Origin of the sequence: Streptomyces sp. NBC_00483 (assembly GCF_036013745.1) — a bacterium.
Taxonomy (GTDB): domain Bacteria; phylum Actinomycetota; class Actinomycetes; order Streptomycetales; family Streptomycetaceae; genus Streptomyces.
Map to the genome: position 1 here is coordinate 5297978 of NZ_CP107880.1, position 55697 is coordinate 5353674.

Sequence of the window (55697 nt, forward strand, 5' to 3'; positions counted from 1 at the left end):
CCCACCAGGGTTGAAAACCTGGGGGATGACCTGTGGTTAGGGGTGAAAGGCCAATCAAACTCCGTGATAGCTGGTTCTCCCCGAAATGCATTTAGGTGCAGCGTCGTGTGTTTCTTGCCGGAGGTAGAGCACTGGATAGGCGATGGGCCCTACCGGGTTACTGACCTTAGCCAAACTCCGAATGCCGGTAAGTGAGAGCACGGCAGTGAGACTGTGGGGGATAAGCTCCATGGTCGAGAGGGAAACAGCCCAGAGCATCGACTAAGGCCCCTAAGCGTACGCTAAGTGGGAAAGGATGTGGAGTCGCAGAGACAACCAGGAGGTTGGCTTAGAAGCAGCCACCCTTGAAAGAGTGCGTAATAGCTCACTGGTCAAGTGATTCCGCGCCGACAATGTAGCGGGGCTCAAGCGTACCGCCGAAGTCGTGTCATTCATACAACAGGGCCAACGCCTGTATGGATGGGTAGGGGAGCGTCGTGTGCCGGGTGAAGCAGCACCGGAAGGTAGTTGTGGACGGTTCACGAGTGAGAATGCAGGCATGAGTAGCGATACACACGTGAGAAACGTGTGCGCCGATTGACTAAGGGTTCCTGGGTCAAGCTGATCTGCCCAGGGTAAGTCGGGACCTAAGGCGAGGCCGACAGGCGTAGTCGATGGATAACCGGTTGATATTCCGGTACCCGCTGTGACGCGAAAGACATCGAATCCAGTGATGCTAAGGCCGTGAAGCCGTTCCGGACCCTTCGGGGAATGGAAAGTGGTGGAGCCGCCGGCCCAAGCTGGTAGTAGGTGAGCGATGGGGTGACGCAGGAAGGTAGTCCAGCCCGGGCGATGGTAGTCCCGGGGTAAGGGTGTAGGGCGCTGTCCAGGTAAATCCGGACAGCTTGTGCCTGAGACCTGATGCCGAGCCGATTGTGGTGAAGTGGATGATCCTATGCTGTCGAGAAAAGCCTCTAGCGAGTTTCATGGCGGCCCGTACCCTAAACCGACTCAGGTGGTCAGGTAGAGAATACCGAGGCGTTCGGGTGAACTATGGTTAAGGAACTCGGCAAAATGCCCCCGTAACTTCGGGAGAAGGGGGGCCATTCCTGGTGATTGGACTTGCTCCATGAGCTGGGGGTGGCCGCAGAGACCAGCGAGAAGCGACTGTTTACTAAAAACACAGGTCCGTGCGAAGCCGTAAGGCGATGTATACGGACTGACGCCTGCCCGGTGCTGGAACGTTAAGGGGACCGGTTAGTCACATTTCGGTGTGGCGAAGCTGAGAACTTAAGCGCCAGTAAACGGCGGTGGTAACTATAACCATCCTAAGGTAGCGAAATTCCTTGTCGGGTAAGTTCCGACCTGCACGAATGGCGTAACGACTTCTCGACTGTCTCAACCATAGGCCCGGTGAAATTGCACTACGAGTAAAGATGCTCGTTTCGCGCAGAAGGACGGAAAGACCCCGGGACCTTTACTATAGTTTGATATTGGTGTTCGGTTCGGCTTGTGTAGGATAGGTGGGAGACTTTGAAGCGGCCACGCCAGTGGTTGTGGAGTCGTCGTTGAAATACCACTCTGGTCGTGCTGGATGTCTAACCTGGGTCCGTGATCCGGATCAGGGACAGTGTCTGATGGGTAGTTTAACTGGGGCGGTTGCCTCCCAAAGAGTAACGGAGGCGCCCAAAGGTTCCCTCAGCCTGGTTGGTAATCAGGTGTTGAGTGTAAGTGCACAAGGGAGCTTGACTGTGAGACCGACGGGTCGAGCAGGGACGAAAGTCGGGACTAGTGATCCGGCGGTGGCTTGTGGAAGCGCCGTCGCTCAACGGATAAAAGGTACCCCGGGGATAACAGGCTGATCTTCCCCAAGAGTCCATATCGACGGGATGGTTTGGCACCTCGATGTCGGCTCGTCGCATCCTGGGGCTGGAGTCGGTCCCAAGGGTTGGGCTGTTCGCCCATTAAAGCGGTACGCGAGCTGGGTTTAGAACGTCGTGAGACAGTTCGGTCCCTATCCTCTGTGCGCGTAGGAATATTGAGAAGGGCTGTCCCTAGTACGAGAGGACCGGGACGGACGAACCTCTGGTGTGCCAGTTGTCCTGCCAAGGGCATGGCTGGTTGGCTACGTTCGGAAAGGATAACCGCTGAAAGCATCTAAGCGGGAAGCCTGCTTCGAGATGAGTATTCCCACCCCCTTTGAGGGGTTAAGGCTCCCAGTAGACGACTGGGTTGATAGGCCGGATCTGGAAGCACCGCAAGGTGTGGAGGTGACCGGTACTAATAGGCCGAGGGCTTGTCCTCAGTTGCTCGCGTCCACTGTGTTGGTTCTGAAACCACGAACAACCCCGTATGTCGGGCCACGACTACGGTGCGGTTGACAGTTTCATAGTGTTTCGGTGGTCATAGCGTGAGGGAAACGCCCGGTTACATTCCGAACCCGGAAGCTAAGCCTCACAGCGCCGATGGTACTGCAGGGGGGACCCTGTGGGAGAGTAGGACGCCGCCGAACTATTTTTGAAGAAAAGCCCCGGACCGGGATACGGTCCGGGGCTTTTCTGCGTTTAGGGTCAATGCGCGTTATGCGGGCTCCACCAGTTTCGCGTCGTATGCCACGATCACCGCCTGCACTCTGTCCCGTGCCCCCGTCTTCGCCAGAATGCGGGAGACATGGGTTTTCACCGTCGATTCCGCGAGGTGCAGACGTTCGGCGACCTCGGCGTTGCTCCAGCCCTGGGCGATGACCGTGAGGATCTCGCGTTCGCGGTCCGTGAGGGAGGCGATGCGTGGATCGGCGGCCGGGGGAGTGCCCGCGGTGGCCGGGAGGTGGTGGACGTACGCGTCCAGGAGGCGGCGGGTCAGGCTGGGGGCGACGATCGCGTCGCCGGCGGCCACCGCGCGGATGCCTGCCAGGAGTTCCTCGGGGAGCGCGTCCTTGATGAGGAAGCCGGAGGCGCCGGCCCGCAGGCCCGCGTATGCGTACTCGTCCATGTCGAACGTGGTGAGAATGAGGATGCGCGGGCCCTCGGGGCCCGAGGCGGTGATGCGGCGCGTGGCCTCGATGCCGTCCATGCCGGGCATGCGGATGTCCATCAGGACCACGTCGGGGGCGAGCTCGGCCGCGAGGCGGACCGCCTCCGTGCCCGTGCCCGCCTCGCCCGCGACCCGTAGGTCGTCCTGGCTCTCCAGGAGCATGCGGAAGCCGAAGCGCTGCATGGGCTGGTCGTCGACGATGAGGACGGTCGTCACGCAGTGGGCCCTTCCGGGATCGGGATGCGGAGGTGTACCCGCCAGCCGCCGGCCGGTCGTGGTCCGGTCTCAAGTGTGCCTCGGTAGAGGGCCGTTCGCTCTCTCATGCCCGCAATGCCGCGGCCGGTTCCGTGGTCGTCGGTGCGGGGGTCGTCTGTGCGTGCGCCGCGGCCGGTGTCCGTGATGGTCACGGTCACCGCGTCGGTCGCGTACGAGACGAGCAGTTCGGAGGTCGCCGATGGGCCGCCGTGTTTCAGGGTGTTGGTGAGGGCCTCCTGGACCACCCGGTACACCGTGAGTTCCAGGCCCGCGGGCAGCGGTATCGGTTCGCCCTCGACCTTCCTGAGGACGGGGAGTCCTGCCGAACGTACGCCTTCGATCAGGGAGTCGAGGTCGTCGAGTGCGGGTGCCGGGGTCAGCTCCGCCGCGGGCGAGGGGGCTTCCTCGCCCAGTACGTCGAGGAGGCGGCGGAGTTCCGTGAGGGCATTGCGGCTGGTGGTGGCGATGGCGGTGAGGGCCTGGCCCGCGCGTTCCGGGTTGCGGGCGGCAGCGTACGAGCCGCCGTCGGCGAGGCCGGTGATGACCGAGAGGTTGTGGCCGATGATGTCGTGCATCTCGCGGGCGATACGGGTGCGTTCGGCCGCGGCGGCGAGCTGGGCCTGCTGGTCGCGCTCGATCTCGAGACGGTGGGCGTGCTCGACGAGCGAGGCGAGATGCTCCTTGCGGGAGCGGACTGCGATGCCGAGCAGCGCGGTGAGGGCGAAGCCCCAGGTCGCCGGGCCGAAGGAGCCGTCCCAGGCCGCGAGCGGATAGCGCAGGGCGCCGGGGACCAGGGGGACGAGGACGATCAGGGCGGCGGGGGCGAGCTGCTTGAGCGGGCGGAGCACGGCCAGGTTGAACACCGCGATGAGCTGGGCGAAGTGGGCCTGGAGGATGGCGCCCGTCCAGCCGTTGGCGAGCGCGAAGGGCGCGGTCGCGAGGAGGACGGCCATGGGGTGGCGGCGGCGCCAGTAGAGCGGCACGGAGAAGCCCAGGCTGAGGACGAGGAGCTGCCAGTCCGGCACGTTCAGGTTCTGGGCGATCATGCGCCAGCCGCTGCTCGCGTAGTCCGTGAGGGCGGCGCCCACCCAGAACAGCGTGACGACGAGGTCCCACACCCACGGCCTGCGCCTGTCGAAGGCGCGGATGTGCTGGAGGAGTTGCTGCAGCGGGCGGGTGGACGAGAGGGTGCCCGCGGCGCGGGCACCCTCTGTCTGCTGATCGGTCACGGGATCATCCTCCGGCACGCCGGGTCATACGTCCCGCCGCTTGAGGAAGAGCGCGGCGACGGTGACCGAGCCGACCGCCCACAGCACCAGGGCGATCAGGGACGCGGTCGGCGAGGGTGCTCCCGCGATGGGGTCGAGGGCGCCCACGTTGCCCGCGGCCTGGACCGGGAAGTACTCGATCGCGGTGTCCACAGCGTCCACCGGGATCATGGAGATGACCTCCGGGAGGATCATGACGCCGCCGACGAAGGCCGAGATGCCGCCCGCGACCGAGCGGAGCACGGCTCCGAGCCCGAGGGCGAAGACCGACAGGGCCGTGATCCCGGCGGCCACTCCCGCGACGGCGGTGAGGACGCCCGGATCGGTGAGGGCAGCCTCCTGGTCGGTCCCGGCCAGGAAGGCCTGGCTCAGCGGGTAGGCGATCAGGCAGGTCGCCAGTGTCAGCGGGAAGACGATGGCCGCGAGGACGGCGGCCTTCGACCACAGGACCGGGGCCCGCTTGGGCACCGCGGTGAGCGAGGCCCGGATCATCCCGCTTGTGTATTCGCCCGCGATCATCAGGACACCCAGGACCGGCAGGGCGATCTGGGCGATCTGGGCGCCGGCCAGGCCGATCCCGACCGGATCGACGAACTTCCGGTTTCCCGTGTCGTAGTTGGCGGAGACCAGCAGTCCGAGGCCGACGACCAGGACCGTCGAGGAGAGCAGGGTGATCCAAGTGGAGCGGACCGTCCAGAACTTGTGCCACTCGGAGCGCAGCACGCGCGCCGGCGTCACGGCGTAAGAGGACGTGGTGCTGGTGGGGCGGGCGATCGTGGCGGTGCTCATGCTGCGTGTCCCTTCACGGAGGCGTTGTACTCGACGAAATCCCGGGTCAGGTCCATGAAGGCCTGCTCCAACGACGCGGCGCGCGGGGTGAGTTCGAACAGCGGGATGCCGTGGGCGGCGGCGGTGCGGCCGATGTGCTCGGCGTCCGTGCCGCGCACCTCCAGCGTTCCGGGGCTGTCGCTGGTCACCGTCACCGACGGGCCGGCCAGACGCGCGGCGAGTTCGGTCGCCGAGGGCGTGACCACCTTGATGGCTCCGGCGCCTGCCTCCCGTACGAAGGAGTCCACCGTCGTGTCCGTGAGCAGCCTGCCGCGGCCGATGATGACCAAGTGGTCGGCCGTCAGGGCCATCTCGCTCATCAGGTGCGAGGAGACCAGGACCGTACGGCCCTCTGCGGCAAGGGACTTGAGGAGGGTGCGGATCCAGAGGACGCCCTCGGGGTCGAGGCCGTTGACCGGTTCGTCCAGGACGATCGTGGCCGGGTCGCCCAGGAGCGCCGCCGCGATGCCGAGGCGCTGGCCCATGCCGAGGGAGAAGCCCTTGACCCGCTTGTCCGCCACCTCGGTGAGGCCCGCGAGGTCGAGGACCGTCTCGACGCGGGAGCGCGGGATGCCGTGCGTGAGGGCGAGCGACGTGAGGTGGTGGAAGGCGGTGCGGCCGGGGTGGACGGCCTTCGCCTCCAGGAGCGCGCCGACCTCGGTGAGCGGGGCCGGGTGGGTGGCGTAGGCGCGGCCGCCGATCGTGGCGCGGCCTGCGGTCGGGGTGTCCAGGCCGAGCAGCATGCGCATGGTCGTGGACTTGCCTGCGCCGTTGGGGCCGAGGAAGCCGGTGACCGTGCCGGGCTCGACCGTGAAGGTGAGGTCCTCGACGACGGTCTTTCCGGACTTGCCGCCGTAGCGTTTTGTGAGGCCGTGGGCTCGGATCGTCATGTGAGTACGGTGCCGTGGGCGGGGCCGCGCGGGCGTCGGACCGGGGCATCGGGCTGCGGAAATGCCGTAGTACCGGGGGACTAGGGGCCCTTAGGGTGCGGATGTATGGACTACGTGATCAGACCCGTTCGGGCCGACGAATGGCGTGCCACGAGGGAGCTGCGGCTCGCGGCGCTGCGGGATCCGGCGGCGCCGCTCGCGTATCTGGAGACGTACGAGGACGCGTTGGCTCAGCCGGACGAGTTCTGGCGGGGGCGGGCCGAGCGGGCGGCGCACGGTACGACGGCGCTGCAGTTCGTCGCGGAGGCCGGCTTCGTCGCGGAGGCCGGCGAGGGCGGACGCTGGGACGGCAGCGTGGTGGTGCTCGTGGAGGAGGCGGGCGCCGTGGACTTCTTCGGGGAGGCCGTCGAGCGGCGGCAGGCGCAGCTCGTCGCGGTGTTCGTACGGCCCGAGGCGCGGGGGAGCGGGGTGGCGGACGCCCTGTTCTCCGCAGCGGTGGAGTGGGCGTTCGGGCTCGACGGTGTGACGCGGGTGCGGTTGTACGTCCATGAGGACAATCAGCGGGCCGAGGGGTTCTACCGGAAGTTCGGCTTCGTCCACACGGGAGGGGCCGTCCCGCATCCGGGCGACCCCTCCAAGGTGGAGCGCGAGATGGAGCTCAAGCGGCTTTAGCCGTACGGGTGTTCCGTCCGGGCCGTGCGCAGGGCGTGGGCCCACCAGGCGAGTTGGTCGAGCATGACCTTGGCGGCGCCGGCCGCGCCCTGCTCGTCGTGGGCCGGTCCCTCCTCGGCGAAGAGGCCGCCGTGGGCCTGGTGGAAGCTGACGCCGTCGCGGATCGTCGTGCAGTGCAACTCGGCGAAGACCAGGCGGAGTTGTTCCACGGCGCGGAGGCCGCCGCCCACGCCGCCGTACGAGACGAAGCCGACCGGCTTGGCCTTCCACTCGTCGCGGTGCAGGTCGATGAAGTGCTTCAGGTGGGCCGGGAAGCTGTGGTTGTACTCGGGGGTGATCACCACGTAGGCGTCTGCGGCGTCCACGCGGGCCGCCAACTCGGTCTGGGCCGGGGTTGGTTTGTGGCCCCAGCCGGGGTGGGTTCCGGGGAGGTCCAGGTCGGTCAGGTCGATGACGTCGAAGTGGGTTTCGGGGGTGTGGCGTTCGGCCTGGGACGTGAACCAGGTGCTGACGGTGGGGGCGAGGCGGCCGTCGCGGGTGGATCCGACAATTACGCCCACTCGGAGCGGGGTGGTGGTTGCGGGCGTGGTTGTGGTCGTGGGCATGGTGCGGTCCTCCGTGGTTGGGGTGGTCAGGTTGACGTGGTGTGGGTCGTCGTTTCGTTGCGCTCAGTCGGGGGCTGTGCCCACCCGTCCCGCCGTGCGGGACGCCTGCCCACAGCGGGGGCGGGATGGCTGTCCGCAGTGGGGGCGGGGCGCGTGCTCACAGCGGGGGCGGAAGGGCTGTCCGTAGCGGGGGCGGGGTGCGTGCTCACAGCCGTCAGTAGCCTGTAGGCCAGTGCGGCCAGGGCCGTTAGCAAGGCCGTTGTCGACCAGAGCGTCACCCGCCACGCCTCTGTGAATTCATGGGTGTGGCCGCCCGTGCCCGCCGTGATCCTTGCTGCCAGGGGCGCCGAGCCCACCCGGGGTTCGAGGGATGCGAGGAGGAGGGCGCCGAAGATCGTGAGCATGATGGCGCCCGTGCCGCCGCGGACCGTGTTGAGGAAGCCGGAGGCCATGCCGACCTCGGACGGGGCGACCATCGACATGGCCTGGGCGTCGATGATGCCGAGGGAGAGGCCCTGGCCCGCGCCGATGGTGAGCAGTGGGCCCGCCAGCGATGTCACCGGGATGCCCGGGTGGAGCGTGGTGAGCCACGCGTTGCCCGCCGCCAGCAGGAGCAGGGACAGGACCAGGATGTGGCGGGCCGGCACGCCCCGGTTGACCAGGCGGGCGCCGAGCGGGGGCAGGGCCAGGATCTGCACCGTCATCAGCAGCAGCGTGAGGCCGGCCGCGCGGGCCGTCGTGCCGTTCGCGCCCTGGAGGTAGGTCGGCAGGTAGGCGAGGACGCCGGTGGTGCCCGCGCCGAGCCCGAAGGAGCCGACCGCCCAGCCGAGGAACGCCGGGTTGCGGGCGAGCCGCAGGTCGAGGATCGGGCGGCCGTTGCCGGTGCGGACGAGGCGCCGTTCGACGCGTACGAAGGTGAGGAGCAGCGCGAGGGACAGGGCCGCGGGAACGAGGGTCGGCGCCGCCGCCCAGCCGGACTTGGAGCCCTGCGTGATCGCGTAGAGGGCCAGGGCGAGGCCGGCGATGAAGGTGGCCGCGCCCGCCTTGTCGACGCGCGGGCTCGTGTCCGCCCGGGACTCCGGCATCAGGCGGGTGCCGACGACGATGACCGCGCCCACGGCGACGTACGACAGGAAGGTGGCGCGCCAGCCGACCGCGTCCACGAGCCAGCCGGAGAACGTCGGGCCGAAGGCGAGGCCGAGGCCCGCCGTGGTGCCGAGCGAGGCGAAGACGCGGGTGCGGGCGGGGCCCGTGAAGGTCGCGGCGAGCAGCGAGCTGCCGCTGGCCATGACGCCCGCGGCGCCGATGCCGGACAGGATCCGGGCCGCGTCGAGGAGCAGGATGTTCGGGGCGAGGGCCGAGGCGAGGGTGCCCGCCGTGTAGAGCGTGGCGCCCGCCGTGAGGATCCGGCGGCGGCCGTGGAGATCGCCGAGCGAGCCCGCGACCAGCATGAACGAGGACGCGGCGAGGAAGTAGCCGACGACCACCCACTGCAACGCGGCGCCCGTGGCGTCCAGGTCGGCGCCGATGCGCGGGAGCGCGACCGTGGTGCCGGACATGGCCATCGGCAGGGTGAGCATGCCGAGGAGCACGACGAGGAGAGTGAACGTGGAGCGGCTGCCGCCGACTTCGCGGGCCGCCGAAGCCTGGGATTCGGTTGCCATGCCGGTAAAGTACAACCGTGGTTGTAAGAAGTGCAACAGTCGTTGTACCTAGGTCTCTGTGTCTAGGCTGGACGAGCACGGCGGAGGGCGGAGTGGCATGACACAGGAGTCGGGGCGTATCCCGCGCAAGGGCACGGTCGAGAAGCGGCAGGCGCTGATGCGCGGGGCGCGGACGGTCTTCGGTCGCGAGGGGTACGCGCGCGCGGGTATCGACGAGATCGCCGCCGAGGCGGGCGTCTCCACGCGCACGCTCTACAACCACTTCGGTGGCAAGGAGAATCTTTTTCGTGAGGTCCTCATCGACAGTGCCAAGAATGTGACGGCTGCTCATGTTGCCTTGATCGAGCGGCACTTGGGCAAGGTGGCGGACGTCGAGAAGGATCTGCTCGCGCTCGCCCGGGAGTGGATGGGACGGCGCGGCGACCACGAGCCGCACATGCTTCTCGTACGGCACATCATCTCGGAGGGCTCGCATCTGCCCGCCGACGTCATCGAGGAGTGGCAGCGGATCGGCCCGCGGGGGACGGCGGAAGCGGTGCGCGCGGCGCTGCTCCGGCTCGGTGAGCAGGGGCACCTGGCGGTCGACGAGGCCAACTCCGCGGAGGCCGGGCGGCACTTCCTGCTGCTGATCCCCGGGTCCGTCACGGTGGATACGTTCTTCGGGGTGGTGCCGATGTCCGACGCCGAGGTCGACGCCCGTGTGTCCAGTGGGCTCGGGGTGTTTTTGAAGCTGTACGGCCGGTAGGGCCTAACCGAGCGGGAGTTCCGCGTCCGGCCAGCGGGTGCGGCCCTGTTCCCTGGACCGGAGCAGGGCCAGGGTGACCAGACCCTGGTCCGCTCCCGTGGCCAGCAGCTCCGGCAGTTGGGGAAGCGGAGCCACCGCCGCGACGTCGTCGAGGACGAGCGTCATTGGTGGGTCGAGCCGGCCGGCAGGTGACCGTGCGGCCACGCGGCGGCCGTGCTCGACCACGCTCGAGGCGAGGGCCGTGAGCAGGGGCATCGCACCGGGCTGCCCCTTCGGGTCCTCGATGGGTTCACCGACCACATAAAGCGTGCCCCCTTCGTTGACGAAGGAATCCAGAGTGAGCGCATCCGTTCGGTTGGGCGTGCACGCCTCACGGATGTGTACGGAGAAGAGGGAGGACAGTGCGCGGGCCGTCAACTCCTGTGCCATGTCGCGGCGTTCGGGGTGCGAGGTGAGCGCCGCCTCGAGTTCGCCCGCGGTGCCCGCGGCCGCCTTCGGGTTCGTACGGAGGATGCGTACGGCGTCCTGGACCTGGGTGCCCTGGGCCCAGCGGTGGACGTGGCGAAACGGTTTGCCGTCGACGGCGGCGGCGTGCAGGTAGCTGCGCAGCAGGGTGGTCGCGGCCTCGGCGAGCGCCGAGTCCAGTTTGGCCGTGGGCCTTATCGGGGCGAGCAGGGCGGTGGCGCGGGCCGCCGCGGTCTCCTTGTCGGTGCAGCCGGCGGCCGGGTTCCAGTGCATGCGGGCGGGGGTGTCGCAGCGGTGGGTGGGGTCGTAGAGGAGGACGGGGCCGAGTTTGGCGCGGGCGTCCTTGGTCTCCGACCAGACGTCCGCGGACGACGTGATCACGAGGACGGGGCCTTCGGCGTCCTGGATGGCTTCTATGGCGAGGGGGTGGCGGGCGGCCGGCGGGCCGAGGTGGACGGGTCCGCGTTGGGCCGGTACGGGTGTGGTTGCGGGAGGCGTGGTTGACGTCTCGGGGCTCTGCCCCGGGCCCCGCTCCTCAATCGCCGGAGGGGCTGAAAGATCGGGGCTCTGCCCCGGGCCCCGCCCCTCAATCGCCGGCGGGGCTGAAAGATCGGGGCTCTGCCCCGGGCCCCGCTCCTCAATCGCCGGCGGGGCTGAAAGATCGGGGCTCTGCCCCGGACCCCGCTGGCTCTCGTCCAAGTGCGGGGCTTGAATGGGCTGAGTGCGACGCTTCTTCCGGACCGCACGCCACCGCGCCACCGTTCCCGCCACGAACACCGCCAGGACGACCAGGATCATCAGCTGGCCGATGAACAGGCCCCAGAAGAGGCCGTAGCCGGACAGTTCGGCGGCGGGGGTGCCGGGCCAGGCGCCGGGGATGTCGTGCGGGCGGGTGATCAACGAGCGCATGGCCAGCGGCGTGTTCGCGAACGTCACGGACGTCGGCCACGCGCCCTTCGTGAAGAGGCCCGCGAGGCCCGTCGCCGTCCACGCCAGGATCGTCATGCCAAGGAGGAACGCCAGGACCCCGACCAGCAGCCCGTCGGGCACACCGCCCCGGCCGCGCCCCTCCCGGTCGTCCCGGTGGTAACTCCGCTCCATCCGGTGCCCCCGCTCGTCCCGCATTCCTGTCATGCCACCGTTCATGCCACCGTGGACTCGGAGCCGCCCAGGCGCTGCTCCACGAACGCGGCCGCCCGTTCCTCGGCCTCCAGCTCGGCCGCCTCCAGGGCCTCGTCCACGAACTGCTCGGCGGACGATTCCGTCATGGCGCGGTCGGTGAACACCAGTGGGCGTTCGGTCTCGGTGACCAGGTGTTTGACCACCTGTACGTTGCCGTTGACGTCCCAGACGGCGATGCCGGGGGAGAGCGTCGGGATGATCTCGACGGCCCAGCGGGGCAGTCCGAGCACCCGGCCCGTGGCTCTCGCCTCGTCCGCCTTCTGGGCGTAGATCGTCCTCGTGGAAGCCATCTTCAGGATCGCCGCCGCTTCCTTGGCGGCCGCGCCGTCGACCACGTCGCTCAGGTGGTGGACGACCGCCACGAAGGACAGGCCGAGGCGGCGGCCGAACTTCAGCAGCCGCTGGAAGAGTTGGGCCACGAAGGGGCTGTTGATGATGTGCCAGGCCTCCTCGACCAGGAAGATGCGCTTCTTCCGGTCGGGGCGGATCCAGGTGTGCTCCAGCCACACGCCCACGATCGCCATCAGGATCGGCATCGCGATCGAGTTCCGGTCGATGTGGGACAGGTCGAAGACGATCAGCGGGGCGTCGAGGTCGATGCCGACCGTCGTCGGGCCGTCGAACATGCCGCGCAGGTCGCCGTCGACGAGCCGGTCGATGACGAGCGCCACGTCGAGGCCCCAGGCCCGGACGTCCTCGAGGGCCACGTTCATGGCCTCCGCCGACTCCGGTTCCGGGTGGCGGAGCTGCTCGACGATGTCGGGCAGGACCGGCTGCCGGTCGACGATCGTCTCGTTCACGTACGCGTGCGCGACCTTCAGCGCGAAGCCGGAGCGCTCGTCGAGGCCGTGCCCGAGCGCGACCTCGATGATGGTGCGCAGCAGCGCCAGCTGGCCCGTCGAAGTGATCGCCGGGTCCAGCGGGTTGAGCCGGATCCCCATGTCCAGGGCGGCCGTCGGGTCGAGCCGGATGGGAGTTATGCCCAGCTCTTCGGCGATGAGGTTCCACTCGCCGACGCCGTCCTCGCCCTGTGCGTCGAGGACGACGACCTGACGGTCCTTGAACCTCAACTGCCGTAGTACGTACGTCTTCTCCAGCGCCGACTTGCCGTTGCCGGACTCGCCGAGCACCAGCCAGTGGGGGGCCGGGAGCTGCTGACCGTAGAGCTGGAAGGGGTCGTAGATGTAGCCCTTGCCGGAGTACACCTCGCGGCCGATGATCACCCCGGAGTCGCCGAGGCCCGGCGCGGCCGTCGGCAGATAGACGGCCTGTGCCTGCCCCGTCGACGTACGCACCGGAAGCCGGGTCGTCTCCACCTTCCCGAACAGGAACGCGGTGAAGGCATCGGTGAGAGCGGTCAGCGGATCCCGCATAGTGCAGCGCCTACCTTCCGGCCGTGTCGGCGGACATCAGGAACATCGGGATCGTCGGGGTCATCGGCGGATGCCGGTGGCGAACGGCAGGGTGTTCACGAACGCCCGGTGGTGCTCGCGATCGCACCACTCCAGCTTCAGGTACGACTTGCCCGCCGAGGCGCGGATGGTGCGCTTGTCGCGGGCGAGCGCGTCGGGATTGCGGGAGGAGACCGTGATGTAGCCGACGAGATTGACGCCGGCCGCGCCGCTCGCCAGGTCCTCGCCGCGCTGGTCGAGGCGGCCGTGGGCGGCGATGTCGCGGGGGTCGACGGTCCGGTTCATCTTGGCGGCGCGGGACGCCTCCGCCTCGTCGTTGGTCTTCTCGGTCAGCATCCGCTCGATGGCGACCTCGGTGGGTTCGAGGTCCATGGTGACGGCGACGGTCCGGATGACATCCGGGGTGTGGACCAGGAGCGGAGCCAGGAAGTTGACGCCCACCGGCGTCATCGGCCACTCCTTGACCCACGCCGTGGCGTGGCACCAGGGCGCGCGGGTCGTCGACTCACGCGTCTTGGCCTGAAGGAACGTCGGCTCCATGGCGTCGAGCTCGGCCGGCCAGGCGTTGCGCTTCGACATCGCCTGGATGTGGTCGATGGGGTGGTCGGGGTCGTACATGGAGTGGATCAGGGACGCGAGCCGGCCCTGCCCGAGCGGCTGCCGCACGCGGATGTCCGCCTCCTGCAACCGCGAGCAGATGTCGGTCAGTTCGCGCGCCATGACGACGGCGAGCCCGGCGTCCCTGTCGACCTTCTTGCCGCCCTTGGGGCGGGTGGCGCGGGCCATCGCGTTGGCCTCGGCGGCCAGGTCGCGCGTGAAGTGCATGCAGGCCACGAGGTACGCGCGGTGCTGCTCGCTGCTCGTCGAGACCATGGACTGCAGCTGGTCGTACGACTTCTGGAGCCAGCCGAGCGAGCGGTCGTCGCCGCGCACCGCGACGTCCTTGTTGTGCGCGTCGGGGTCGGCGGGGAGGGTGCGGGCCAGCATCTGGAGCCGGGTCACGAACCCGTCGCCGTTGGCGACGTGCTTGAGCAGCGTGCCGAACCGGTCGACCAGCGCCTCCTGGTCCTCCGAGTCGCGCAGCCCGACGCCGGGGCCCTCGATCTCGATGGCGGCGGTGACGGTGCGCCGGTCCGCGTGCAGCAGCACGCAGATCTCGTCGGGCCCGAACGGCGCGGCCAGCCAGGTGAGCCTGCCGATGCCCGGGGGCGGGCCGATCTCGACCTCGCGCCCGTCGAGCCGGGTGCCGGCCTCCATGGTGGGCGATCGGTAGGCGGTGCCGCGCTTGAGGGAGCGCTTGTAGCTGCGGTTGATTTCAAACCATTTGTAGAAGGTGCGGCCCTTGTACGGGACGTAGACCGCGGCCAGCCCGAGCATCGGGAAGCCGGTGAGCAGCACGATGCGCAGCGACAGCACGGGGACGAGCAGTCCGCACATCATGCCGAGGAAGGCGCCCACGACGATCATCGCGATCTCGCCGGACTCACGATTCTTGCCGACGATCGCGTTCGGCCGGGCGCGACCGATCAGATATGTACGGCGGGGCGTGACCGGAGGGGACACGTGGGACTGGGTCGTCAACGCCCTGCACCTCCTTGCCAGTTGCCGTTCTTACCGGTGTTGCCGCCGTTGCTCCCGCGGTCGTTGCTCGCGTGCGGGGTCTTCGTCGGGCTCGTACGGGGCGGGGGTGCGGCGGAGGGGACAGTTCCGCCGCCTCCCCCTGACGCGGCCGGGCGCGAACTGTGCGCGGCCACACCGCCGGACGCGGGGTTGGCGGGACGGGCCTGGGAGGCTCCGCCACCGCCTCCCGAACCCCCGCTGTCCTGACGGCTGCTGTGGGTCTTGATGCCTTGCGAGACGAGCGCGGCGGGGGAACTGATCACGGCGGCCGCCTTGCCCTCGGCGCCCTGCATGAGCCGGTTCTTCCTCACGTTGGCCATCTCGTCGCCGAAGCCGGGCACGAAGCGGTAGATCATGCCGCTCGCGAAGATGGCGAGCAGCACGATGGCGAGGCCGGAGACGATCGCGGCGAGGGAGTCGGGCCCCTTGTCGCTGCTGGACAGCGCGCCCGCGAGGCCGAGCACGATCACGATGACCGGCTTCACGAGGATGACGGCGATCATGACGCCGACCCAGCGGCGCACGTGGCCCCACAGGTTCTTGTCGACGAGCCCCGCGTAGACGACGACGCCGAGCAGCGCGCCTACGTAGAGCAGGACGGCGCGCAGGTACAGCTCCAGGTAGAGCACGCCCGCCGCGACGATCGACACCAGTGACACGACGATCAGCATGATCGGCCCGCCGCCGATGTCGTCGCCCTTCTTCAGGGCCTCGGAGAACGTCCCGAAGAACGCGTCCGTCTGATTACCCGTCGCTTTCGCCAGTACGTCGCTCACACCGTCGGCCGCCGACACCACGGTGTAGAGGATCAGCGGGGTGAAGGCGGACGCGAGCACGGTGAGCCAGAGGAAACCCACGGCCTCCGAGATCGCGGTCATCAGCGGTACGCCGCGCACGGCGCGCTTGGCCACGGCGAGCAGCCACAGCACGAGCGTGAGGATCGTCGACGCGGCGAACACGACGGCGTACTGCTGGAGGAACTTCGCGTTGGTGAAGTCGACGTTGGCCGTCTTCTGCACGGCGTCGCTGAGCTGGTCGACGGTCCAGGAGGCGGCCTCTGCGCAGCCCTTGGCGAGGCTGGAGAGGGGGTCGAGGGGGTTGGAGACGTCGGGCGTCCCGCCACCACCTCCGGTGTTCTTGCCGGTGGCGTCGTTGCCGCGCTCGCAGTACTTCCTTGCGGCGCCGCGGATGAGGTCGCAGGAGTTGTCGGACGGGTCCGGGGCCGGGGCCGCCCAGGCCCGGGAGGCCAGGAGGACCGCTGAGGCCTGCACGCCGGTGACCACGGCTGTGAGGGAGAGGGCGCGGCGTCGCCGGTTAGCGGGCATAGCTGAACCCTCCGTACTCCTTCACGGCCTTCGCCATGTCGTCGGCCGTGGAGGCCCGCTGGTCGCGGCCGACCGGGACGGGGCCGTCCTTCTGCGTGAAGTCCTCCACCTTCCAGTCGCCGTCCACCCAGCGCAGCTTGTAGCTGTTGGTGTACCAGCTCTCGGACACCGGGTTCTGCGTGCCTTCACCGGCGAGTCCGAACAGCGACGAGTACCAGATCGACACGGTCGCCGAGTCGCCCTTGTAGGCGGTCGTCTTGGTGCCGACCGGAATGGTCCGGGAGACGAACGTGTTCCCCTTCGGCGCGGAGCCGTCCTTGTTGAGGCCGATGCCCGTCAGGAATCCCTCGCTGGAGTACACCTTGTCGAGGTCGCCCCGCCGGGCGTCGGCGGCCGACGGCGTATAGACGTCGTCGACGATGCCGTCTCGTTTCGCCTTGTCGAACATGTCGGCCGAACCGAGCTGCACCGCATAGTTCGCGGCAGCCGACTGCGCGCCCTGCTCGTCGTGGGCGAAGCCGGAGGACACCGGCTTGGCGCCGGTCGGGGCCGTGGGGGCCGCCGCCGGTTTCGTGCCGGAGGGCTCGGAACCGCCGGAGGTGTCGTCCGTACCGCGGTTCGCGAAGGCGATCGCCGCGATGAGCAACACCACCACGCCGACCACGGTCACCAGGGACCGGGACGGTGAACGCCCCGGTCTGCGGGCGCCGGAGCTCTCCGGGAGCCGCGTCCGGGTCTGGCCGGATCCTCCGTAGAGCTCGTCGTCCTGTGGACCGTCAGGACTCATTGCGCGCACGCCCCCTCAACCTTTCGCCGAACCACCGCATACGACGGTAGCCGTGCTGGTTTCCGCGCGGGCGCGGTGTGGTGACTCGACATCAGGGAGACGCAACCTCAGGCGGGAGCTAGACGGCCATGCCGTACACGATGGTGAACAGCGTGCCTAGTGAGCCGATGATGAACACCCCGGTCAGGCCCGCGATGATCAGGCCCTTGCCCTGCTCGGCGCTGAAGGTGTCGCGCAGGGCCGTGGCCCCGATCCGTTGCTTGGCCGCGCCCCAGATCGCGATGCCGAGGCACAGCAGGATGGCGACCGCCATCACGACCTCGACCATCACGCGTGCCTCGTTGCCCAGGCTCCCGAACGGGCCCCAATCCGGGGCGATCCCGCCGATGATGGTGGAGATGTCGCCTTTTTCGGCTGCCAGCAGCATGTGTAACTCACCGCCCCATGTGGGTAGTTCTGTCGCCTCTGCCGCAGCGCAGAGGTCAGACCCATTCTTGCCCAGATTGGCTCCGATGCCTGCACACTTGGCGCCATTCCTTGGCCGAGTTCCTACGGTCCCATGCCTGAGGGACCGCCCGGGAGGGACGGTTCCGGATGCGAAGGAACGTACGGTTACTCTGTGTATCATGCCTGGTCACGCCGGGCAATGAAGGCTGGTCGTGGATAGTTCGGGCAGTCGCTGACGGGGTGGCGTGCCCGACCGTAAACTGAGCGCTCGTGTGTCCGGCCGTGGGTCGTGCCCGGACTCCCCCGTGGCGAAGGGCGGTTGACGGTGCGTAAGGCGTGGATGCTCGCGGGTTCGGCCGTCGCCGGGGGGACCGCGTTCGTGGCGCTGCTCGTTTTCGGGACGTACATGGCGGCGGGGAGCCTGAGCAGCGGGGTCGGGCAGGGGGCCGTGGGGCTCGCGAAGGGCGCCGTGCCGGCCGCGTATCAGCCACTCGTACAGAAGTGGGGCAATCTGTGCCCCGCCATCAACCCGGCGCTGCTGGCCGCGCAGCTCTACCAGGAGAGCGGGTTCAACCCGAAGGCCACGTCGCCGGCCAAGGCATACGGCATCGCGCAGTTCATCAGCGGCACCTGGGCCGCGCACGGGGTCGACGGGGACGGGGACGGGGACCGCGACATCTGGGACCCCAACGACGCGATCCCCTCGGCCGCTTCGTACGACTGCAAGCTCGCCTCGTACGTGAAGGACGCGCCCGGCGACAAGACGAAGAACATGCTCGCCGCCTACAACGCGGGCTCGTACGCCGTCATCAAGTACGGGGGAGTGCCGCCGTACCGCGAGACGCAGAACTACGTGAAGGTCATCACGACCCTGGAGAAGTCCTTCGCGAAGCCGGTCGGGCGCGTGCAGCCCTCGCAGCAGGCCGCGGCCGCGATCTACTTCGCGCAGAAGAAGCTCGGCACCCCTTACTTGTGGGGTGGCAACGGCACGGCGGACCAAGATGGCCGATTTGATTGCTCGGGGCTGACCAAGGCCGCGTACGCGACGGCGGACATCGAGCTGCCGCGCGTGGCCAACGATCAGTACAACGCCGGGCCGCATCCGAAGCGGGACGAGCTGCTTCCCGGGGACCTCGTGTTCTTCTCCCACGACCTCCAGAACAGCCGGGCCATCCATCACGTGGGCATTTATGTGGGCGGCGGCTACATGATCGACGCGCCGCGGACCGGTGCCGTCATTCGCTTCGACCCCATCGACACCGCTGACTACTTCGGCGCGACCCGGGTCACGGAGGACGGTGCGAAGGCGCTGCCGAGCGCTTCGCCGGAGGTCTGAGTCCGGCGAAGCGGTCTGTGAGTTGGCTGGAACTCTCTGTTATGCCATGGCCCTGAGCTGCGGGTTTGTGTCTCTCTTCGATAACGTCTGGGTGATCGTTCGGTGGATTGTGGAACGTAGAGGGTGGGACCGTGCGTTCCTCTACCTGAATCGAAAACAACCACGGGGGTGGCTGAAGACGAAGGGGCCGCTGAACTATGGCTGGACTCGTGGCACTCGAAGCGCCCGCGACATCCGGATCCAACCCCGACGTCACGCTGCTCTACGACATCAACGGCCTGGCCGATGACGCTCCGCGCTGGTTCGACCGGACCATGGAGTTCGTCGGGGAGTACGGGATCCTGATCGCGCTCGTGCTCCTCGTGCTGTGGTGCTGGTGGGGTGCGAGGAAGCGCGCGTCGCTCGACGACGCGGCGTCCTCCGTGGCCGCCGTGGTGTGGGCGCCGCTCGCCGCCGGGGTCGCCGTTCTCGTGAACGTGCCGATCCGGTCCTTCGTCGAGCGGCCGCGGCCCTTCGTGGACCACCAGGGGCTCGAGGTTCTGGTCAAGGGCAAGACCGACTTCTCGTTCGTCAGCGATCACGCGACGCTGGCGATGGCCATCGGGGCGGGGCTCTTCATCGCCCACCGCAAGCTCGGGCTCGCCGCCATAGGGCTCGCCGTGCTCGAAGGGTTCTGCCGGGTCTTCATGGGCGTGCACTATCCGACGGACGTCGTGGGCGGGTTCGCGCTCGGCACGGCGGTCGCGCTGCTGCTCTCGCCGTTGGCCTCGGCGCTGCTCACTCCGCTGACGCGGGGCATCGGGCGGGCGTCCGGGTGGGTCTCCCGGCTCGTGTGGGCCCCCGACGCGGTGGCCTCCGCGGTGGAACTCCCCGAGTCCCGGGACGCGACGGAGCCGGCGGAGGAGCGGGACCTGGCGGCTTGACTTGCTCCTCGGGCTGAAGCCCGAGGATTCTGGTCTTCCCGACGTTGCTGTGTCGCTACGCGGCACGGGATTCGGTGGGGATTCCGTGGCTTCCTGTTTCTGTGCGCTGTGCCGGGACTGCTCCCGGTCTTACCGGCGCTCCGCAGGCCGATACCGCCAGTCCGGCGGCCGTCTTGATGTTGATCGCGGCGTTGACGTCCCGGTCATGGACCACGCCGCAGGCGGTACACGTCCATTCCCGCACGCCCAGGGGTTTGGGTCCGTCCTTGACGCCGCAGGTGGAGCAGGTCTGGGAGGTCGGCTCGAACCGGCCGATCTTCACCAGGGTGCGGCCGTAGCGCTGAGCCTTGTACGCCAGCATGCCGACGAAGGTGGACCATCCGGCGTCGTGCACGGACTTGGCCAGCCTGGTGCGCGCCAGTCCCGCCACCGACAGGTCCTCCACGGCGATCCCTTGGTTCTCGGAGATCAGCTTCGTGGAGCGCTGGTGGTGGAACTCGCGGCGTGCGTCGGTCACCTGGGTGTGGGCGCGGGCGACTTTGAGGCGGGCCTTGGCCCGGTTTTTGGATCCCTTCTGTTTGCGGGACAGCTCCCGCTGGGCCTTCTTCAGCTTCTTCTCCGCACGCCGCAGGAACCTGGGGGAGTCGATCTTCTCGCCGGTGGACAGCACGGCGAAATGTGTCAGGCCCAGGTCGATGCCGATGACCTGGTCGGTGTCGGGCATCCGGGCGGCATCGGCGGCAGGGTCGGTGTCGATCACGAAGGAGGCGAAGTACCGGCCTGCCGCGTCCTTGATGACGGTGACCGAGGTGGGGGTGGTGGGCAGGCTGCGGGACCACTTCACCTTCACCGCGCCGATCTTCGGCAGGTTCAGGCGGCCACTGTCGGTGATGCTCCAGCGGGCGTTGGCGGTGAACCGGACCGACTGCCGGGCGTCCTTGCGGGACTTGAAGCGCGGCGGTCGCAGTTTCGGACCTTTGCGGGCACCGGTGAGAGAAGCGAAGAAGTTCCTGTACGCGGACTCGGCGTCCCGCAGGGACTGCTGAAGCACGACCGCGGACACCTCCCCCAGCCAGGACCGCTCGCTCGTCCGTTTGGCCTCGGTGATCAGAGAGCGGGACAGCTCCCCGGCCGTGGGGGAGGGCCGCCCGGCCTTGCGGGCGTCTTCGCGGGCACGCACCGCGTCGTTGAACACGACACGGGCACACCCGAACGCCCGCGCCAACGCGGCGCGTTGACCAGGCTCCGGGTACAACCTGAAGGCGTACCGAAGCTGCGTGCGAGGATCGTACGAACGAACTACACCCTCCGTAACCGGGAACACCCGTTCCTCCCGTCACCCTCGCCAGTGACCGCTCCATCCGGCTCCACCGGAACGACACCGCGACGCTCCGCAGTCATCAGATCCGCTTCACCACCGGGCTGAAACCCGATCCACTGCGAATGAATCCCGGTAGCGCTCCGTGCTGGGGCGGGATCGTGCGTTTCGGCGTGCCGCGTCGGGTTGGGGCCGTCGTGATGGGCGCGCGGCGCCTGGGTCGGGGGTTTGCCGGGGGCGGCGTCTGTGGTGCTGGTGCGCGGTGTCGTGCCGTGTTCGGCTGCGCCGGTCCTGGCTTGTCTCCCACCCGCCCGCCCCCTCCGGGGGCTCCAGCCCCGACCGGGGCCCGGGGCGGGGCCGGGGTGGGGCGCGTTGGGATCGGTGCCCGGCACCTGGGCCCGTGCCGGGGTTGGCGTCTGTCGTGATGGGTGCGCGGCACCGGGGTGCCGCCTTGCCCACCCTGCCGCCCCAGGCGGCAGATTGCCCAAGGCGGGGCGGCGTCGACCGTCAAGGGTGGGGAGCCGTGGTTGGCGGAGGTTGCCCAAGGCGGGGCGGTGTCGGCCGCGACGGGTGGGGAGCCGTGGCTGGCGGCGGATTACCCAAGGCGGGTGGCGGTACCCCGTCGGGCCGACGGCCCCGGAGGGGGCGGTGGGTGGGAGATGGGCGGGAGCCGGGCGATTGCCTGCGGGTGGGCGGGGCAATTCAAGCTCCTGCGGCGGGTGGTCAATTCAAGCCCCGCTCTGGGACGAGACTCGCGGGGTCCAGGGCGGAGCCCCGTGGCGTAGGGACGGGGCAGGGCTCCCGTTACAGGGACTGGGGAACCCGTTACAGGGATTGCGGGAAGGTGAAGAAGCCTGACGGGTCGTATGTGTGCTTCACCTTGGTCAGGCGGGGTGCCGCGTCCCCGTAATACGCCTGCTTCCAGTTCTTCAGGGACGCGTCCGCGTAGTTCTGGTACGCCGCCCCGGAGGCGTACGGCCGCATCGACGCATGGGCCGAGGAAAGCCAGTCGCGGGCCGCCGAGCCGGATGTGGTCGGCTGCCACGACACGATGTACTGCGCGAGCATCCGCGCGCGGCGGTGGACGAACGCCGTCGCCGTCGGGTCCACCCGGTTGATCGCGCCGCCGAGCGCCGTGAGCGCCACCGAACCGGCCCCGGACTTCACGTTCTCCAGCTGCTTCAGGAGCGTGTGTACGCCCGCGTCCGAGAGGTTCCGGTCGAAGAAGTCGGAGGCGGCCGCGTACGTCTCGCGCTGCAACGCGCCCGCCGAGTCACGGCCGGGCGTCGCGCCGGGGAGGTGGCACTGGGCGTCCTCGGTGAACGCCGAGCAGCCCGCGTACACCTCCATCGACTCCTCGTACGAGCGCCGCTTGAGGGAGACCGAGGTGGCCGGGCCGGGGCCGCCGGGCCCGTCGGCGAGGCGGTCGACCGCGTTCTGGAGCTCGGTGTACGTGCCGAGGGAGAACGCCGCGACCGAGACCGTCGGGTTGCCGCCGGGCGCGCCCGCGATGTGCAGCGAGGACCAGATCTCGTCGGCCTGCTCCGGGCCCCACTTCTGCCAGGCCTTGAGCACCGTCGCCGCCTTCGACCAGGGCCAGCTCATGTACGCGGAGACGGCCTGCGGCGCGGGGTGGGTCTTGAAGCGGAGCTCCGTCACCACACCGAACTGGCCGTTGCCCGCGCCCCGTAGCGCCCAGAAGAGGTCCTTGTGCGAGGTCGCGTTCGCGGTGAGTTCCTTGCCGTCGGCCGTGATGAGCGTGGCCTGCGTGAGGCTGTCGCAGGTGAGGCCGTAGGCCCGGGACACGACGCCGTGGCCGCCGCCGAGCGTGAGGCCCGAGACGCCGACCGTGGGGCAGGAACCCGCCGGTATCGTCACGCCCTTGGCGGCCAGCGCCCGGTAGACGTCGATGAGCTTGGCGCCCGCGCCGACCACCGCCTCGCCCCCCGAAGCGCGGACGGACTTCATCCGGGAGACGTCGAGTATCAGGTGGCCGTTGCCCGAGGACCAACCCGCGTACGAGTGGCCGCCGTTGCGTATGGAGAGCGGGACCTTGTGCGCGCGGGCGTACGCGAGGGTCGTACGGATGTCGTCGGGCCCCGAGACGTACGCGACGGCGCGCGGCTTCAACGTGTCGAAGCGGGTGTTGTAGAGCTGGTGGGCCGCGGCCCAGGAGGATTCTCCGGGGCGTATGAGGGAGCCGTCGAGATCCTTGGCGAGCCCGGCGAGGTTCGCCGCGGCCCGCACCGTGCTCGACGCGCTCGCGCTGGTGGAGCGGATCGGGGCGGAGGAGCCGGAGGACGCGGACGCGGAGTTCCCGCCCGTAGACCCGGAACCGGACCCCGACCCGGAGCAGGCGCTCACCGCGCCGCCGGCCGTGAGTGCCGCGGCCGATGCCGTGATGAACGTGCGGCGTTCCATGCGGTTGTCTCCCTCGGCCACCTGTTCGCTTCCCGAGGTACGAGACGTCATCCGGGAGCCGTGGGTTCCGTCAGGCGGCCGGGCCCGCCGAGTCGAGATGGTCGTCCGCGTCCGAACGGGCCTTGCTCCGTGCCCTTCTGGCCGGTCCCCGCCAGCCGCAGCTGCAGCGGGCCAGGCAGAAACGTCCCTGTTCCACGACGGTGGTCGTATGCGAGTGCTGCTGTTGTGCCACGCGGCCACGGTAGCGACTCCATGTAAAGCCCCCGTTCGCGTGACGGTCGACCCTACTCGTCGTTAACCCCGACGACAGGGGTGGCCGCACACGCACGGAGCACGGACAGGCATGGGGGTCGGACCAGCGATGGTGGTGCAGCAGCACGGGAGCGCGGCCGCTTCGGCACGGGTGGTGGCGGCGGCCGCGGTGGCGTCGGTGGTGGTGGGCGTCGGCGGATGCGGTGGCGGCGCCGCGGGCGGCGAGCGGAACGCGGATCCGACAGGGACCGTGCGCGGGGCGGCCGACCGGCTGGTCCGCGAGGGCAGTTCACAGGCGCGTACGTCGATGGAGATGGCCAGCGGCGGGACCCGCGTCACCATCCACGGCGACGGCGTCTACGACTACCGCAAGGGCCTCGGCGAGCTGCGGGTGCGGCTTCCGCAGGACGCGGCGGGCGACGAGGAGCACCGGCCGATCACCGAACTGCTCGCGCCGGGCGCCCTGTACATGAAGAACCGGGGCGCCGGCGTCCCCGCCGACAAGTGGGTGCGCGTCGACGTCACGACGTTGACGGACGGAAATCTGGTCACCGGCGGCGCCACCGATCCGCTCGCGGCGGCCGAACTGCTGCGCGGCGCGCGGAATGTGACGAAGCAGGGCGAGACCGACATCGCGGGCGTACGTACCCGGCACTACAAGGGGGACGTGGAGCTGAGCGTCGCCGCGAAGGCCGCTTCCGCGGAGCGGAGAGGGGCGCTCGAAGCGGCGGCGAAAGGGTTCCGCAAGGGGCGGGTGCCGTTCGACGTCTATGTCGACGACGAGGGCCTGATCCGCAAGGTCGTCCACCGGTTCAGCTTCGCCAACGGGCCGGAGAAGGACTTCGCCGTGAGGTCGACGACTCTGTACCGGGGGTTCGGGAAGCCGGTGAAGGTACGGCTTCCGGCCAAGGGGGACATCTTTGCCGGGAAGGTCGCCGAGCCCGGACCGTAGGCCGGCCGCCCGACCTGTCGCCCGATCCGCTGCCCGATCTGCCGCCTGTCTCGCAGCCCGTTCTGTCGCCCGGCCATAGGCCTCTCGGGGGCCGGAAATGGTTCTTCCGTGCCATGCGCGGGGCGTGAGCCGGTCCCTACTCTAGGAAGTCGGCCATTGCGGCCATCGGCTGTTGGTCACGCGGCAGGAAGAGGTGATGAACGTGGCTCCCGTGAGCGGTACGGCGGTTCAGGACCACGTCGCCCTCGCCGAGATCGAGCTGTGCGGTGAGTTGATCATCGCGGCGTCCGCCGTCTCCGAGGGGCGGCTCAGCGTGGACCGGATCGACGAGGTGCTGCGGGTCGCCGAGGCGTTGCCCGGCGGACCGGAGGGCGACCGGGACTGAAACGAGAAGAACGAAGAGGTGGGGACGCCGGATCCGGCGTCCCCACCTCTTCGTAGAACCACAAGTACAGGCAGGGCTCAGGTGCGCAGCAGGCGCGCGATCGCCTTCGTGGCCTCTTCGACCTTCTCGTCGATCTCTTCCCCGCCCTTGAGCGCGGCGTCGGCGACGCAGTGCCGCAGGTGCTCCTCCAGGAGCTGGAGCGCGAAGGACTGCAGCCCCTTCGTGGAGGCCGACACCTGCGTGAGTATGTCGATGCAGTAGACGTCCTCGTCCACCATCCGCTGCAGGCCGCGGATCTGACCCTCGATCCGGCGCAGCCGCTTGAGGTGCTCTTCCTTCTGATGGTGGTACCCGTGAATGCCGCGGTCGTGGTCGGTCACGATCTCGGCCTTGTCCGGCACAGCCGGCTGTTCCGTCTGCGTCGCGTCAGTCGTCATCGTGTCCGTCCTCCCGTGATTTGCTATACCCCCTGCGGGTATATGATACCGGATTTCCCAAGGATCGTTCCGGTTCGTCCCGCCTCGGCCGGGCCCAGTGCTGATCACTGTGCCTGATGGGCGACACTGGGGAGACGCCGGTTAGCCGTGGCCGGATGATGCGCCTAGCATCAGCCTGACCGAATCCAAAGCACCCCGAGGACCCCACGTGCGCTTTCGTCTGACCCCCAGGGAGACGAGCTTCTACGACATGTTCGCCGCGTCCGCGGACAACATCGTCACGGGCTCGAAGCTCCTGATGGAACTGCTCGGGGCGGATTCCTCCGCCCGGGCCGAGATCGCGGAGCGGATGCGGGCAGCCGAACACGCCGGTGACGACGCCACCCACGCGATCTTCCACCAGCTGAACTCCTCGTTCATCACGCCGTTCGACCGCGAGGACATCTACAACCTCGCGTCGTCCCTCGACGACATCATGGACTTCATGGAGGAGGCCGTCGACCTGGTCGTCCTTTACCAGGTCGAGGAGCTCCCCAAGGGTGTGGAGCAGCAGATCGAGGTGCTGTCGCGTGCGGCCGAGCTGACCGCCGAGGCCATGCCCAACCTGCGCACGATGGACAATCTCACCGAGTACTGGATCGAGGTCAACCGCCTCGAGAACCAGGCCGACCAGATCCACCGCAAGCTGCTCGCCCAGCTCTTCAACGGCAAGTACGACGCCATGGAAGTCCTGAAGCTGAAGCAGATCGTCGATGTGCTGGAAGAGGCGGCCGACGCCTTCGAGCACGTGGCCAACACGGTGGAGACCATCGCCGTGAAGGAGTCCTGAGGCCGGCTCATGGACACCTTCTCCCTGATCGTGACGATCGGCGTCGCGCTTGGATTCACGTATACGAACGGTTTCCACGACTCCGCCAACGCCATCGCCACTTCCGTCTCCACGCGTGCGCTGACGCCCCGTGCGGCGCTCGCGATGGCCGCGGTGATGAACCTGGCCGGTGCCTTCCTCGGTAGCGGCGTCGCCAAGACGGTGAGTGAGGGGATCATCGCGACCCCCGTCGGCGACAAGGGCATGGGCATTCTGTTTGCCGCCCTCGCCGGCGCGATCGTGTGGAACCTCATCACCTGGTACTTCGGGCTTCCCTCGTCCTCCTCGCACGCCCTGTTCGGTGGAATGGTGGGTGCCGCCCTCGCGGGCGGGACCACCGTCTACTGGTCCGGGGTGTGGGAGAAGATCGTCATTCCCATGTTCACGTCGCCGGTGATCGGCCTCGTCGTCGGTTACCTCGTGATGACGCTCATCATGTGGCTGTTCCGGCGGTCCAACCCGCACAAGGCCAAGCGTGGCTTCCGTATCGCGCAGACCGTCTCCGCCGCCGGTATGGCGCTCGGGCACGGTCTCCAGGATGCGCAGAAGACGATGGGCATCGTCGTGATGGCGCTGGTCATCGGCGGCCACGAGACCTACGAGGACCCGATTCCGGTCTGGGTCAAGATCGCCTGTGCGCTGATGCTGTCGCTCGGTACGTATGCCGGTGGGTGGCGGATCATGCGGACGCTCGGGCGCAAGATTATTGAGCTGGATCCGCCGCAGGGATTCGCGGCGGAGACGACCGGGGCGTCGATCATGTTCGGGTCGGCGTTCCTGTTCCACGCGCCGATCTCGACGACGCATGTCATCACCTCGGCGATCATGGGCGTGGGCGCCACCAAGCGGGTCAACGCCGTTCGGTGGGGCGTCGCCAAGAACATCGTCATCGGGTGGTTCATCACGATGCCGGCGGCGGCGATTGTCGCTGCGGCGGCGTATGGGTGTGTGTATCTGGCGTTCGGTTAGGCGGCGACGGGGTGGAAGTCGCCCCTTCCGCCCCTTCCCGTCCCGTCCCCGGGGGCTGCGCCCCCGGACCCCCAAAAGATTGCGCAGTTCCCCGCGCCCCTAAAAAATGCGCAGTTCCCCGCGCCCCTAAAAACGTGAAGAGGCCCGCCCCTGTACAGGGGCGGGCCTCTTCTGGTCCCCGTGGTGGCACCGCCATGCAGCACCGCGGGGAGTCGGGGGTGGCTCAGCCGAAGCGGCCTGAGATGTAGTCCTCCGTCGCCTGGACGGACGGGTTGGAGAAGATGCGTTCCGTCTCGTCGATCTCGATCAGCTTGCCGGGCTGGCCGACCGCCGAGAGGTTGAAGAACGCGGTGCGGTCCGAGACGCGGGCCGCCTGCTGCATGTTGTGCGTCACGATGACGATCGTGAACTGCTCCTTGAGCTCGCCGATCAGGTCCTCGATCGCGAGGGTGGAGATCGGGTCGAGGGCCGAGCAGGGCTCGTCCATGAGGAGGACGTCCGGCTGGACTGCGATCGCGCGGGCGATGCACAGGCGCTGCTGCTGACCACCCGACAGACCCGAGCCGGGCTTGTTCAGGCGGTCCTTGACCTCGTTCCAGAGGTTGGCGCCCTTGAGGGACTTCTCGACGACGTCGCTGAGCCCGGACTTCTTGTACTTGCCGTTGAGCTTCAGGCCCGCCGCCACGTTGTCGAAGATCGACATGGTGGGGAAGGGGTTGGGGCGCTGGAACACCATGCCGACCGTGCGGCGCACGGCCACCGGGTCGACGTGGGAGCCGTACAGGTCCTCGTCGTCCAGGAGCACCTTGCCCTCGACGCGGCCGCCGGGGGTGACCTCGTGCATCCGGTTGAGGGTGCGCAGGAAGGTCGACTTGCCGCAGCCGGACGGGCCGATGAAGGCCGTCACGGAACGGGGCTCGACGGTCATCGAGATGTCTTCGATCGCCTTGTGGGCGCTGTAGTAGGCGGTAAGTCCGCTTACGTCGATTCGCTTGGCCATGGGTTCAGTTCACTTCCGATACGTCGCTGAGGAGATGGCCGCGTCAGCGACCGGCGCTCGGGGCCTTCCAGCGGGCTACGCCGCGGGCCGCGAGGTTGAGGATCATGATGAAGGCGATGAGCACCAGGGCCGCCGCCCAGGCGCGGTCGTACGCCGCCTGGCTGCCGCCGCTGCTCGCGTACTGCTGGTAGATGTACAGCGGCAGCGAGGCCTGCGGGCCTTCGAACGGGTTGCCGTTGATCAGCGGGTTGCCGAAGACCAGCAGCAGCACCGGGGCGGTCTCGCCGGCGATGCGGGCGACGGCCAGCATGACGCCGGTCGTGATGCCGCCGATCGACGTCGGCAGGACGACCTTGAGGATCGTGCGCCACTTCGGGACACCGAGGGCGAGCGAGGCCTCGCGCAGCTCGTTCGGGACGAGCTTGAGCATCTCCTCGGTGGAGCGGACCACGACCGGGATCATCAGGATGGTCAGGGCCATCGCGCCGGCGAAGCCGGAGAAGCCGAAGCCGAGGATCAGGATCCAGAAGGACAGGATGAACAGGCCCGCCACGATGGAGGGGATGCCGGTCATCACGTCGACGAAGAACGTGACGGCCTTCGCGAGCTTGCCGCGCCCGTACTCGACCAGGTAGATCGCCGTGAGGATGCCGATCGGGACCGAGATCGCGGTGGCGATGCCGACCTGTTCCAGCGTGCCGAGGATGGCGTGGTAGATGCCGCCACCCTCCTGGTACGAGGTCACGAAGCCCATCGAGTGGGTCAGGAAGTACGGGTCGAGGACCTTGATGCCGCGCGCGATCGTCTCGTAGACGAGGGACGCGAGGGGGACCACGGCGAGGATGAAGGCGACCCAGACGACGCTGGTCGCGAGGCGGTCCTTGGCCTGGCGGCCGCCCTCGACCTTGGCGGCGAGCGCGTACGAGACGAGGACGAAGAGGAGGGCAGCGAGCAGCCCCCACTGGATGCGGCTGGTGAGTCCGGCGCCGAGGCCGATGGCGCAGCCCGCGGCGATCGAGCCGACGGCGACGGCCCAGGGGGCCCAGCGGGGCAGGCGCGCGGCGCTCAGCGTGCTCGGCGGCTTCGGCTTCCCGGGCGTACCGGGCGTCTTCGCGGGAACGGTTGCGTTGCTCATGCGTTGGCCCCCGAGTACTCCTTGCGGCGGGCGATGATCAGGCGGGCCGCGCCGTTCACCAGGAGGGTGATGACGAAGAGGACGAGGCCGGAGGCGATGAGGGCGTCGCGGCCCTGGTCGTTGGCCTCGGAGAACTTCGCGGCGATGTTCTGCGCGAAGGTGCCGCCGCCCGGGTCGAGCAGGCTGGTGTGGATCAGGAAGTCGGGGGAGAGGACCGTGGCGACGGCCATCGTCTCGCCGAGCGCGCGGCCGAGGCCCAGCATCGAGGCGGAGATGATGCCGGAGCGGCCGAAGGGGATCACTGACATCCGGATGACCTCCCAGCGGGTCGCGCCGAGCGCGAGCGCCGCTTCCTGGTGCATCTGGGGGGCCTGCCGGAAGACCTCGCGGGAGACGTTGGTGATGATCGGCAGGATCATGATCGCCAGCAGGATGCCCACGGTGAGCAGGGTGCGCGGGGCGCCGCCCTGGTAGTCGAGGACGCCGGTCCAGCCGAAGTAGTCGTCGAGCCAGTGGAACAGGCCGGTCATGTGCGGCACGAGGAAGAGTGCGCCCCACAGGCCGTAGACGATGGACGGCACGGCGGCCAGCAGGTCGATGACGTAGGCGATGGTCCCGCTCAGCTTCTTCGGCGCGTAGTGCGTCAGGAAGAGCGCGATGCCGACGGCGATCGGGACCGCGATCACCATGGCGATGATCGAGGTGACGATCGTGCCGAAGGCGAGGACGGCGATGCCGAAGACGGGCGGGCTCGCGGTCGCGTTCCACTCGAAGGTGGTGAGGAAGTTGCCCTCGTTCTTCGAGAGGACCAGCGAGGCGCGGTAGGTCAGGAAGACCGCGATCGCGGCCATGATCACCAGGAGCAGGATGCCCGAGCCGCGCGAGAGGCCGAGGAAGATCCGGTCTCCGGGGCGGGTGGCGCCGCGGGCGGCGCGCTTCTGCTCGGCTGGTGAGGGGCGATCGGTGGGCGCCGGTGGTGGCGCCGGTGATTGCGTGGTTATGTCCATGGGGGTTCTCCGGTCTGCGAAGTCCCGTCCCTTGTAAGGGCGTTGAGAGCTACGGGGCTTCTGGCGGCGGTGCACCGGACGGTGCGGGCCACCCGGGGTCAACCGGTGAGTGGCCCGCACGCTGGGTCAGCTGATGCCCGCGACGGTCTCGCGGACCTTCTTGTTGATCTCGGTGGGGATCGGGGCGTAGCCCAGGTCGGCGAGGGCGGCCTGGCCCTCGTCGGAGGCCGTGTAGCCCAGGAAGGACTTGGTGGCGGCCAGGCTCTCCGCCTTGTTGCCCTTGTCGCAGACGATCTCGTACGTGACCAGGGTGATCGGGTAGGCGCCCGCGGCCTTGGTCGCGTAGTTCAGCTCCAGGGCGAGGTCCTTGCCGGTGCCCACGACCTTGGCGTCGGCGATCGCCTTCGTGGCGTTCTCCGTGGTGGCCTTGACCGGGTCGCCGGCGCCGGTGTCGATGTCGACGGTGTTCACGCCGTCCTTGGCGTAGGACAGCTCGACGTACGTGATGGCGCCGTCGGTCTGCTTCACCTGCTGGGCGAGGCCGGAGGAGCCCTGCGCGGACTGGCCGCCCTTGGCCTGCCAGGCCTTGCCGCCCTCGTACTTCCAGTCGCTCGGGGCGGCGGCCTTCAGGTACTTGGTGAAGTTGTCCGTGGTGCCGGACTCGTCGGAGCGGTGGAACGCCTGGATCTTGGTGGACGGCAGCTTGGCGTCCGGGTTCAGCTTCTTGATCGCCGGGTCGTTCCACTTGCTGATCTTCGAGTCGAAGATCTGGGCCAGCGTCTTGGCGTCCAGGGTCAGGTTGTCGACGCCCTGGACGTTGAACGCGACGGCGATCGGGCCGCCGACCATCGGCAGGTCGATGCCCTGGCCGCCCTTGCAGACCTTCTTCGAGGCGGCGACCTCTTCGGGCTTGAGCGCCGAGTCGGAACCGGCGAAGGCGACCTGGCCCTGGTTGAAGGCGGTGACGCCGGCGCCGGAGCCGTCGGGCTTGTAGTTGAGCTGCACGTCGGAGCAGGCCTGCGCGTAGGCCTGGCGCCAGGCGTCTATGGCGTTGGCCTGGGCGGACGAGCCGATGCCGAGGAGCTGGCCCTTGGCGTCGTCGCACTTGATGTTGCCCGCCTTGGCGGCGGGGCTGGTGCCGCCCGAGCCGCCGCTGGTGTCGTCGGAGCCGCACGCCGTCAGCGCCAGGGCGCCGGAGACGGCGAGTGCACCGAGGGAGAGGGCGCGGAGCCGGTTCTTGCGCTGAAGCTTCACCTTCGGATGTTCCTTCCAGGAGCCGCCGGCCTTCTCTGTCTCTGTGGCGGCGTGCGATCTGCGGAGGGTTCGTTCTTGGTTCTCAGTTCTCAGTTCTCAGTCGAGCGGTGGGCGGTTCCCGGAAGCCGGGGGCTCACCGCGTCGTAAGGCTGAAATTAGGCAGATCAGGTGAAGCGGCCGATGGGCGTGAGTGAACGCGGGGTGAACCTAAGCGGGCGGTGCGGTTAGGTCACGGTGCGGCTACGGAGGGTGATCATCCGGTGGCGTGGAGGGTGCCGAGGGCGTCGAGCAGGGCGTCGACGAGGATGCGGTCCCTGGGCTGGGTGAGGCGGGCGCGGGCCTCGGGGGGTGTGAGCCAGGTGATGCGGTCGACTTCGCGGTTCGGCGTGAATGTGCCGGTGGTCGCTTCCGCGGCCCAGTAGCCGACCTGCTTGGGGCGGTCGTTCGCGAGGTAGCGGACCGTGGGGAGCGCGGCGCCGGGTGTGCAGTCGTGGCCGGTTTCCTCGCGCACCTCGCGCAGGGCGCCGGCGAGCGCGTCCTCGCCGCGTTTCAGCTTCCCTTTCGGGTGCGACCAGTCGTCATATTTGGGCCGATGGACCAGGCAGATCTCAACTCCCTGGCCGCTGTGGTGCGTTGGTGTGCGGCGCCACAGGACGCAGCCTGCCGCGAGGGTCGTTTGGGAGTCGTCCTGATGCACGGTCATGGGGTGCCCACCGTCTGTCGTTGCCATGCCTGTCCGAACGCGAGTCTGGCGGCCGCGACCTCGTGGCGCTGGTCGGCGTGGAGCACGCCGAGGGCGTACGCGGTCGTGGGGGCGATGCGGGGGGTGCGGGCGGCGTGGGCCGCGGCGGCGGCGGCCTCCGCGGCGTCCCGGTGGGCGTTCAGGGCCTCGGCCGCGTCGAGGAGGCGGACGTCGACGGGGGTGCTGGAGACGACCTCGCGCGCGTAGCGGTGCAGGCGCAGCAGGAGGCGTACGTGGTGCCAGGCGGCGTCGGCGTCCGGGCTGTAGGGGTGGCTGGTGTGGTGCAGGGTGGCGGCCGCTTCGGCGAGGCGGGAGTCGGCCTCCGCGGCGAGTTTCTCAAGGCCGGTGTCGGCGGTGGTGAGGGGGACGTCGCTGGCGAGTACGGCGACGTTGTCCGCGACCGCGTGGAAGCGGGCGGAGCCGAGGGCCTGGAGGGCGGTGCTGTGGGCGCGGGTTCTGGCCAGGGTGAGCTGGCGGTCCAGCAGGGCGGATGCCTTGGCGGCGCCGAGGGTGAGGGTGTCCCTTGCGGGGGGCGGGGTTTCGGTGTGCGGCGCCGGGGTGGGGGCCGTTGAATCGGCGCGCGGCGCCGGGGGCCGCCTTGCCCACCCTGCCGCCCCAGGCGGCAGATTGCCCAAGGCGGGTGCGGCAGCCCCAAGCCCCGCCGGCGATTGAGGCGCGGGGTTCGGAGGTGACGTCAAGGTGTGGAGGGCCGAGGTCAGGCGGTCCAGGCGGGAGGCGTACGCGTGTTCGCGGGCCAACGTGCCGGACAACCACGCCAGTTCGGGACGGAGCGCGTCCGACCAGTCCGTGTCGAGGAGCGGCCGGAAGGTGTGCAGCGTCCCGCTGATGCGCCGCGCGGCACGCCGCAGTGCGCCGGCCGCATCCGCGGTGTCGCCCGCCGCACCACTCTCCCGGTGCTGCCGCAGCGAGCGCAGGAACTCGGTGGCCTGGGAGCGGAGATAGCACCCCAGGACATCGACATCGTTCCCGTTCAGCCGCTCGCTGGACTCAAGGTGTCGCTGTGCCACGCCGGCGCCTCCGGGCGTCTATGAGCATCTCCTGTACGTTGCGCAGGGGTTGGCCGGCCGGATCCTGTGAATCGGTCGCGTGCCGGGTCCAGTTGCCGTCCGGGCCCAGGTGCCAGGAGGCGGTGCCGTCGGACATCCCCGTTTCGAGCAGTCGGCTGAGCGCCGCGCGATGGGCCGGGTCCTCCACGCGGACCAGGGCCTCGATGCGGCGGTCGAGGTTGCGGTGCATCATGTCGGCGCTGCCGATCCAGACCTCCGGTTCGCCGGCGTTGCCGAAGGCGAAGACGCGGGAGTGCTCCAGGAAGCGGCCGAGGACCGAGCGGACCCGGATGTTCTCGGACAGGCCCGCGACGCCGGGGCGGACGGCGCAGATGCCGCGCACCCAGATGTCGACGGGAACGCCGGCCTGCGAGGCCCGGTACAGCGCGTCGATGACGGCCTCGTCGACCATCGAGTTGACCTTGATGCGGACGTGGGCGGGGCGGCCCGCACGGTGGTGCTGGACCTCCTTCTCGATCCGCGTGATCAGGCCCGTACGAAGGGACTTGGGGGCGACGAGGAGGCGGCGGTAGGTCTCGCGGCGCGAGTAGCCGGACAGCCGGTTGAAGAGGTCGGAGAGGTCGGCCCCGACTTCCTGATTGGCCGTCAACAGGCCCAGGTCCTCGTACAGTCGGGCCGTCTTGGGGTGGTAGTTGCCCGTCCCGACGTGGCTGTACCTGACGAGCTGGTCGCCCTCCTGACGTACGACGAGCGACAGCTTGCAGTGCGTCTTCAGGCCGACGAGGCCGTAGACGACATGGCAGCCGGACTCCTCCAGCTTGCGGGCCCACTTGATGTTGGCCTGCTCGTCGAAGCGGGCCTTGATCTCGACCAGGACGAGCACCTGCTTGCCGGTCTCGGCGGCCTCTATCAGCGCGTCCACGATCGGTGAGTCGCCCGAGGTCCGGTACAGCGTCTGCTTGATGGCGAGCACGTCCGGGTCCGCGGCGGCCTGCTCGAGGAAGGCCTGTACGGAGGTGGAGAACGAGTCGTACGGGTGGTGGAGCAGCACGTCGTGGCTGCGCAGCGCGGCGAAGATGTCGGGGGCCGAGGACGATTCCACCTCGGCGAGGTCGCGGTGGGTGCCCGCCACGAACTTGGGGTACTTCAGCTCGGGGCGGTCGATGCGCGAGATGGAGAAGAGGCCGGTGAGGTCCAGGGGGCCCGGCAGCGGGTAGACCTCGGCCTCGCTCATCTTCAGCTCCTTCACGAGGAGGCTGAGTATGTCCGAGTCGATGGTCTCCTCGACCTCGAGGCGCACCGGGGGCCCGAAGCGGCGCCGCATCAGCTCCTTCTCCAGGGCCTGGAGAAGGTTCTCGGTGTCGTCCTCCTCCACTTCGAGGTCCTCGTTCCGGGTCAGCCGGAACATGTGGTGCTCCTCGACCTTCATGCCGGGGAACAGCTCGCCCAGGTGCCGGGGCGCGGCGATGACGTCCTCGATGGGGACGTAGCGCTGGGGCGAGGCCTCGAGAAAGCGGGAGAGCAGCGGCGGAACCTTTACCCGGGCGAAGTGGCGGTGGCCGGATACGGGGTTCGAGACGACGACGGCGAGGTTGAGGGAGAGCCCCGATATGTACGGGAAGGGGTGCGCGGGGTCGACGGCCAGCGGGGTGAGCACCGGGAAGATCTGCTGCATGAACAGCGTGTAGAGCCGGGCCTGCTCCTTGTCCGTGAGCTCGTTCCAGCGCACGACGTGGATGCCCTCGTCGGCGAGGGCCGGGGCGACCTCGTCCTGGTAGCAGGCGGCGTGCCGGGCCATGAGCTCGCGGGAGCGGTTCCAGATCAGTTCGAGGACCTCGCGGGGCTGCAGGCCCGAGGCCGAACGGGTGGCGACGCCGGTCGCGATGCGGCGCTTCAGGCCCGCCACCCGGACCATGAAGAACTCGTCCAGGTTCGAGGCGAAGATCGCCAGGAAGTTCGCGCGTTCCAGGAGGGGGGTGCTCGGGTCCTCGGCGAGTTCCAGGACCCGCTCGTTGAACGCGAGCCAGCTGCGCTCGCGGTCCAGGAAGCGGCCCTGCGGGAGCTCTGCGCCCTCCTGGTTCGCGTAGTCCTCTTCGTAGTCGTCCGGGTCCGCGTCGATGTCGGCGACGATGCCGGCGAGCTTGGCTGCGGCCAGGTCGTACTCGCCGCCGGCCACGGGATGTGGCCGGTGCGCGGCGAGCGACCCCACGGACGGCTGGGGCTGCGTGGCCGAGGGGGCCGGAGCAGCGTCGGTCGTCTGGTCCTGTGCGGCGTTCGGCTGGCTCATGGCCCCATTCTTCCGCGTGGACGCCGTCCGGGGCGCGCCGACGGCGTCGGAGTACGCGGGCGCGAGCGTAAGACCGCCTCGGCGGGCGGGTTCGGCGGGTTCGGGGGCGGGGGGCTGCATCCACCGAGCGTCGCAAGTCCGTCTGAATCGACGGTTACGGCGACATGACGTACGGGCTATGGCCGTGCGGCCCGCCGGGGGTTTGGCGGGTGGGCGGGGTTGGTGCCGTGGGGCGGCGCCGGGGGGGCCTGGGCCGGGGGTGGCGTTCGTTGTTGTGGTGGCGCGGGTCCGTGGCCGAGGTGTGCCGGGGCGGGGCGCTTCGTCATTGTTGCGCGGCGTCGGGGTGGGCTGTGTCGGGGGTGGCGTGGGTGGTGTTGGGTGCGCGGGGCCGGGGTTTTGGGGCTGTGCCGGGGTGGCGGCCCAGGTCTTCGGTGTGCGGCGCCGTTCCTGCTGCGGCTGCACCGGTGCCCGGTCACCTCCCACCCGCCCGCCCCCTCCGGGGGCTTCGGCCCGTCCGGGGCCCGGCCGTTGGGCGGGGGCGGCGTCTGGGGTGATGGGTGCGCAGGGCCGGGGTTTTGGGGCTGTGTCGTGGCGGGTGCCTCAGGTCGTCGTTGCACGGCACCGGGGCGGTTCCGGCTGCGCCGGTACCCGCTCGTCTCCCACGGCCTGCCCCCTGCGAGGGCTTCGGCCTGCCCGGAGCGGGGCCGAGTCCGGGGCCTGTGGCTGCACCGGTGCCTGGTCGCCCCTCCGGGGGCGCCGGCCCCGGCGCCTCGGCCGGGGTTGGCGCGCAGGGTGGTGGGTGTGCGGCACCGGGGTTTCGGGGCTGTGGCGGGGTCGGCGCCTGTGGTGTTGGGCGCGCGGCACCGGGGGCCGCCTTGCCCACCCTGCCGCCCAAGGCGGCAGATTGCCCAAGGCGGCGGGCCTTGACCGCCATGGGTGGGGAGCCGGGGTTGGCGGCGGATTGCCCAAGGCGAGTTGCGGTCGACCGCCACGGGTGGAGAGCCGCTCCGTGGACATCCGGGCCAGGACGGCGACCTGAATCAAGCCCGTCCGGCGTTTGAGGACGAGCCCGGAGGGCGGCGGGGGGCCGGGGCGTAGCCCCAGGGCTCAGCCGCGGTGCGGGACGCAACGGCCAGGCCGGGGGCCTCGGGCCGGAGCCCCCGGAGGGGGCGGGTGGGTGGGAGGTGAGCGGGGGGAGGGCAGGGACCGCGCCGATGCAGTCCGGCGAGGAATCGCTCCCGCTGCCCCGCCCCGTTGGCGGCGCCGAGCCACCACGCCTGCCTTGCCCCGGCGGCGGCGCCGAGCCACCACGCCTGCTCCGCCCCGGGGGCGGGGTGAAACCACCCCCCGCCCCCGCGGCGAGGCGAAACCACCCCGCCCGGTCGGGGGACGCCCCCTACCTCGCCCGGCGGCGCAAGAGGTAGAAGGCCGTGGCCGTGGCGGCGGCGGTGAGGGTGAGGATCAGGCCCGTTTCGACGAGTTGGAGGGGCCAGAAGTGGGACGGCGGGTGGCCCTCGCGGTAGAAGCCCGTGATGTTGTGCGAGGCGAGGCAGCCGCGGTCGTCGACGCACATGGGGTCGGCGACGCGCGCGCCGGAGCCGGTCAGCGCGCCCTCGGTGGTCATGGAGCCCGCGAAGTAGGGGTAGCCCTCGCGCAGGTCTCCGGTCACCGTGACCGAGGGCCACAGCCGGTCGCGGATCGCGTCGAGCACGCCCACCACCGCAGCCGTGGCGATCAGGGAGTAGGTCGCCGCGGGCAGCGTCCGCCGCGCCAGGAACGCCACGGCCGCGCCGATGGCCAGGCCGAGCAGCGGCATCGCCACGGCCGTCGGGCCGAGGGCGTCGTAGACCGCCGTCGCATCGTGCCAGCGGTTGTCCGCGAGGCCGGGGGCCGCCGAGGCGACGAGTCGGCGGAGGAGGACCAGGACGGTCGTGCCGAGGATCAGGGAGGTCGCGGGCACGTACAGCTTCGTCGCCAGCCAGCGGGCGGGGGAGATGGACTGGGTCCACGCCAACTGGGCCGTGCCCCTGCTCAGTTCGCGCCCGATGAGCAGGCCGCCCGCGAACACCGAGGCCGCCACCGGCACCAGCGTGATCAGCATGTCGGTGAAGGTGAGGACGTAGTGGTACGAGTCCGCGGTGGCGCCCTTCGCCGTGCAGCCGTTCGCCACCGCCGGGTCGCAGTGTCCCGTGATGTCGAGCCCGGCCGTGGCGGGGCCCCACAGCCACAGCAGCAGCGCGCCCGTCACGACGACGAAGGCGATCCACAGCCAGGCGGCTATGCGGTGCAGCCGAAGGACCGTCCGGGGCAGGCCCAGGGGGATCGTGGCGGCGCTCATGCGGCGTCCTCCTTGGTGAGCGGCGTGACCGGCGGCTCGGGCTGGAATCGGCGCAGCACGACGAACGCGGCGACGACGGCCAGCGCGGTGAGCCCGAGCAGGACCCCGGTCTCGGCGAGCTGACGCGGCCAGTAGTCGGGGGAGGGGAGGTAGTGGCGGGTGAAGCCGGTGATGTCGTGCTGGTCGAGGCAGCGCTGCGTCATGCAGCCGGGGTCGCGGATCTCCGCCCCGGTGGAGGTGATCGCCTTGCTGTGCACGGGGATTTCCGGCTGTTGGTAACTGCCCTGGAGCGGCCAGGAGTTGGAGCGGAACGCGCCCACCAGGTACGTCACGATCCCGGCGAGGGCCGCGGCCGACAGCGTGCGCCGCAGCACCAGCGCTGCCAGCACCCCGATGGCCAGGCCGAACAGGGCGTTCGCCACCGTCGCGGGACCCACGGAGAAGTCGAAGTCGCGCGGTCCGATGCCGGCGACGAGCAGATGGTTGCGGCCGCCCCAGACGAGGCGGTAGAGGATCACGACGAGCGTTGTGCCGACGGTGATGAGCAGCGCGGGCACGTACAGCTTCGCCGCCAGCCAGCGGGCGGGGGAGATGGACTGGGTCCATGCCAACTGGGCGGTGCCCTGCTCCAGTTCGCGGGCGATCAGCGGGCCCGCCGCGAAGACGGCGATGGCGCACGCGGCGATCCGGGCCAGCGTCAGTGGATCGTAGAAGAGGGTGTCGAGGCTGTTGCCGATGAACGGCAGGAAGGCGGAGATCGCGCTCTGGAACGCGTTGTCCTGCGCTCCGCCGTAGCCGAGCTTGTCGAACGCCGCCTGGGCGTCCGCGGAGCCGGGGCCCCACAGCCACAGGAGCAGGCCGAGGCTGACCGCCACGTAGCCGATCCACACCCACATCGCACCGCGGTGCAGCCGCAGGACCGTCCACGCCAGGCCGTCGGGTCCGGGCTTCGTGCGGCGCACGGCGGAGGGCTTGTCGAGGGCCGGGGCGCTCATGCGGACACCTCCGTCCGGCGCTGGGCCGCCGTGGTGCCCGGCGTGATCAGGGGCGGGGCGTCGGGCGAGCGGAGGTGGGCCAGGAGCAGCTCCTCCAGGGAGGGCTCCTGGACCTGCCAGCCCTCGCCGATCGACCCGTCCCTGCGGATCAGGGCGGTGACGCCGCGGCCGGAGGCGCGGGACTCGACCACCGTGTGCGGGGCGAGGTCGCCGCGGCCCGTGACCAGGCTGTGCGCGCCGATCAGATCGTCGATGCCGCCGCCGAGCCGGATCCGGCCGCCGCCGAGCAGCAGCAGGTGGTCGCAGGCGTCGGCCAGCTCGGTCACGATGTGCGAGGACATCAGGACGGTCGTGCCGTGCTCGGCCGCGTCCGCCATCAGCGTGCCCATCATCTCGTGCCGCGCCAGCGGGTCGAGGTCGGCCATCGGCTCGTCGAGCAGCATCAGGTCGGGGCGCTTGCCGAGGGCGAGGGCGATCGCGACGCGGGTGCGCTGGCCGCCGGAGAGCGAGCGGATCTTCGCCTTCGGGTCGAGCTCGCCCTGCTCGACGATCTTCGACGCGTACGCGGCGTCCCAGCGCTCCGGGTTGAGCGCGGCGCCCATCTGCAGGGTGTCCGCGACGGACAGCTGGGGGTACAGGGGCTTGCCCTGGGAGAGGTGGGAGACCTTCGCGCGGTGCGTGCCGGGGGCGGCGCCGAGCACCGAGATGCTTCCCGAGGTGGGACGCGACAGGCCGGCCGCGATGGTCAGCAGCGTCGACTTGCCCGCTCCGTTGGGCCCGACGAGCGCGCTGATCCGGCCCTCGGGCAGCCGGAACGAGCAGTCGTCCAGGGCCGCCGCAGCGCGCCTTCCGTAGCGCTTGACGAGGCCGTTCGCCTCGATGGCCGTGCTCATGAAGTCCCCTTGGTCATGGTGCCGAAATGCGCCTCCAGGGCGCTGCCGAACAGGGCCTCGACGTCCTCGCGGTCGAGGCCCGCCTCCTTCGCCCTGCCCGTCCAGTCCTCGAGCTCCGCCCTCAGTGGTGAGTCGCCGGAGCCGGAGCCGAGCGTTGCGCGGACGAACGTGCCGAGCCCGCGCCGGGCCTCGACGAGTCCGGAGCGCTCCAGCTCGCGGTATGCCTTCAGCACGGTGTTCGGATTGATCGCTGTCGCCTCGACGACCTCGCGGGCCGTGGGCAGCTTGTCCCCGGGCTCGAGCAGTCCGAGCCGCAGTGCGTGCTCGGTCTGGTGGACGATCTGGAGGTAGGTGGCGACGCCGGTGTGGCGGTCGATGCGGAATTCGATGACCGGTTCCTGAGCCACGGCGTACCCCCTTTCACTAATCAAGTAGTGAAAGGGTGATGCAAGAGAGGGGGCGGCGTCAAGCGACGCCGCCCCCTCATCTCCGTCCAGCCGGGAAAACCCCAGGTCAGAGGCTTGGAAGTGTCAGAAAGTGTCAGAAGGTCAGGACTCGGTCCGGTACATCAGGTCCGTCTCGTAGGTAGTGAAACCGAGCCGCTCGTACACGCTCACCGCCGCCTTGTTGTCGGCGTCGACGTAGAGCATCGCGGTCGGGAGACCGGCCGCCGCCAGGTGGCGCAGGCCCGTCGCCGTCAGCGCCTTGCCGAGGCCGCCGCCCTGGCCCGCGGGCGCCACCCCGACGACGTACACCTCGCCGAGCCGCTCCTGCGCGTGCACCTTCGTCCAGTGGAAACCGACCAGCTCGTCGCCGCGGAAGGCCAGGAAGAAGCCCGCCGGGTCGAACCAGGACTCCGCCTTGCGGTCGTCCAGGTCGCGCTGGGTGAGGGAGCCCTGCTCGGGGTGGTGGGCGAACGCCGCCGCGTTCACCGCGAGCCACGCCTCGTCGTCCTGACCGGGCACGAACGTACGGATCCGCACCCCGGCCGGCAGGACCGGCTCCGGGAGTTCGAGGTTCGTCAACGGCCGCCGCATCTGCCGCAGTTCGCGGAACAGCGTGAGGCCGAGCACCTGCGCGAGATGCCGCGCCGCGCTGTGCCCGCCGTGCGCCCACACCCGCAGCCGCTTCCCGGAAGCGGCGAGCAGCGCGGCGCCGAGCGCCCGCCCGTGTCCGTGCCCCCGGTGCGCCGGGTGCACGACCAGCTCGGCGGCCGGGGCCTCGATGGGGTCGGTGGCCTCCAGCTGCGCGTAGCCGGCCAGCTCGTCGCCGATGCTGAGCAGCAGATGCCGTACGCCCTCCCGCTCCCCTCCCCGCAGTTGCAGCCGGCCCTGCTCGGACACGGCCTGCTGGCCGTCCGTGCGGGCGGCCTCGGTGAGCAGGTCGAGCACCTTGGCGGACTGCTCGGCGGACAGGGTGGTCAGGGTGTCGATCCGGCGGCCCGAAGCGGTCGGATCACTGGTGGGGGCGGGGTCCGTGGTCATGGATACGAGGGTAGACCGGGGGTGTGGTCCCGCCTCGTTGTCCGTCGTGCCACGGGTGGGCTCCGCCCGGGGCGGGGGTCTGGTGCGCGGCACCGGGCTTACGTCACGGGGCTCCGCCCCGGACCCCGCGCCTCAAACGCCGGCGGGGCTGGATTGGCTCACCCGGACCTGATTGGCCCACCGCCCCAATCCCCTGTCGCGCTACGCGCGTTGACTCTAGGCTGCCTCCACATCAACGGTCGTCGCACCGCACCCCCAGGGGGACCACATGTACGCACAGACCAAGAGACCCCGGCGCCGCCTGCGTGCGGTGCTCGCGGGTGCTGCCACTCTCGTCACCGCCGGCGCGCTGATGGCCGCGCTGCCCGCCGGGGCGGCGCCGCAGAAGGGCGCGGCGGGTGGGCGGTACCAGGACGTACAGCTGCTGTCCTTCAATGATTTTCACGGGAATCTGGAGCCGCCCGCCGGGTCCTCAGGGCAGGTCACCGAGGACCAGGCCGACGGCACCACCAAGAAGATCGACGCGGGCGGCGTCGAGTATCTGGCGAGCTCCCTGCGCAAGGCCCGCCAGGGCCACCCGTACAGCGTCACGGCCGCCGCGGGCGACCTGATCGGCGCCAGCCCGCTGCTGTCCGGCCTGTTCCACGACGAGCCGACCGTCGAGGCCATGAACAAGCTCGACCTGGACGTGACCTCGGTCGGCAACCATGAATTCGACGAGGGTTCGGGGGAGTTGGCGCGGCTGCAGAAGGGCGGCTGCCATCCGAAGGACGGCTGTTACGAGGACGGCCGCACCTTCGAAGGCGCCGACTACCCCTACCTGGCCGCGAACGTCACCGACGAGAAGACCGGCAAGCCGGCCCTGGCCCCCTACTGGGTGTGGAAGCACAAGGGCGTGAAGGTCGGCTTCATCGGCGTCACGCTCGAAGGCACGCCGGACATCGTGTCGGCCGAGGGCGTCAAGGGCCTGAAGTTCCACGACGAGATCGAGACCGTCGACAAGTACGCGAAGATCCTCGACAAGCAGGGCGTGAAGTCGATCGTCGCGCTGGTCCACGAGGGCGGCGCCCCGGCCTCGGCCTCGTACAACTACGACTGTGACGCGGGCGGCGCGGGCAGCGGCATCTCGGGCCCGATCGTCGACATCGCCAAGGGCATCACGTCGAAGGTCGACGCCCTGGTCACCGGGCACACCCACAACGCGTACGCGTGCACGATCCCGGACCCGGCCGGCAAGCCGCGCATGGTCACGTCCGCGTCCTCCTTCGGGAAGCTCTACACGGACACGACCCTGACGTACGACCGCGCCACCAAGGACGTCGTCCGTACGTCGGTGAAGTCGCCGACCTCCGAGAACCACGTCGTCACGCGGACGCAGGCGAAGGCCGCCGACATGACGGCGCTGATCGGGCAGTGGAACAAGCTGGCCGCGCCGGTCGCGAACCAGCCCGTCGGCTTCATCTCCGCCGATGTTCCCGGCCGGGGCGCCACGACCCCCGAAGCGCCGCTCGGCGATCTCATCGCGGACGCCCAGCTGGCGCACGCCAAGTCCCTCGACCCCAAGGCGTCTCTGGCCCTGATGAATCCGGGCGGTATCCGCTCCGACCTGGTGTTCAAGGCGAGCGGCAGCGAGGGCGACGGCGTGGTGACGTACGGAGAGGGCTTCGCCGTGCAGCCGTTCAGCAACACCGTCAATCTGGTCGACCTGACCGGGGAGCAGCTCGTCACCGCGCTCAAGCAGCAGGTCAGCGGTGCGAACGCGGCCTCACCGAAGATCCTTCAGCCCTCGGCGGGACTCGCGTACACGCTCGACATGACCAAGTCGGGGGCCGACCGGGTCGTCACCGACTCGATCAGGCTGAACGGGGCCGCCATCGACCCGGCCGCCACCTACCGCGTCGCGATGAACTCCTTCCTCGCGGGCGGCGGCGACGGCTTCGCGGCGCTCGGGGCGGGAAAGAATCCGCTGGTCGGAAGCGATGACCTGAAGGCGTTCAACGACTATCTGACCGCCAACTCCTCGGCCTCGAACCCGATCGCGCCGCCGAAGGCGGACCGGATCACGATCGTCAAGTAGCTGAAACAAAGCTTGCATTGGGGTGGCCTACGGTTGAACAGTGGGTCACCCCACACGTGTGAAGGATGTTTGTGCGATTGGTGGGGGTGTGTGATGGAATCGGCCGATGCGCACCCCCCACCGCATGGCCGACGCCCCCATAGCCGACGACTACATATACGACGAGCGCGCAGCGGACGAGCACGCAGCGTTCGACGACTGGTTTGATGGCGGGGCGGAGGATTCGGTTCCACCCGACCACAGGCGAGCAGGACGACGCAGGCGCCGCAGCCGCCTCGCCGGGCTCTCCTTCGCGCTCAAGGGCCTGATCGCGATCCTCGTCCTGTGCGGATTCCTCGCCCTGGCCGACCGCTGGGCGGTGCTCTACGCCGAGAACAAGGCGGCGCAACAGATCAAGAAACAAATGAAGTTGACGGCCGCGCCCGAGGTGGAGATCAGTGGCTTCCCGTTCCTCACCCAGCTCGCCGACCGCCGCATCCACGAGCTGAAGGTGACCGTCCCCGACGTCGCCGCCGACCGCGTCACCCTCGCCAAGGTCTCCGCGACCGCGCACAACGTACGCATCAAGGGCTCGGGCCCCACCGACATCAGCGGCGCCTACGCCGACACGATCCACGGCGAGGTGCTGCTCAGCTTCGCCGACCTGAACAGGGAACTGGGCTCGTCCCAGGTCACGTTCAGTGGGCACGGGAAGAACAAGGTGCTCGCGCGCGGCACCCTGCCCGTCGCCGGGCACGACGTGAAGGTGCGGGCGGACGCGAACATCCAGCGGCTCGGCGCGTCCGGGATCTCCACGGACATCGACAACATGAGCCTGGCCATCGGCGACCTCGCCACCTACCGCCCCGGCACCCGCTCCTCCGAGGGCCTGCACCTCACGCGCTCCTCCGTGGACAAGCTCACCAAGCAGGTGGACAAGGCGCGGCAGCTGCTCGCCGTCCCCGCGGTGGTCAAGCGTCTCGGAGTGCCGGACAGCGCGGTGCAGCAGGCGCTGAACAGCGACGCGAAGCTGCGTGAGCTGACAGGGACGCCGCGCTTCGTGAAGCAGCTGATGGGTACGAACCTGATCGACATCGCGCTCGCCCACCCCGCGCTCCTGAAGAAGTTCGGCCTCGACCCGGCGCTGCTCGACGGCCTCACCCGCCTCACCCGGCCCGAACTCGCCGACCGCCTCTCCCTCGCCTTCCGGCTGCCGAAGCTGCCGGGCGACGACGGATATGTGCGGTTGCAGGACGTGACCGTGGAGAAGGAAGGGATCCGGGTGGACCTGTCGGGCGGCGGGCTCTCCGTCGGCAAGTGACCGACAGGACTCGGGTGCGCTACGGGATCTCCGGCGGCGGCGTCGGCGCTCCCGGCAGGACCAGCGTGGCGATGGTGCCGCCGCCGTCCGCCGCCGAGAGCGCGACCTGGCCGCCACTGGCCTCGACCGTGCGCGCCACGATCGACAGGCCGAGCCCCGAACCCGGCAGGGCGCGCGCGGTCGGCGAGCGCCAGAACCGGTCGAAGACGTACGGGAGTTCATCGTCCGGGATGCCGGGGCCGTGGTCCCGCACGGTGAGCGTGCCGCGCATCAGCCGGACCTCGACGCGGCCCTTCTTCGGGCTGAACTTCACGGCGTTGTCCAGCAGGTTCACGACCGCCCGCTCGAGCGCCGCCGGCTCGGACCGTACGTACCAGGGGGCCAGCTCGGTGTCGAAGGTCAGCTCGGGGCCGCGCAACCGGGCACGCTCGACGGCGCTGCGGACCGTGTCGTGCAGCGAGACCACCTTCAACGGCCCTTCGGCCCCGGTCAGTCCCGTACGCGACAGCTCCTGAAGGTCGCCGATCAGCGCGGCCAGCTCCGTCATCTGGGCCTTCACCGACGCCATCAGCGCCTTGCGGTCCTCAGGGGGGATGGAGCGGCCGGTCTCCTCGATCCGGGTGAGCAGTTCGATGTTGGTACGCATCGAGGTCAGCGGCGTCCGCAGCTCGTGACCCGCGTCGGCGATGAGCTGCTGCTGGAGCTCGCGGGAGCTTGCCAGCGAGGCGTTCATCGCGTTGAACGAGGCCGCGAGCCGCGCGATCTCGTCGTCGCCCTCGACCGGGATCCTGACCGTGAGGTCCTCGGTCCTGGCCACGTGCTCGACGGTCTCGGTGAGCTGGTCGACGGGGCGCAGTCCGGTGCGGGCGATCCACAGGCCGGCGGCCGTGGAGCCGAGTACGCCGATGCCGCCGACGAGGAGGAGGACCCAGGCGAGGGTGGTGAGGGGCTTGCTGACCTCGTCGAGGGGGCTCGCGATGGAGACCGCGACGTTGTTGATCCGCTGGTTGTTGTCGGTGTCGACGACCGGGACGGTCAGGACGCGCATGGCCTGCCCTTCCGCGTCGTCCGTGGTGTGCAGCGCGTTGTCCTGGCTGCCGGACGCCACGGCCAGGTCGGAGGACTGCACGGGGATCTCGGTGTCGTCCGGCGAGGTACAGACGCGGCCGTCGCTGTAGACGACCTGAACCGTCGGGCCCGGCAGGCCGCGCAGCCTGGCGTCGTTGTTGCAGGTGGTGGCGATCGCGGACACCTGGCCCTTGCTGACCGTGCTGATCTGGTGCCGCAGGTCCTTGTCCAGCTGCGAGTACAGCTGTCCACGCGTGATGAACCAACACGTCACCGCCACCGCGGCCACCGCCGCGGCCACCGCCACCGCGACGAGCAACGCGATCCGCGACCGCAGCGGCAGCGTCCGCAGCCGCCGTACGAGCTTGCTCACTCGCCGGTCCCGTCCGATCGCAGCACGTACCCCACACCCCGCACCGTGTGCACGAGGCGCGGTTCGCCGCCCGCCTCGGTCTTGCGCCGCAGGTACATCACGTACACGTCGAGCGAGTTGGAGGACGGCTCGAAGTCGAAGCCCCAGACCGCCTTGAGGATCTGCTCGCGGGTGAGGACCTGGCGGGGGTGGGCCAGGAACATCTCCAGGAGCGTGTACTCGGTGCGGGTCAGCTCGACCGCGCGCCCGCCGCGCGTGACTTCGCGGGTCGTCAGGTCCATGCGCAGGTCGGCGAAGGAGAGGGCGTCGGAATCGTCGCCGCCGCCGTCGGCCCCGGACGCGTACGAGCTGCGCCGCAGCAGGGCCCGTACCCGGGCGAACAGTTCGTCGAGCTCGAACGGCTTGACCAGGTAGTCGTCGGCGCCCGCGTCGAGGCCCGTGACGCGGTCGCCGACCGTGTCACGGGCGGTGAGCATGAGGATCGGGGTGGTGGATCCCGTGGCGCGCATCCGGCGGGCCGCGGTCAGGCCGTCCATGCGGGGCATCTGGATGTCGAGGACGACCAGGTCGGGGCGGTACGCGGCGACCTTCTCCAGGGCGTCCGCGCCGTCGACCGCGACCTCGGTGGCGTAGCCCTCGAAGGCGAGGGAGCGCTGGAGCGCCTCCAGTACCGCGGGCTCGTCGTCGACGATGAGGATGCGGTGCGGTTCGCCTTCGGCGGGGCTCATGGTCAGTGTTTCCTGTCGGTGGGTACGGGTGGGCGGTCGGCGTCTCTCAGCCTCGCACGGCCACCCCGGGTGTGGCGTCAGCTGTCGCTGCCGCCGGCTCGCAGCGTGTCCAGGTCCGCCTTGACCGTGTTGATCGGGATGGCGAAGCCGAGGCCCACGCTGCCGTTGCTGGAGGCCGACGTGGAGGAGTCCGAAGCGGACGAGTACATCGCCGAGTTGATGCCGACGATGTTGCCGTTCATGTCGATGAGCGCGCCACCGGAGTTGCCGGGGTTGAGCGACGCGTCCGTCTGAATGGCCTTGTACGTCGTCTTGGACGAGCCGGTGTCGCCGTTGAACTCCTGGCCGCCGTACTCGAACGGCCACTGGCCGCTGCCGCCGCCCTGCTGCTGTTGCTGCTGCTGGTCCTCGTCGGTGGAGACGGTGACATCGCGCTGGAGCGCGGAGACGATGCCGCTGGTCACGGTGCCGGTCAGGCCCTCGGGGGAGCCGATCGCGACGACGTCGTCGCCGACCTTGACGCCCTCGGAGTCGCCGAGCGTCGCGGCCTTGAGGCCGGAGGCGTTCTTCAGCTTGATGAGCGCGAGGTCCTTCTTCGCGTCGGTGCCGACGACCTCCGCCGTGTACGTCTTGCCGTCGCTCGTCGAGACCTTGACGGAGGAGGCGCCGGACACGACGTGGTTGTTGGTGACGATCTCGCCGCCGCTCGTGATGATCACGCCGGAGCCGGTCGAGGAACCGGAGCCGAGCGTCGCGTTGATCTCGACGATCGACGGGCTGACCGCCTCCGCGACGCCGGACACGGTGCCCTTCTTGCTGCTGGGCACCACTGTGGTGCTGGTGGAGGACGAGGCCGTGGCGGAGCCGGTCAGCTCCTGGAAGGCGTACGCGGTGCCGCCGCCGACGGCCGCCGCCGCGATCGCCACCGCCGTGATGAGCCCGGCCGGTCCGCGCAGCCGCTTCTTCTTCGGGCTGCCGTGCTGCGGCTGCTCGTGCTGCGGGTGCTCCTGCTGCGACTGCTGCGCCTGCTGCGAGTACTCCTGCTGCGGGTGCTCGTAACGCGGCTGCTCGTAACGCGGCTGCTCGTGCGTCTGCTCGGAGAGCACCACGCCCGGCAGGTACGGGGGCTGCGGAGGGTAGGCCTGGGAGTCATCGCCGCTTCGGCGGTAGGTCTCGGTCATGGCACCAAGCCTGTGGCGCGTACATGAGAGCCGGCTGAGTGCGCCCTGAGAGTCCCAGCAGAACCCTGTTTGCCCGAAGTAAAGACCCGAAGTAAAGACGGGTCGGCGGAGCCTACGGGCAGCCGCAGGACTGCCGGACGACCAGCCGCGAGGGGAACAGCTTCAGCCGCTCGCGCCGCGACCCGGCCACCCGCAGCGAGTCGTCCAGGACGAGGTCCACGGCGGCCCGCGCCATCGCGGGCCGGTCCGAGGCGACGGTGGTCAGCGGCGGATCAGTGAGCCCCGCCTCCTTCACGTCGTCGAACCCGGCCACCGCGAGCTCGCCCGGCACGTCGAGGCGCAGCTCGCGCGCGGCCCGCAGCACCCCGATGGCCTGGTCGTCCGTGGAGCAGAAGATCGCGGGCGGCCGGTCGGGCCCGGCCAGCAGGCCGAGCGCCACCTTGTAGGCGTCGTAGCGGTTGTACGGCGCCTCGAAGAGCCGGCCGTCGATGGACCGCCCCGCCTCCTTCATGGCGCGACGCCAGCCCTCGACGTGGTCGGAGACCGGGTCGCCGACGGACGGGGTGTCCGCGGTGCCGCCCAGGCAGGCGACGTACTCGTGGCCGTGCTCCAGGAGGTGCCGGGTGGCGAGCTGGGCGCCGCCGACGTCATCGGTCACGACCGCGACGTCGTCGATCGCCTCGGGCCGCTCGTGCAGCAGCACGACGCGGGCGTCCCAGGCCTCGATCTCGTTCGCCGCGAGGTCGTTGAAACCGTGCGAGACGAGGATCAGGCCCGAGACCCGCATGCCGAGGAAGGCGCGCACATAGTGCACCTCACGGTCGGGCGTGTAGTCCGAGTTGCCGACCAGCACCATTTTTCCGCGCTCGGACGCCGCCTGTTCGACGGCGTGCGTCATCTCCGCGAAGAACGGCTGGCGCGCGTCCGGCACGATCATGCCTATGAGGTCGGTACGCCGCGAGGCCATGGCCTGGGCGACCCGGTCGGGCCGGTACCCCAGCTCCTTGATCGCGGCCTGCACGCGCTCGCGCGTGGCCGGGGCGACCGGCCGGGGTCCGTTGTTGATCACGTAGGACACGACGGCGGTCGAGGTACCCGCCAGTCGCGCCACATCGTCCCGAGTCACCTTGGCCACGCGCGGAGTCTACGCGGATGGACCACCCTCTGGGCAGGGCGTGAGCCGCACCGCTAACGGCGCACGGGGGCCGGGCGGCCCACTCCGTCCACGGGGGACGGAACCTTGTCCGTGTTTTCTGCGGTATCCGCCTTGTTCGCGGCCGCGGCCCGCTGCTCGGCCTCCCGTTCCGCCTGCTTCTCGGCCCGCGCCTCGGCGTTCTTCTCCGCCTTCTTCTCCGGCTTCTCCGGGGTGACGAAGCGGTAGCCCACGTTGCGCACGGTGCCGATCAGCGACTCGTGCTCCGGCCCGAGCTTGGCCCGCAGCCTTCGCACGTGGACGTCCACGGTCCGGGTGCCGCCGAAGTAGTCGTAGCCCCAGACCTCCTGGAGCAGCTGGGCGCGCGTGAACACGCGACCGGGGTGCTGCGCCAGGTACTTCAGGAGCTCGAACTCCTTGAAGGTCAGGTCGAGGACCCGGCCCTTGAGCTTCGCGCTGTAGGTCGCCTCGTCCACCGACAGATCACCGTTGCGGATCTCCATGGGGGAGTCGTCGGTGACGATCTGCTGCCGGCCCATCGCGAGCCGGAGGCGTGCCTCGACCTCCGCGGGTCCCGCGGTGTCCAGGAGTACGTCGTCGATGCCCCAGTCCGCGGTGACGGCCGCGAGGCCGCCCTCCGTCACGACGAGCACCAGCGGACAGCCGGGCCCCGTCGAGCGGAGCAGCTGACAGAGACTGCGGACCTGCGGGAGGTCTCGGCGCCCGTCGATGAGGATGACATCGGCACCTGGTGTGTCGACGAGTGCGGGGCCCTCCGCCGGAGCCACTCGCACGTTGTGCAGGAGCAGGCCGAGAGCGGGGAGCACCTCCGTCGACGGCTGAAGGGCATTCGTAAGGAGCAGCAGAGAACTCATCGCCGCCCACCTGCCTGGGTCGTCATACGTTCGTGCACGGTTCGCTCGCCCATAACGTCTGGTTCCTCCTCGGGTCCCTACGAGGACGTTTGCGGCACTGCTTCGTACTGGCAGGAGACCCCGCGCCCTGGGGTTCTGACCTGCTGTTTTGCCTGTGTTTTCGGGGCGTCGTATACAACGCCCTTGAAAGCACAAAAGGACCCGGGGGCTGCATTGCCCGAGTCCTCTTCCCAGCAGAATAGCCCACATGAGTTGGGGTCCGGCAGGTGACAAGCGTGGATCTTCTGTGTGGCCGATCACGGAACGGAGACAACGCGTGATGCTCCGGACACACGACGGAGTCGCCATCGAGGCCTCCTACGAGCCCGGTCCCGGCGGCCCCGAAGCCCCGGCGATCGTGCTCGCGCACGGCTTCACCGGCGATCTGGAACGGCCCCATGTGCGCCGCGCGGCAGCGGTGTTCGCGCAGCGTGCGGCCGTGGTCACGTTCTCGTTCAGGGGGCACGGACGCTCCGGCGGACGGTCCACGGTCGGCGACAAGGAAGTGCTCGATCTCGCGGCGGCGGTCGAATGGGCGCGCTCGCTCGGCCACGCGCGCGTGGTGACGGTCGGCTTCTCCATGGGCGGTTCCGTGGTGCTGCGGCAGGCCGCGCTGCACAGGGGGCGCACGGAAGCGCACGTTGACGGGGTCGTCGCGGTGAGCGCCCCCGCCCGGTGGTTCTACCGCGGCACGGCCCCGATGCGGCGGGTGCACTGGGCGGTGACCCGGCCCGCGGGGCGCCTTGTCAGCCGCTTCGGGCTGGGCACGCGGATCCACCCGTACGACTGGGACCCGGTCCCGCTCTCCCCGGTCGAGTCGGTCCCGCTGATCGCGCCGACCCCGCTGCTCGTGGTGCACGGCGACCGCGACCCGTACTTTCCCGTCGACCACCCCCGGATGCTGCTCGGGGCGGCGGCCGACGGAGGCGCGGAGCTGTGGCTCGAAGCGGGGATGGGCCACGCCGAGAACGCGGCGAGCGACGAGCTGATCGAGCGGATCGGGGCGTGGGTCGTGGCGACGCTTGCCGCACAATAGGACGCCGCACACAGAGCAGTACCGAGAGAGCAGAGCGGGACCGAGAGAGGAGTCGGGATGGCGCAGGGCACGATCCGCTTCTGGGCGGCGGCCAAGGCCGCCGCCGGCGTCGCGGAGGAGCCGTACGAGGCCGAGACCCTGGCCGCGGCGTTGGACACGGTGCGCACGCGGCACCCCGGCGATCTCGTCCGGGTCCTCCAGCGCTCCTCGTTCCTCGTCGACGGGAACCCGGTCGGGACCCGCGGCCATGAGACGGTACGGCTTGCCGAGGGCGGCACGGTCGAGGTGCTCCCGCCGTTCGCAGGAGGATGACACCCCGATGAGCAACAACCAGCAGTACCCGTACCAGTACGACCCTCAGTACGACCCGTATGGGCAGCCGCAGCAGCAGTACCAGGATGAGGCCACGCAGCAGTGGCAGGGCAGTACGTGGGACACCCAGGTGCAGCCGTCGGCGGTGCCGCAGCAGGGGTACGAGTACGGGGGGCCTCCGGCTCAGCAGTGGTCGTACGAGGCTGCGCCGCAGGGGCCTGCGACGGGCCCCGCCCCGCAGATGTCGGAGGAGCCCACCGCGCGGGGCTCCGCGGGCTCTCGTCCCAGCGCGGGGCCTGATGTGGCCACCGCTGCCCAGCGCGCCCGCGCCGAAGGCCGTTCGCCCATCATCGAACCCGGGCTCCAGCCTGCCGCGCTCACCGCCGTGCTTGCGCTGTTGCTCGCCGGTGGTGCCGCCATCGGCTCGTACGCGCTGCTCGTGCCGCTGGTGGTGTTGCAGGCGGTCACGGCCGCGGGCTGGTTCCGGCTCAACGGGATGTGGCCCGCCCGCCAGGGCATCGCGCTCGCCTTCATGGGCGGCGTCGTCGCGGACATCGCGCTGCTCGTGGCCGGCCGCGACAACGGCCCCGCCGCGATCCTCGGCACGCTCGGCGTCTGGGTGCTGCTCACCCTGGTCCTCCAACTGCGTTCGCACGCCGAGCCCGACGAGCGGATGTACGGCCTGATGGCGACGGTCGCCTCCGCGGCGCTCGCGATCGTGGCGACCGGGCATCTCGCGGCCGATCCCGAGGCGGTGACGGTCGGCGGGGTGGCCGTGGCGGTCGCGATCGTGGCCCGCGCGCTGCCGCTGCCGACCGTCGTGTCCGTCGTCGTCGCGCTGCTCGCGGCCACCGGTGCGGGGATCGCCGCCGGCGGTATGACCGACCTGGGTTCGGGCGGCGCCTTCCTCGGCCTCGGTGCGGGTGCCTGCGCCGTCATCGGCCACCGGGTCGCGTCGTACGACTACCCGTCGCGGTTTGTGCACATGACGGCGGGCGTGGCGCTTCCGCTGGCCGCTGCCGCACCGGCGGTGTGGTTGCTGGGCCGCGCACTCGGCTAGCGGCCGTGCGGCGCGGTTCGCGTACCCTCCGGGCCATGCGCGCACTGCGAATACTGTTGATATTTGTCGTCGTCATCGGCGGCCTTTTTGTGGCGGCCGACCGGATCGCGGTCCACTTCGCCGAGAGCAAGGCCGCCGACAAGATCCGCACGAGCGAGGGGCTGGGGCAGACCCCCGACGTGTCGATCAACGGCTTCCCGTTCCTGACCCAGGTCGCGGGCGGCACCCTGGACGACGTCCAGCTCGGCATCCAGGACTTCGAGGCGAAGAGCGGCAAGAGCGACGGCGCCGCCATCCGTATCGCGGACCTCAAGGCCGAGATGCACGGCGTGAAGTTCGACAGCAGCTACAGCTCCGCCACCGCCGACTCGGCCACCGGCACCGCCCGTATCGACTACACCGAGCTCCTCAAGGCCGTGAAGAAGGAGGGCCCGGCGCAGGTCGCGCCCGGCATCTCCGCGTGGATCGACGGGCTCGCGTACGGCGGCGACCACAAGGTCAAGGTCACGGTCGCGATCAAGACCCCGCTCGGCACGGTGCGGCCCACGGTGCGCAGCACGGTCGACGTCGACGGCGGCAAGCTCTCCGCGCGCGCCGACAGCCTGCCGGACGTGAGCGCGTTCAAGCTGGCGGACGGACCACTCCGGGGCGTCACCGACTTCCAGCAGGCGCTCGACGACCTGCCGGCCGGTATCAAGCTCGACCGGGTGCAGGCCGTCGGTCAGGGCATCGAGATCACGGTGAAGGGTTCGGATCTCGACCTGGTCGGGTAGGCCCGGGGAGATGCCGAAACGGGCCCGGGGCGCCATCGGTCCGAACTGCGAGACGACGGCGTCCGCAGAGTAGATGTCACCGGGCGTCCGGCGGTGCGGTGGCGGGGCGAATGCCGTCCCGGATCGCGATCGTTCTCATATTCCGGACGATCTCGTCTCACCATCCGACACGCCGGTGACACGGCCGCCGGTACGTCCTTACGATCGGACCCATGAAGCGACAGGCGGATCTCACGAAGCGGCGGGCAGTAGACCTGTGCCGCGTCGCCGCCATGCTCTGTCGCGCCGCCTGAGTGGGACGGATCAACTCCCGCTTTCCCCGGACCCCTTGAGGCCTACGTCTCGGGGTCCCCGTGCAGCTACGCACACCCCTTTCGCATACCCCCGCAACTGCCCCGGAGGAATCAGCATGAGCCGCAGCGACGTCCTGGTAGACGCCGACTGGGTCGAGGCCAACCTCGACAACGACAACGTGGCGCTGGTCGAGGTGGACGAAGACACGTCCGCGTACGACAAGAACCACATCAAGAACGCGATCCGGATCGACTGGACCAAGGACCTTCAGGACCCGGTCCGCCGTGACTTCATCGACCAGGCCGGCTTCGAGGAGCTGCTGTCGAAGAAGGGCATCGGCAACGACACGACCGTCGTCCTCTACGGCGGCAACAACAACTGGTTCGCCTCCTACGCCTTCTGGTACTTCAAGCTCTACGGCCACCAGGACGTGAAGCTCCTCGACGGCGGCCGCAAGAAGTGGGAGCTCGACTCCCGCGACCTGGTCGACGGCGCGCAGGTTCCGAACCGTCCGGCCACGCAGTACAAGGCCAAGCCGCAGGACACGTCGATCCGCGCCTTCCGCGACGACGTCGTCAATGCGATCGGCAACCAGAACCTCGTCGACGTGCGTTCGCCCGACGAGTTCTCCGGCAAGCTGCTCGCCCCGGCCCACCTCCCGCAGGAGCAGTCGCAGCGTCCGGGCCACGTCCCGTCCGCGCGCAACATCCCGTGGTCGAAGAACGCCAACGACGACGGCACGTTCAAGTCGGACGACGAGCTCAAGGCCCTGTACGAGGACGAGCAGGTCGACCTCGCCAAGGACACCGTCGCGTACTGCCGCATCGGTGAGCGCTCCGCGCTCACCTGGTTCGTGCTGCACGAGCTGCTCGGCCAGGAGAACGTCAAGAACTACGACGGCTCGTGGACCGAGTACGGCTCCCTCGTCGGCGTGCCGATCGAGCTCGGCGCCAACAAGTAACCCCAGCGACCTTTACTTCCTAGGAGAGCAACATGTGCGGAGCGAAGGCCGGCGGCCCCGACGCCTCGACGATCAAGCCCGGTGAGACCACCATCCAGGGCCAGGTGACCAAGGACGGCGAGCCCGTCACCGGTTACGTGCGCCTGCTGGACTCGACCGGCGAGTTCACCGCCGAGGTCCCCACCTCGGCCACGGGCCAGTTCCGCTTCTACGCGGCCGAGGGCACGTGGACCCTGCGCGCCCTGGTCCCCGGCGGCCAGGCCGACCGTACGGTCGTCGCCCAGACCGGCGGCCTCGCCGAGGTCGCGATCGCCGTCTGAGCGGTCACACACAACGGCTGAAGGGCCGCACCCCGCCTGGGTTGGACGCCACTGGTACGGGTGCGGTCCTTCGGCATGTACGGAGCCGGAGCCGGGCCGCCCGCACGGGCTTACGCTGAAGGTATGTACGCACGGCGGAAGCACGCCTACTTCGCCATGATGGGCGTATGCATCGCCCTGTTCGTCCTGGCCTGGGGCGTCGTACGGCTCTGGTCGGTGCCCGCGGCGGTCGCCATGTGCGTCGTCGCCATGGTCATCCCGCCCTTCGCGGCCATCGTCGCCAACCGGCGAGGGCCCGACGACCGCTGGTGGGACGACCCCTCCGGCGATCCGAAGTCCGACGAGTGGTGGGACGAACTGGACGGCAAGAAGCGTCACCAGTGACACCCCAGTGGCACCCGAGTCGCACCCGCTGTGACCGACCTCGCCGAGAGCGCCGGTGCCCGGACGACTACAGTGGTGTCCGGCTCTGTTATCCGCATACGTTCCGCTCACCGAGGAGCAATCCCGTGCTTGAGGCCTTCTTCTCCACCCTTCTCGTCCTGGTCTGCGTCGGCGTCGTCGCCTTCGCGGGTCTGACCGTGAAGAAGCTGTACCAGGGCCAGCGCTGACCCCCCACTGAGAGACGTCTGAACCGCTCATGATCCAGATCCCGTCCGACCTGCACCCCGACCTCGTCCCCCTCGCCTTCCTCCTGGGCGACTGGGCGGGCGCCGGCGTCACCGACTTCCCGGGCGCCGAGAAGGCCAACTTCGGTCAGGAGGTCTCCTTCACCCACGACGGGCGGGACTTCCTGGAGTACCACTCGCACTCCTGGATCCTGGACGCCGAGGGCAACAAGGTGAAGCCCCTGGAGTCCGAGTCCGGCTTCTGGCGGATCTCCGCCGCCGAGGGTGACAAGGGCCGCCCCAGCCAGGTCGAGGTCGTCATGGTCCGCGACGACGGC

At 69.6% G+C, this 55697-nt stretch carries 52 protein-coding genes and 2 rRNA genes (2 of these 54 running past the window's edge); 21 read left to right on the plus strand and 33 right to left on the minus strand.

Annotated features, from left to right (window positions below; all coding sequences use genetic code 11):
- Together OHA73_RS23675 and rrf are read left to right on the plus strand one after the other, a co-directional pair.
- Window positions 1-2283, plus strand: a 23S ribosomal RNA gene (locus OHA73_RS23675) (it extends 840 nt beyond the left edge of the window).
- Window positions 2284-2374: 91 nt separating this feature from the next.
- Window positions 2375-2491: ribosomal RNA gene (gene rrf, locus OHA73_RS23680) — 5S ribosomal RNA — on the plus strand.
- Window positions 2492-2559: 68 nt separating this feature from the next.
- On the opposite strand, the gene OHA73_RS23685 is transcribed toward rrf, so the two are convergent.
- The 4 genes from OHA73_RS23685 to OHA73_RS23700 are packed head-to-tail and all read right to left on the minus strand — an operon-like array spanning window position 2560 to window position 6253.
- Entirely contained in the window at window positions 2560-3228 is a 669-nt protein-coding gene (locus tag OHA73_RS23685; protein ID WP_266712416.1) for a response regulator, read from the minus strand.
- Window positions 3225-4496: a sensor histidine kinase gene (locus OHA73_RS23690; protein WP_327656059.1), complete on the minus strand. Its 1272-nt coding sequence runs from the start codon at window positions 4494-4496 to the stop codon at window positions 3225-3227. Before OHA73_RS23690 ends, OHA73_RS23685 begins: the two co-directional genes overlap by 4 nt.
- A 24-nt stretch (window positions 4497-4520) precedes the next feature.
- On the minus strand, window positions 4521-5324 hold the full coding sequence (locus OHA73_RS23695) for an ABC transporter permease subunit (RefSeq protein WP_266712420.1): 804 nt from the start codon (window positions 5322-5324) through the stop codon (window positions 4521-4523).
- Complete coding sequence (locus OHA73_RS23700; RefSeq protein WP_327656060.1) at window positions 5321-6253, minus strand: ATP-binding cassette domain-containing protein; 933 nt, start codon at window positions 6251-6253, stop codon at window positions 5321-5323. Before OHA73_RS23700 ends, OHA73_RS23695 begins: the two co-directional genes overlap by 4 nt.
- 105 nt (window positions 6254-6358) lie before the next feature.
- Between OHA73_RS23700 and OHA73_RS23705 the strand changes: the two genes are divergently transcribed.
- A complete protein-coding gene (locus tag OHA73_RS23705; RefSeq protein ID WP_327656061.1) occupies window positions 6359-6925 on the plus strand; it encodes a GNAT family N-acetyltransferase in 567 nt (188 codons plus the stop codon).
- Here the strand turns inward: OHA73_RS23705 and OHA73_RS23710 are convergent.
- Both OHA73_RS23710 and OHA73_RS23715 read right to left on the minus strand, forming a co-directional pair.
- The gene (locus OHA73_RS23710) at window positions 6922-7530 is read right to left on the minus strand and encodes an NADPH-dependent FMN reductase (protein WP_327656062.1); all 609 of its coding nucleotides are present in this window, start codon (window positions 7528-7530) and stop codon (window positions 6922-6924) included. The genes OHA73_RS23705 and OHA73_RS23710 overlap by 4 nt on opposite strands.
- A gap of 26 nt (window positions 7531-7556) precedes the next feature.
- Complete coding sequence (locus tag OHA73_RS23715) at window positions 7557-9194, minus strand: MFS transporter (RefSeq protein WP_327656063.1); 1638 nt, start codon at window positions 9192-9194, stop codon at window positions 7557-7559.
- 97 nt (window positions 9195-9291) lie between these two features.
- Between OHA73_RS23715 and OHA73_RS23720 the strand changes: the two genes are divergently transcribed.
- Window positions 9292-9939: a TetR/AcrR family transcriptional regulator gene (locus OHA73_RS23720; protein WP_327656064.1), complete on the plus strand. Its 648-nt coding sequence runs from the start codon at window positions 9292-9294 to the stop codon at window positions 9937-9939.
- 3 nt (window positions 9940-9942) lie between these two features.
- Here the strand turns inward: OHA73_RS23720 and OHA73_RS23725 are convergent, their stop codons facing one another.
- The 6 genes from OHA73_RS23725 to OHA73_RS23750 all read right to left on the minus strand — a co-directional run bounded on the left by OHA73_RS23725 (window position 9943) and on the right by OHA73_RS23750 (window position 17157).
- Window positions 9943-11505 carry a type IV secretory system conjugative DNA transfer family protein gene (locus tag OHA73_RS23725; RefSeq protein WP_327658512.1) on the minus strand — a complete coding sequence of 521 codons (1563 nt, stop codon included), beginning with the start codon at window positions 11503-11505 and terminating at the stop codon, window positions 9943-9945.
- A 41-nt stretch (window positions 11506-11546) separates the two neighbouring features.
- Complete coding sequence (locus OHA73_RS23730) at window positions 11547-12959, minus strand: ATP-binding protein (RefSeq protein WP_266712432.1); 1413 nt, start codon at window positions 12957-12959, stop codon at window positions 11547-11549.
- 60 nt (window positions 12960-13019) lie between these two features.
- Window positions 13020-14579: an SCO6880 family protein gene (locus OHA73_RS23735; protein ID WP_266712434.1), complete on the minus strand. Its 1560-nt coding sequence runs from the start codon at window positions 14577-14579 to the stop codon at window positions 13020-13022.
- Entirely contained in the window at window positions 14576-15943 is a 1368-nt protein-coding gene (locus OHA73_RS23740) for a hypothetical protein (protein ID WP_327656065.1), read from the minus strand. The genes OHA73_RS23735 and OHA73_RS23740 overlap by 4 nt, the downstream gene beginning before the upstream one ends.
- On the minus strand, window positions 15933-16730 hold the full coding sequence (locus OHA73_RS23745) for a hypothetical protein (RefSeq protein ID WP_327656066.1): 798 nt from the start codon (window positions 16728-16730) through the stop codon (window positions 15933-15935). Before OHA73_RS23745 ends, OHA73_RS23740 begins: the two co-directional genes overlap by 11 nt.
- 118 nt (window positions 16731-16848) lie before the next feature.
- Window positions 16849-17157 (minus strand): hypothetical protein, encoded by a 309-nt coding sequence (locus OHA73_RS23750; protein ID WP_266712440.1) that lies wholly within the window; start codon window positions 17155-17157, stop codon window positions 16849-16851.
- A 339-nt stretch (window positions 17158-17496) separates the two neighbouring features.
- Between OHA73_RS23750 and OHA73_RS23755 the strand changes: the two genes are divergently transcribed.
- On the plus strand, window positions 17497-18513 hold the full coding sequence (locus OHA73_RS23755; RefSeq protein ID WP_323187252.1) for a C40 family peptidase: 1017 nt from the start codon (window positions 17497-17499) through the stop codon (window positions 18511-18513).
- Window positions 18514-18710: 197 nt separating this feature from the next.
- Complete coding sequence (locus tag OHA73_RS23760) at window positions 18711-19436, plus strand: phosphatase PAP2 family protein (RefSeq protein WP_267069746.1); 726 nt, start codon at window positions 18711-18713, stop codon at window positions 19434-19436.
- Between the two features lie 55 nt (window positions 19437-19491).
- On the opposite strand, the gene OHA73_RS23765 is transcribed toward OHA73_RS23760, so the two are convergent.
- From OHA73_RS23765 to OHA73_RS23775, 3 genes are all read right to left on the minus strand, one after another.
- Entirely contained in the window at window positions 19492-20760 is a 1269-nt protein-coding gene (locus OHA73_RS23765; protein ID WP_327656067.1) for an RNA-guided endonuclease InsQ/TnpB family protein, read from the minus strand.
- An 819-nt stretch (window positions 20761-21579) separates the two neighbouring features.
- Window positions 21580-23175, minus strand: coding sequence for an FAD-binding oxidoreductase (locus OHA73_RS23770; RefSeq protein ID WP_327656068.1), 1596 nt, complete (start codon window positions 23173-23175; stop codon window positions 21580-21582).
- A 70-nt stretch (window positions 23176-23245) separates the two neighbouring features.
- Complete coding sequence (locus tag OHA73_RS23775) at window positions 23246-23407, minus strand: hypothetical protein (protein WP_267069743.1); 162 nt, start codon at window positions 23405-23407, stop codon at window positions 23246-23248.
- 111 nt (window positions 23408-23518) lie between these two features.
- On the opposite strand from OHA73_RS23775, the gene OHA73_RS23780 reads away from it, so the two are divergent.
- Together OHA73_RS23780 and OHA73_RS23785 are read left to right on the plus strand one after the other, a co-directional pair.
- Window positions 23519-24379: a hypothetical protein gene (locus tag OHA73_RS23780; RefSeq protein ID WP_327656069.1), complete on the plus strand. Its 861-nt coding sequence runs from the start codon at window positions 23519-23521 to the stop codon at window positions 24377-24379.
- Window positions 24380-24575: 196 nt separating this feature from the next.
- Window positions 24576-24764, plus strand: coding sequence for a hypothetical protein (locus OHA73_RS23785; protein ID WP_266712452.1), 189 nt, complete (start codon window positions 24576-24578; stop codon window positions 24762-24764).
- A 77-nt stretch (window positions 24765-24841) separates the two neighbouring features.
- Here OHA73_RS23785 and OHA73_RS23790 read toward each other — a convergent pair whose 3' ends face one another.
- Entirely contained in the window at window positions 24842-25201 is a 360-nt protein-coding gene (locus tag OHA73_RS23790; protein WP_266712454.1) for a metal-sensitive transcriptional regulator, read from the minus strand.
- 208 nt (window positions 25202-25409) lie between these two features.
- On the opposite strand from OHA73_RS23790, the gene OHA73_RS23795 reads away from it, so the two are divergent.
- Together OHA73_RS23795 and OHA73_RS23800 are read left to right on the plus strand one after the other, a co-directional pair.
- A complete protein-coding gene (locus OHA73_RS23795; protein WP_266712456.1) occupies window positions 25410-26030 on the plus strand; it encodes a DUF47 domain-containing protein in 621 nt (206 codons plus the stop codon).
- A gap of 9 nt (window positions 26031-26039) precedes the next feature.
- Entirely contained in the window at window positions 26040-27038 is a 999-nt protein-coding gene (locus OHA73_RS23800; protein WP_266712458.1) for an inorganic phosphate transporter, read from the plus strand.
- A 223-nt stretch (window positions 27039-27261) separates the two neighbouring features.
- On the opposite strand, the gene pstB is transcribed toward OHA73_RS23800, so the two are convergent.
- The 12 genes from pstB to mshD all read right to left on the minus strand — a co-directional run bounded on the left by pstB (window position 27262) and on the right by mshD (window position 41201).
- Window positions 27262-28038, minus strand: coding sequence for a phosphate ABC transporter ATP-binding protein PstB (pstB, locus tag OHA73_RS23805; RefSeq protein ID WP_327656070.1), 777 nt, complete (start codon window positions 28036-28038; stop codon window positions 27262-27264).
- A 43-nt stretch (window positions 28039-28081) separates the two neighbouring features.
- Complete coding sequence (gene pstA, locus OHA73_RS23810) at window positions 28082-29173, minus strand: phosphate ABC transporter permease PstA (protein WP_267069741.1); 1092 nt, start codon at window positions 29171-29173, stop codon at window positions 28082-28084.
- Entirely contained in the window at window positions 29170-30180 is a 1011-nt protein-coding gene (gene pstC, locus OHA73_RS23815; RefSeq protein ID WP_327656071.1) for a phosphate ABC transporter permease subunit PstC, read from the minus strand. The genes pstA and pstC overlap by 4 nt, the downstream gene beginning before the upstream one ends.
- A 126-nt stretch (window positions 30181-30306) precedes the next feature.
- Entirely contained in the window at window positions 30307-31434 is a 1128-nt protein-coding gene (pstS, locus tag OHA73_RS23820; protein WP_266712466.1) for a phosphate ABC transporter substrate-binding protein PstS, read from the minus strand.
- Between the two features lie 253 nt (window positions 31435-31687).
- Window positions 31688-32137, minus strand: coding sequence for an NUDIX hydrolase (locus OHA73_RS23825; RefSeq protein ID WP_327656072.1), 450 nt, complete (start codon window positions 32135-32137; stop codon window positions 31688-31690).
- Entirely contained in the window at window positions 32134-33204 is a 1071-nt protein-coding gene (locus OHA73_RS23830; protein WP_327656073.1) for a CHAD domain-containing protein, read from the minus strand. The genes OHA73_RS23825 and OHA73_RS23830 overlap by 4 nt, the downstream gene beginning before the upstream one ends.
- Window positions 33185-35611, minus strand: a complete 2427-nt coding sequence (locus tag OHA73_RS23835) for an RNA degradosome polyphosphate kinase (RefSeq protein ID WP_266712472.1) — start codon at window positions 35609-35611, stop codon at window positions 33185-33187. Before OHA73_RS23835 ends, OHA73_RS23830 begins: the two co-directional genes overlap by 20 nt.
- 1276 nt (window positions 35612-36887) lie before the next feature.
- Window positions 36888-37829, minus strand: a complete 942-nt coding sequence (locus OHA73_RS23840; RefSeq protein ID WP_327656074.1) for an ABC transporter permease — start codon at window positions 37827-37829, stop codon at window positions 36888-36890.
- The gene (locus OHA73_RS23845; RefSeq protein ID WP_327656075.1) at window positions 37826-38824 is read right to left on the minus strand and encodes a hypothetical protein; all 999 of its coding nucleotides are present in this window, start codon (window positions 38822-38824) and stop codon (window positions 37826-37828) included. The genes OHA73_RS23840 and OHA73_RS23845 overlap by 4 nt, the downstream gene beginning before the upstream one ends.
- The gene (locus tag OHA73_RS23850) at window positions 38821-39717 is read right to left on the minus strand and encodes an ABC transporter ATP-binding protein (protein ID WP_327656076.1); all 897 of its coding nucleotides are present in this window, start codon (window positions 39715-39717) and stop codon (window positions 38821-38823) included. The genes OHA73_RS23845 and OHA73_RS23850 overlap by 4 nt, the downstream gene beginning before the upstream one ends.
- Window positions 39714-40124 carry a GntR family transcriptional regulator gene (locus tag OHA73_RS23855; protein WP_266712479.1) on the minus strand — a complete coding sequence of 137 codons (411 nt, stop codon included), beginning with the start codon at window positions 40122-40124 and terminating at the stop codon, window positions 39714-39716. Before OHA73_RS23855 ends, OHA73_RS23850 begins: the two co-directional genes overlap by 4 nt.
- Window positions 40125-40265: 141 nt before the next feature.
- Window positions 40266-41201 (minus strand): mycothiol synthase, encoded by a 936-nt coding sequence (gene mshD, locus OHA73_RS23860; protein WP_266712481.1) that lies wholly within the window; start codon window positions 41199-41201, stop codon window positions 40266-40268.
- 268 nt (window positions 41202-41469) lie between these two features.
- Here mshD and OHA73_RS23865 point away from each other — a divergent pair, with 268 nt between their 5' ends.
- Both OHA73_RS23865 and OHA73_RS23870 read left to right on the plus strand, forming a co-directional pair.
- Window positions 41470-43278 (plus strand): bifunctional metallophosphatase/5'-nucleotidase, encoded by a 1809-nt coding sequence (locus OHA73_RS23865; protein WP_327656077.1) that lies wholly within the window; start codon window positions 41470-41472, stop codon window positions 43276-43278.
- A 106-nt stretch (window positions 43279-43384) separates the two neighbouring features.
- Window positions 43385-44578, plus strand: a complete 1194-nt coding sequence (locus OHA73_RS23870) for an LmeA family phospholipid-binding protein (protein ID WP_327656078.1) — start codon at window positions 43385-43387, stop codon at window positions 44576-44578.
- A gap of 19 nt (window positions 44579-44597) precedes the next feature.
- On the opposite strand, the gene OHA73_RS23875 is transcribed toward OHA73_RS23870, so the two are convergent.
- The 5 genes from OHA73_RS23875 to OHA73_RS23895 form a co-directional block, all read right to left on the minus strand.
- Window positions 44598-46019, minus strand: coding sequence for a HAMP domain-containing sensor histidine kinase (locus OHA73_RS23875; protein WP_327656079.1), 1422 nt, complete (start codon window positions 46017-46019; stop codon window positions 44598-44600).
- On the minus strand, window positions 46016-46747 hold the full coding sequence (locus OHA73_RS23880; protein WP_266712489.1) for a response regulator transcription factor: 732 nt from the start codon (window positions 46745-46747) through the stop codon (window positions 46016-46018). The genes OHA73_RS23875 and OHA73_RS23880 overlap by 4 nt, the downstream gene beginning before the upstream one ends.
- A 77-nt stretch (window positions 46748-46824) precedes the next feature.
- Window positions 46825-47928 (minus strand): S1C family serine protease, encoded by a 1104-nt coding sequence (locus tag OHA73_RS23885; protein WP_327656080.1) that lies wholly within the window; start codon window positions 47926-47928, stop codon window positions 46825-46827.
- Window positions 47929-48040: 112 nt separating this feature from the next.
- Window positions 48041-49063, minus strand: coding sequence for a LacI family DNA-binding transcriptional regulator (locus OHA73_RS23890; protein WP_266712493.1), 1023 nt, complete (start codon window positions 49061-49063; stop codon window positions 48041-48043).
- A gap of 53 nt (window positions 49064-49116) precedes the next feature.
- On the minus strand, window positions 49117-49956 hold the full coding sequence (locus OHA73_RS23895) for a response regulator transcription factor (RefSeq protein WP_267069730.1): 840 nt from the start codon (window positions 49954-49956) through the stop codon (window positions 49117-49119).
- Window positions 49957-50203: 247 nt separating this feature from the next.
- On the opposite strand from OHA73_RS23895, the gene OHA73_RS23900 reads away from it, so the two are divergent.
- The 9 genes from OHA73_RS23900 to OHA73_RS23935 form a co-directional block, all read left to right on the plus strand.
- On the plus strand, window positions 50204-51031 hold the full coding sequence (locus OHA73_RS23900) for an alpha/beta hydrolase (RefSeq protein ID WP_443063117.1): 828 nt from the start codon (window positions 50204-50206) through the stop codon (window positions 51029-51031).
- A 57-nt stretch (window positions 51032-51088) separates the two neighbouring features.
- A complete protein-coding gene (locus OHA73_RS23905; protein WP_327656081.1) occupies window positions 51089-51343 on the plus strand; it encodes a MoaD/ThiS family protein in 255 nt (84 codons plus the stop codon).
- 7 nt (window positions 51344-51350) lie between these two features.
- Complete coding sequence (locus OHA73_RS23910; protein ID WP_327656082.1) at window positions 51351-52403, plus strand: hypothetical protein; 1053 nt, start codon at window positions 51351-51353, stop codon at window positions 52401-52403.
- A gap of 35 nt (window positions 52404-52438) precedes the next feature.
- Window positions 52439-53176, plus strand: a complete 738-nt coding sequence (locus OHA73_RS23915) for an LmeA family phospholipid-binding protein (protein WP_266712501.1) — start codon at window positions 52439-52441, stop codon at window positions 53174-53176.
- Window positions 53177-53388: 212 nt separating this feature from the next.
- Window positions 53389-53469 carry a putative leader peptide gene (locus tag OHA73_RS45780; protein WP_352133573.1) on the plus strand — a complete coding sequence of 27 codons (81 nt, stop codon included), beginning with the start codon at window positions 53389-53391 and terminating at the stop codon, window positions 53467-53469.
- Window positions 53470-53585: 116 nt separating this feature from the next.
- A complete protein-coding gene (locus tag OHA73_RS23920; RefSeq protein ID WP_266712502.1) occupies window positions 53586-54431 on the plus strand; it encodes a sulfurtransferase in 846 nt (281 codons plus the stop codon).
- A 32-nt stretch (window positions 54432-54463) separates the two neighbouring features.
- Window positions 54464-54751 (plus strand): DUF1416 domain-containing protein, encoded by a 288-nt coding sequence (locus OHA73_RS23925; protein ID WP_266712503.1) that lies wholly within the window; start codon window positions 54464-54466, stop codon window positions 54749-54751.
- A 123-nt stretch (window positions 54752-54874) separates the two neighbouring features.
- Complete coding sequence (locus OHA73_RS23930) at window positions 54875-55135, plus strand: DUF3099 domain-containing protein (RefSeq protein WP_266712504.1); 261 nt, start codon at window positions 54875-54877, stop codon at window positions 55133-55135.
- A 256-nt stretch (window positions 55136-55391) separates the two neighbouring features.
- Window positions 55392-55697 carry the 5' portion of an FABP family protein gene (locus OHA73_RS23935; protein ID WP_327656083.1) on the plus strand. The gene runs 288 nt beyond the window's last position, so the window shows 306 of its 594 coding nt (coding positions 1-306); it begins with the start codon at window positions 55392-55394; the stop codon falls past the right edge of the window.

What these genes read in the sequence shown, in the direction of transcription:
- OHA73_RS23695 (WP_266712420.1), bottom strand. Translation starts at nt 5,324, where the DNA reads ATGAGCACCGCCACGATCGCCCGCCCCACCAGCACCACGTCCTCTTAC.
- OHA73_RS23700 (WP_327656060.1), bottom strand. Translation starts at nt 6,253, where the DNA reads ATGACGATCCGAGCCCACGGCCTCACAAAACGCTACGGCGGCAAGTCC.
- OHA73_RS23705 (WP_327656061.1), top strand. Translation starts at nt 6,359, where the DNA reads ATGGACTACGTGATCAGACCCGTTCGGGCCGACGAATGGCGTGCCACG.
- OHA73_RS23710 (WP_327656062.1), bottom strand. Translation starts at nt 7,530, where the DNA reads ATGCCCACGACCACAACCACGCCCGCAACCACCACCCCGCTCCGAGTG.
- OHA73_RS23715 (WP_327656063.1), bottom strand. Translation starts at nt 9,194, where the DNA reads ATGGCAACCGAATCCCAGGCTTCGGCGGCCCGCGAAGTCGGCGGCAGC.
- OHA73_RS23720 (WP_327656064.1), top strand. Translation starts at nt 9,292, where the DNA reads ATGACACAGGAGTCGGGGCGTATCCCGCGCAAGGGCACGGTCGAGAAG.
- OHA73_RS23725 (WP_327658512.1), bottom strand. Translation starts at nt 11,505, where the DNA reads ATGGAGCGGAGTTACCACCGGGACGACCGGGAGGGGCGCGGCCGGGGC.
- OHA73_RS23730 (WP_266712432.1), bottom strand. Translation starts at nt 12,959, where the DNA reads ATGCGGGATCCGCTGACCGCTCTCACCGATGCCTTCACCGCGTTCCTG.
- OHA73_RS23740 (WP_327656065.1), bottom strand. Translation starts at nt 15,943, where the DNA reads ATGCCCGCTAACCGGCGACGCCGCGCCCTCTCCCTCACAGCCGTGGTC.
- OHA73_RS23745 (WP_327656066.1), bottom strand. Translation starts at nt 16,730, where the DNA reads ATGAGTCCTGACGGTCCACAGGACGACGAGCTCTACGGAGGATCCGGC.
- OHA73_RS23750 (WP_266712440.1), bottom strand. Translation starts at nt 17,157, where the DNA reads ATGCTGCTGGCAGCCGAAAAAGGCGACATCTCCACCATCATCGGCGGG.
- OHA73_RS23760 (WP_267069746.1), top strand. Translation starts at nt 18,711, where the DNA reads ATGGCTGGACTCGTGGCACTCGAAGCGCCCGCGACATCCGGATCCAAC.
- OHA73_RS23770 (WP_327656068.1), bottom strand. Translation starts at nt 23,175, where the DNA reads ATGGAACGCCGCACGTTCATCACGGCATCGGCCGCGGCACTCACGGCC.
- OHA73_RS23780 (WP_327656069.1), top strand. Translation starts at nt 23,519, where the DNA reads ATGGGGGTCGGACCAGCGATGGTGGTGCAGCAGCACGGGAGCGCGGCC.
- OHA73_RS23785 (WP_266712452.1), top strand. Translation starts at nt 24,576, where the DNA reads ATGAACGTGGCTCCCGTGAGCGGTACGGCGGTTCAGGACCACGTCGCC.
- OHA73_RS23790 (WP_266712454.1), bottom strand. Translation starts at nt 25,201, where the DNA reads ATGACGACTGACGCGACGCAGACGGAACAGCCGGCTGTGCCGGACAAG.
- OHA73_RS23800 (WP_266712458.1), top strand. Translation starts at nt 26,040, where the DNA reads ATGGACACCTTCTCCCTGATCGTGACGATCGGCGTCGCGCTTGGATTC.
- pstB (WP_327656070.1), bottom strand. Translation starts at nt 28,038, where the DNA reads ATGGCCAAGCGAATCGACGTAAGCGGACTTACCGCCTACTACAGCGCC.
- pstA (WP_267069741.1), bottom strand. Translation starts at nt 29,173, where the DNA reads ATGAGCAACGCAACCGTTCCCGCGAAGACGCCCGGTACGCCCGGGAAG.
- pstC (WP_327656071.1), bottom strand. Translation starts at nt 30,180, where the DNA reads ATGGACATAACCACGCAATCACCGGCGCCACCACCGGCGCCCACCGAT.
- OHA73_RS23825 (WP_327656072.1), bottom strand. Translation starts at nt 32,137, where the DNA reads ATGACCGTGCATCAGGACGACTCCCAAACGACCCTCGCGGCAGGCTGC.
- OHA73_RS23835 (WP_266712472.1), bottom strand. Translation starts at nt 35,611, where the DNA reads ATGCAGCCCCCCGCCCCCGAACCCGCCGAACCCGCCCGCCGAGGCGGT.
- OHA73_RS23840 (WP_327656074.1), bottom strand. Translation starts at nt 37,829, where the DNA reads ATGAGCGCCGCCACGATCCCCCTGGGCCTGCCCCGGACGGTCCTTCGG.
- OHA73_RS23845 (WP_327656075.1), bottom strand. Translation starts at nt 38,824, where the DNA reads ATGAGCGCCCCGGCCCTCGACAAGCCCTCCGCCGTGCGCCGCACGAAG.
- OHA73_RS23850 (WP_327656076.1), bottom strand. Translation starts at nt 39,717, where the DNA reads ATGAGCACGGCCATCGAGGCGAACGGCCTCGTCAAGCGCTACGGAAGG.
- mshD (WP_266712481.1), bottom strand. Translation starts at nt 41,201, where the DNA reads ATGACCACGGACCCCGCCCCCACCAGTGATCCGACCGCTTCGGGCCGC.
- OHA73_RS23865 (WP_327656077.1), top strand. Translation starts at nt 41,470, where the DNA reads ATGTACGCACAGACCAAGAGACCCCGGCGCCGCCTGCGTGCGGTGCTC.
- OHA73_RS23870 (WP_327656078.1), top strand. Translation starts at nt 43,385, where the DNA reads ATGCGCACCCCCCACCGCATGGCCGACGCCCCCATAGCCGACGACTAC.
- OHA73_RS23880 (WP_266712489.1), bottom strand. Translation starts at nt 46,747, where the DNA reads ATGAGCCCCGCCGAAGGCGAACCGCACCGCATCCTCATCGTCGACGAC.
- OHA73_RS23885 (WP_327656080.1), bottom strand. Translation starts at nt 47,928, where the DNA reads ATGACCGAGACCTACCGCCGAAGCGGCGATGACTCCCAGGCCTACCCT.
- OHA73_RS23895 (WP_267069730.1), bottom strand. Translation starts at nt 49,956, where the DNA reads ATGAGTTCTCTGCTGCTCCTTACGAATGCCCTTCAGCCGTCGACGGAG.
- OHA73_RS23900 (WP_443063117.1), top strand. Translation starts at nt 50,204, where the DNA reads ATGAGTTGGGGTCCGGCAGGTGACAAGCGTGGATCTTCTGTGTGGCCG.
- OHA73_RS23905 (WP_327656081.1), top strand. Translation starts at nt 51,089, where the DNA reads ATGGCGCAGGGCACGATCCGCTTCTGGGCGGCGGCCAAGGCCGCCGCC.
- OHA73_RS23910 (WP_327656082.1), top strand. Translation starts at nt 51,351, where the DNA reads ATGAGCAACAACCAGCAGTACCCGTACCAGTACGACCCTCAGTACGAC.
- OHA73_RS23915 (WP_266712501.1), top strand. Translation starts at nt 52,439, where the DNA reads ATGCGCGCACTGCGAATACTGTTGATATTTGTCGTCGTCATCGGCGGC.
- OHA73_RS45780 (WP_352133573.1), top strand. Translation starts at nt 53,389, where the DNA reads ATGAAGCGACAGGCGGATCTCACGAAGCGGCGGGCAGTAGACCTGTGC.
- OHA73_RS23920 (WP_266712502.1), top strand. Translation starts at nt 53,586, where the DNA reads ATGAGCCGCAGCGACGTCCTGGTAGACGCCGACTGGGTCGAGGCCAAC.
- OHA73_RS23925 (WP_266712503.1), top strand. Translation starts at nt 54,464, where the DNA reads ATGTGCGGAGCGAAGGCCGGCGGCCCCGACGCCTCGACGATCAAGCCC.
- OHA73_RS23930 (WP_266712504.1), top strand. Translation starts at nt 54,875, where the DNA reads ATGTACGCACGGCGGAAGCACGCCTACTTCGCCATGATGGGCGTATGC.